Origin of the sequence: Acinetobacter sp. Q85-2, assembly GCF_013420555.1 — a bacterium.
GTDB lineage: Bacteria > Pseudomonadota > Gammaproteobacteria > Pseudomonadales > Moraxellaceae > Acinetobacter > Acinetobacter indicus.
In genome coordinates this window covers 1-57,671 of record NZ_VOXW01000017.1, presented here as the reverse complement: position 1 = coordinate 57,671, position 57,671 = coordinate 1, and the positions used below count along the sequence as shown (strand labels likewise).

49 protein-coding genes and 2 pseudogenes (1 of these 51 running past the window's edge) are annotated in these 57,671 nt (G+C 44.6%); 32 read left to right on the top strand and 19 right to left on the bottom strand.

The window, feature by feature from the left end:
• The 5 genes from ilvD (FTT68_RS10400) to FTT68_RS10380 form a co-directional block, all read left to right on the top strand.
• Nucleotides 1–875: the final stretch of a dihydroxy-acid dehydratase gene (gene ilvD, locus FTT68_RS10400; protein WP_180175341.1), read on the top strand. It extends 955 nt beyond the left edge of the window; only the last 875 of its 1,830 coding nucleotides appear in the window; its start codon lies off the left edge, out of view; it ends in the stop codon at nucleotides 873–875.
• Between the two features lie 415 nt (nucleotides 876–1,290).
• Nucleotides 1,291–2,976: a dihydroxy-acid dehydratase gene (gene ilvD, locus FTT68_RS10395; RefSeq protein WP_005181175.1), complete on the top strand. Its 1,686-nt coding sequence runs from the start codon at nucleotides 1,291–1,293 to the stop codon at nucleotides 2,974–2,976.
• A 79-nt stretch (nucleotides 2,977–3,055) separates the two neighbouring features.
• Nucleotides 3,056–4,378 (top strand): hypothetical protein, encoded by a 1,323-nt coding sequence (locus tag FTT68_RS10390; RefSeq protein ID WP_005181177.1) that lies wholly within the window; start codon nucleotides 3,056–3,058, stop codon nucleotides 4,376–4,378.
• The gene (locus tag FTT68_RS10385; RefSeq protein ID WP_075167674.1) at nucleotides 4,359–4,646 is read left to right on the top strand and encodes a chorismate mutase; all 288 of its coding nucleotides are present in this window, start codon (nucleotides 4,359–4,361) and stop codon (nucleotides 4,644–4,646) included. The genes FTT68_RS10390 and FTT68_RS10385 overlap by 20 nt, the downstream gene beginning before the upstream one ends.
• Before the next feature lie 410 nt (nucleotides 4,647–5,056).
• Nucleotides 5,057–5,233, top strand: a complete 177-nt coding sequence (locus FTT68_RS10380) for a hypothetical protein (protein WP_005181183.1) — start codon at nucleotides 5,057–5,059, stop codon at nucleotides 5,231–5,233.
• A gap of 242 nt (nucleotides 5,234–5,475) precedes the next feature.
• On the opposite strand, the gene FTT68_RS10375 is transcribed toward FTT68_RS10380, so the two are convergent.
• The 3 genes from FTT68_RS10375 to FTT68_RS10365 form a co-directional block, all read right to left on the bottom strand.
• Entirely contained in the window at nucleotides 5,476–6,786 is a 1,311-nt protein-coding gene (locus FTT68_RS10375) for a solute carrier family 23 protein (protein WP_005181189.1), read from the bottom strand.
• Between the two features lie 299 nt (nucleotides 6,787–7,085).
• On the bottom strand, nucleotides 7,086–9,770 hold the full coding sequence (gene ppc / locus FTT68_RS10370; protein ID WP_180175340.1) for a phosphoenolpyruvate carboxylase: 2,685 nt from the start codon (nucleotides 9,768–9,770) through the stop codon (nucleotides 7,086–7,088).
• A gap of 139 nt (nucleotides 9,771–9,909) precedes the next feature.
• Nucleotides 9,910–10,521 carry a TetR/AcrR family transcriptional regulator gene (locus FTT68_RS10365; protein ID WP_104473566.1) on the bottom strand — a complete coding sequence of 204 codons (612 nt, stop codon included), beginning with the start codon at nucleotides 10,519–10,521 and terminating at the stop codon, nucleotides 9,910–9,912.
• Nucleotides 10,522–10,674: 153 nt separating this feature from the next.
• On the opposite strand from FTT68_RS10365, the gene FTT68_RS10360 reads away from it, so the two are divergent.
• The 4 genes and pseudogenes from FTT68_RS10360 (at nucleotide 10,675) to dnaJ (ending at nucleotide 16,633) form a co-directional block, all read left to right on the top strand.
• On the top strand, nucleotides 10,675–11,775 hold the full coding sequence (locus FTT68_RS10360; protein ID WP_075167670.1) for an efflux RND transporter periplasmic adaptor subunit: 1,101 nt from the start codon (nucleotides 10,675–10,677) through the stop codon (nucleotides 11,773–11,775).
• Between the two features lie 2 nt (nucleotides 11,776–11,777).
• A pseudogene (locus FTT68_RS10355) lies at nucleotides 11,778–14,908 on the top strand (efflux RND transporter permease subunit).
• A gap of 131 nt (nucleotides 14,909–15,039) precedes the next feature.
• The gene (locus FTT68_RS10350; protein ID WP_005181203.1) at nucleotides 15,040–15,417 is read left to right on the top strand and encodes a hypothetical protein; all 378 of its coding nucleotides are present in this window, start codon (nucleotides 15,040–15,042) and stop codon (nucleotides 15,415–15,417) included.
• A gap of 106 nt (nucleotides 15,418–15,523) precedes the next feature.
• Nucleotides 15,524–16,633 (top strand): molecular chaperone DnaJ, encoded by a 1,110-nt coding sequence (gene dnaJ, locus FTT68_RS10345; protein ID WP_104472330.1) that lies wholly within the window; start codon nucleotides 15,524–15,526, stop codon nucleotides 16,631–16,633.
• Nucleotides 16,634–16,704: 71 nt separating this feature from the next.
• Here the strand turns inward: dnaJ and FTT68_RS10340 are convergent, their stop codons facing one another.
• A complete protein-coding gene (locus tag FTT68_RS10340; RefSeq protein ID WP_180103658.1) occupies nucleotides 16,705–16,977 on the bottom strand; it encodes a hypothetical protein in 273 nt (90 codons plus the stop codon).
• 248 nt (nucleotides 16,978–17,225) lie between these two features.
• Here FTT68_RS10340 and dapB point away from each other — a divergent pair, with 248 nt between their 5' ends.
• Nucleotides 17,226–18,047, top strand: coding sequence for a 4-hydroxy-tetrahydrodipicolinate reductase (dapB, locus tag FTT68_RS10335; RefSeq protein WP_016658892.1), 822 nt, complete (start codon nucleotides 17,226–17,228; stop codon nucleotides 18,045–18,047).
• A gap of 56 nt (nucleotides 18,048–18,103) precedes the next feature.
• Entirely contained in the window at nucleotides 18,104–18,748 is a 645-nt protein-coding gene (locus FTT68_RS10330) for an START domain-containing protein (RefSeq protein ID WP_016658891.1), read from the top strand.
• A 99-nt stretch (nucleotides 18,749–18,847) separates the two neighbouring features.
• Here FTT68_RS10330 and FTT68_RS10325 read toward each other — a convergent pair whose 3' ends face one another.
• From FTT68_RS10325 to FTT68_RS10310, 4 genes are all read right to left on the bottom strand, one after another.
• Complete coding sequence (locus FTT68_RS10325; protein WP_180175339.1) at nucleotides 18,848–20,290, bottom strand: capsule assembly Wzi family protein; 1,443 nt, start codon at nucleotides 20,288–20,290, stop codon at nucleotides 18,848–18,850.
• A 145-nt stretch (nucleotides 20,291–20,435) separates the two neighbouring features.
• Complete coding sequence (locus tag FTT68_RS10320) at nucleotides 20,436–22,622, bottom strand: polysaccharide biosynthesis tyrosine autokinase (RefSeq protein WP_180175338.1); 2,187 nt, start codon at nucleotides 22,620–22,622, stop codon at nucleotides 20,436–20,438.
• A 17-nt stretch (nucleotides 22,623–22,639) separates the two neighbouring features.
• Entirely contained in the window at nucleotides 22,640–23,068 is a 429-nt protein-coding gene (locus FTT68_RS10315) for a low molecular weight protein-tyrosine-phosphatase (RefSeq protein ID WP_180048467.1), read from the bottom strand.
• On the bottom strand, nucleotides 23,068–24,171 hold the full coding sequence (locus tag FTT68_RS10310) for a polysaccharide biosynthesis/export family protein (RefSeq protein ID WP_180175337.1): 1,104 nt from the start codon (nucleotides 24,169–24,171) through the stop codon (nucleotides 23,068–23,070). Before FTT68_RS10310 ends, FTT68_RS10315 begins: the two co-directional genes overlap by 1 nt.
• A 316-nt stretch (nucleotides 24,172–24,487) precedes the next feature.
• Here FTT68_RS10310 and tviB point away from each other — a divergent pair, with 316 nt between their 5' ends.
• The 16 genes from tviB (at nucleotide 24,488) to pgi (ending at nucleotide 43,382) form a co-directional block, all read left to right on the top strand.
• Complete coding sequence (gene tviB, locus FTT68_RS10305; RefSeq protein ID WP_180175336.1) at nucleotides 24,488–25,765, top strand: Vi polysaccharide biosynthesis UDP-N-acetylglucosamine C-6 dehydrogenase TviB; 1,278 nt, start codon at nucleotides 24,488–24,490, stop codon at nucleotides 25,763–25,765.
• 21 nt (nucleotides 25,766–25,786) lie between these two features.
• Nucleotides 25,787–26,809 (top strand): NAD-dependent epimerase/dehydratase family protein, encoded by a 1,023-nt coding sequence (locus FTT68_RS10300; protein ID WP_180175335.1) that lies wholly within the window; start codon nucleotides 25,787–25,789, stop codon nucleotides 26,807–26,809.
• 20 nt (nucleotides 26,810–26,829) lie between these two features.
• Nucleotides 26,830–28,095 carry an oligosaccharide flippase family protein gene (locus tag FTT68_RS10295; protein ID WP_253586860.1) on the top strand — a complete coding sequence of 422 codons (1,266 nt, stop codon included), beginning with the start codon at nucleotides 26,830–26,832 and terminating at the stop codon, nucleotides 28,093–28,095.
• Nucleotides 28,088–29,170: a sugar-transfer associated ATP-grasp domain-containing protein gene (locus tag FTT68_RS10290; protein WP_180175333.1), complete on the top strand. Its 1,083-nt coding sequence runs from the start codon at nucleotides 28,088–28,090 to the stop codon at nucleotides 29,168–29,170. The genes FTT68_RS10295 and FTT68_RS10290 overlap by 8 nt, the downstream gene beginning before the upstream one ends.
• Entirely contained in the window at nucleotides 29,167–30,183 is a 1,017-nt protein-coding gene (locus tag FTT68_RS10285) for a RimK family alpha-L-glutamate ligase (protein ID WP_180175332.1), read from the top strand. The genes FTT68_RS10290 and FTT68_RS10285 overlap by 4 nt, the downstream gene beginning before the upstream one ends.
• A gap of 46 nt (nucleotides 30,184–30,229) precedes the next feature.
• Nucleotides 30,230–31,606 carry an O-antigen polymerase gene (locus FTT68_RS10280; protein ID WP_180175331.1) on the top strand — a complete coding sequence of 459 codons (1,377 nt, stop codon included), beginning with the start codon at nucleotides 30,230–30,232 and terminating at the stop codon, nucleotides 31,604–31,606.
• A 47-nt stretch (nucleotides 31,607–31,653) separates the two neighbouring features.
• Entirely contained in the window at nucleotides 31,654–32,706 is a 1,053-nt protein-coding gene (locus tag FTT68_RS10275) for a glycosyltransferase (RefSeq protein WP_180175330.1), read from the top strand.
• A gap of 28 nt (nucleotides 32,707–32,734) precedes the next feature.
• Nucleotides 32,735–33,922, top strand: coding sequence for a glycosyltransferase family 4 protein (locus FTT68_RS10270; RefSeq protein ID WP_180175329.1), 1,188 nt, complete (start codon nucleotides 32,735–32,737; stop codon nucleotides 33,920–33,922).
• The gene (locus FTT68_RS10265; protein WP_180175328.1) at nucleotides 33,909–35,048 is read left to right on the top strand and encodes a glycosyltransferase; all 1,140 of its coding nucleotides are present in this window, start codon (nucleotides 33,909–33,911) and stop codon (nucleotides 35,046–35,048) included. Before FTT68_RS10270 ends, FTT68_RS10265 begins: the two co-directional genes overlap by 14 nt.
• Entirely contained in the window at nucleotides 35,045–35,656 is a 612-nt protein-coding gene (locus FTT68_RS10260; protein ID WP_180175327.1) for a sugar transferase, read from the top strand. The genes FTT68_RS10265 and FTT68_RS10260 overlap by 4 nt, the downstream gene beginning before the upstream one ends.
• On the top strand, nucleotides 35,649–36,305 hold the full coding sequence (locus FTT68_RS10255; protein ID WP_180175326.1) for a NeuD/PglB/VioB family sugar acetyltransferase: 657 nt from the start codon (nucleotides 35,649–35,651) through the stop codon (nucleotides 36,303–36,305). The genes FTT68_RS10260 and FTT68_RS10255 overlap by 8 nt, the downstream gene beginning before the upstream one ends.
• A gap of 41 nt (nucleotides 36,306–36,346) precedes the next feature.
• Nucleotides 36,347–37,516 (top strand): DegT/DnrJ/EryC1/StrS aminotransferase family protein, encoded by a 1,170-nt coding sequence (locus FTT68_RS10250; RefSeq protein ID WP_180175325.1) that lies wholly within the window; start codon nucleotides 36,347–36,349, stop codon nucleotides 37,514–37,516.
• Between the two features lie 140 nt (nucleotides 37,517–37,656).
• Complete coding sequence (locus FTT68_RS10245; RefSeq protein WP_180175324.1) at nucleotides 37,657–39,531, top strand: nucleoside-diphosphate sugar epimerase/dehydratase; 1,875 nt, start codon at nucleotides 37,657–37,659, stop codon at nucleotides 39,529–39,531.
• A 24-nt stretch (nucleotides 39,532–39,555) separates the two neighbouring features.
• On the top strand, nucleotides 39,556–40,431 hold the full coding sequence (gene galU, locus FTT68_RS10240; protein ID WP_180175323.1) for a UTP--glucose-1-phosphate uridylyltransferase GalU: 876 nt from the start codon (nucleotides 39,556–39,558) through the stop codon (nucleotides 40,429–40,431).
• 18 nt (nucleotides 40,432–40,449) lie between these two features.
• Nucleotides 40,450–41,706, top strand: a complete 1,257-nt coding sequence (locus FTT68_RS10235; protein ID WP_180175322.1) for a nucleotide sugar dehydrogenase — start codon at nucleotides 40,450–40,452, stop codon at nucleotides 41,704–41,706.
• On the top strand, nucleotides 41,706–43,382 hold the full coding sequence (gene pgi, locus FTT68_RS10230; protein WP_180175321.1) for a glucose-6-phosphate isomerase: 1,677 nt from the start codon (nucleotides 41,706–41,708) through the stop codon (nucleotides 43,380–43,382). The genes FTT68_RS10235 and pgi overlap by 1 nt, the downstream gene beginning before the upstream one ends.
• 49 nt (nucleotides 43,383–43,431) lie before the next feature.
• Here the strand turns inward: pgi and FTT68_RS10225 are convergent, their stop codons facing one another.
• Genes FTT68_RS10225 through ribBA form a run of 8 tightly spaced genes read right to left on the bottom strand, consistent with a single transcriptional unit; the run spans nucleotide 43,432 to nucleotide 51,586 of the window.
• The gene (locus FTT68_RS10225) at nucleotides 43,432–44,802 is read right to left on the bottom strand and encodes a phosphomannomutase CpsG (protein ID WP_180175320.1); all 1,371 of its coding nucleotides are present in this window, start codon (nucleotides 44,800–44,802) and stop codon (nucleotides 43,432–43,434) included.
• 57 nt (nucleotides 44,803–44,859) lie between these two features.
• Nucleotides 44,860–46,698: a glutamine--fructose-6-phosphate transaminase (isomerizing) gene (glmS, locus tag FTT68_RS10220; protein WP_045795573.1), complete on the bottom strand. Its 1,839-nt coding sequence runs from the start codon at nucleotides 46,696–46,698 to the stop codon at nucleotides 44,860–44,862.
• Between the two features lie 12 nt (nucleotides 46,699–46,710).
• Entirely contained in the window at nucleotides 46,711–48,075 is a 1,365-nt protein-coding gene (gene glmU, locus FTT68_RS10215) for a bifunctional UDP-N-acetylglucosamine diphosphorylase/glucosamine-1-phosphate N-acetyltransferase GlmU (RefSeq protein ID WP_180175319.1), read from the bottom strand.
• 18 nt (nucleotides 48,076–48,093) lie between these two features.
• Nucleotides 48,094–48,570 (bottom strand): phosphatidylglycerophosphatase A, encoded by a 477-nt coding sequence (locus FTT68_RS10210; RefSeq protein WP_162182857.1) that lies wholly within the window; start codon nucleotides 48,568–48,570, stop codon nucleotides 48,094–48,096.
• Between the two features lie 22 nt (nucleotides 48,571–48,592).
• Nucleotides 48,593–49,510, bottom strand: coding sequence for a thiamine-phosphate kinase (gene thiL, locus FTT68_RS10205; protein WP_180175318.1), 918 nt, complete (start codon nucleotides 49,508–49,510; stop codon nucleotides 48,593–48,595).
• 16 nt (nucleotides 49,511–49,526) lie between these two features.
• Complete coding sequence (nusB, locus tag FTT68_RS10200) at nucleotides 49,527–49,976, bottom strand: transcription antitermination factor NusB (protein ID WP_005181335.1); 450 nt, start codon at nucleotides 49,974–49,976, stop codon at nucleotides 49,527–49,529.
• Nucleotides 49,977–49,980: 4 nt separating this feature from the next.
• Entirely contained in the window at nucleotides 49,981–50,451 is a 471-nt protein-coding gene (gene ribE, locus FTT68_RS10195) for a 6,7-dimethyl-8-ribityllumazine synthase (protein ID WP_005181338.1), read from the bottom strand.
• Nucleotides 50,452–50,470: 19 nt separating this feature from the next.
• The gene (gene ribBA / locus FTT68_RS10190) at nucleotides 50,471–51,586 is read right to left on the bottom strand and encodes a bifunctional 3,4-dihydroxy-2-butanone-4-phosphate synthase/GTP cyclohydrolase II (RefSeq protein WP_016658863.1); all 1,116 of its coding nucleotides are present in this window, start codon (nucleotides 51,584–51,586) and stop codon (nucleotides 50,471–50,473) included.
• Nucleotides 51,587–52,558: 972 nt separating this feature from the next.
• Here ribBA and FTT68_RS10185 point away from each other — a divergent pair.
• A protein-coding gene (locus FTT68_RS10185; RefSeq protein ID WP_180175317.1) for an IS3 family transposase occupies nucleotides 52,559–53,634 on the top strand; the annotation gives its coding sequence in 2 pieces (ribosomal slippage) (nucleotides 52,559–52,811 and nucleotides 52,811–53,634; 1,077 coding nt in all).
• A gap of 82 nt (nucleotides 53,635–53,716) precedes the next feature.
• On the opposite strand, the gene FTT68_RS10180 is transcribed toward FTT68_RS10185, so the two are convergent.
• Together FTT68_RS10180 and FTT68_RS10175 are read right to left on the bottom strand one after the other, a co-directional pair.
• Nucleotides 53,717–54,007 carry an addiction module antidote protein gene (locus FTT68_RS10180; protein ID WP_004969304.1) on the bottom strand — a complete coding sequence of 97 codons (291 nt, stop codon included), beginning with the start codon at nucleotides 54,005–54,007 and terminating at the stop codon, nucleotides 53,717–53,719.
• Nucleotide 54,008: 1 nt separating this feature from the next.
• Nucleotides 54,009–54,305, bottom strand: coding sequence for a type II toxin-antitoxin system RelE/ParE family toxin (locus FTT68_RS10175; RefSeq protein WP_004647749.1), 297 nt, complete (start codon nucleotides 54,303–54,305; stop codon nucleotides 54,009–54,011).
• A 364-nt stretch (nucleotides 54,306–54,669) separates the two neighbouring features.
• On the opposite strand from FTT68_RS10175, the gene FTT68_RS10170 reads away from it, so the two are divergent.
• From FTT68_RS10170 to FTT68_RS10155, 4 genes are read left to right on the top strand one after another with little or no spacing between them, the layout of a single operon-like run.
• Nucleotides 54,670–55,083 carry a RidA family protein gene (locus FTT68_RS10170; protein ID WP_078190012.1) on the top strand — a complete coding sequence of 138 codons (414 nt, stop codon included), beginning with the start codon at nucleotides 54,670–54,672 and terminating at the stop codon, nucleotides 55,081–55,083.
• A 21-nt stretch (nucleotides 55,084–55,104) separates the two neighbouring features.
• The gene (locus tag FTT68_RS10165; RefSeq protein ID WP_180175316.1) at nucleotides 55,105–55,776 is read left to right on the top strand and encodes a DUF1028 domain-containing protein; all 672 of its coding nucleotides are present in this window, start codon (nucleotides 55,105–55,107) and stop codon (nucleotides 55,774–55,776) included.
• A 32-nt stretch (nucleotides 55,777–55,808) separates the two neighbouring features.
• Nucleotides 55,809–56,789, top strand: a complete 981-nt coding sequence (locus tag FTT68_RS10160; RefSeq protein WP_180175315.1) for a LysR family transcriptional regulator — start codon at nucleotides 55,809–55,811, stop codon at nucleotides 56,787–56,789.
• A 3-nt stretch (nucleotides 56,790–56,792) separates the two neighbouring features.
• Nucleotides 56,793–57,569 carry a M20/M25/M40 family metallo-hydrolase gene (locus FTT68_RS10155; RefSeq protein ID WP_180175314.1) on the top strand — a complete coding sequence of 259 codons (777 nt, stop codon included), beginning with the start codon at nucleotides 56,793–56,795 and terminating at the stop codon, nucleotides 57,567–57,569.
• A 27-nt stretch (nucleotides 57,570–57,596) separates the two neighbouring features.
• On the opposite strand, the pseudogene FTT68_RS10150 reads toward FTT68_RS10155, so the two are convergent.
• Nucleotides 57,597–57,671, bottom strand: a pseudogene (locus FTT68_RS10150) (IS6 family transposase); the annotation flags it as partial.

Genomic DNA, 57,671 nt, shown 5'->3' with positions numbered 1-57,671 from the left:
ATGATGTACATATGGAAGATGTCCACCGTGCCGGCGGGATCATGGGTATTCTAGGCGAGCTGGATCGTGCCGGTTTGCTGGATACTTCTGTACCGACCGTACATGAAGCAAGCTTAAAAGATGCCTTAGATAAATGGGACATCATCCGTACTGAAAATGAAGAGGTGTACACCTTCTTCAAATCGGCGCCAGGTGGCGTTCCGACCCAGACTGCATTCTCACAGGACCGTTATTATTCACGCCTTGATGGCGACCGTGAAAATGGCGTGATCCGTAATGCTGAACATGCCTTCTCTAAAGATGGTGGTCTGGCCGTGCTGTACGGCAACATCGCGCTGGATGGCTGTATCGTAAAAACTGCGGGTGTAGATGAATCCATCCTGAAATTTAATGGTACAGCTCGCGTATTTGAAAGCCAGGATGCCGCAGTAGAGGCGATTCTGGGTGGTAAAATCAGCGCCGGTGATGTGGTGGTGATTCGTTACGAAGGTCCACGTGGTGGTCCGGGGATGCAGGAAATGCTGTACCCAACCAGCTACCTGAAATCTAAAGGTCTGGGCAAAGACTGTGCCTTGCTGACCGATGGCCGTTTCTCGGGCGGTTCATCTGGCCTGTCGATTGGTCACGTCTCTCCGGAAGCGGCAGAAGGTGGCGCGATTGGTCTGGTCGAAGATGGCGACCGCATTGAAATTGATATTCCAAACCGTAGCATTCACCTGGCGGTTGATGATGCAACCATGGCAGCGCGCCGTGAAGCACAGGAAGCCAAAGGCTGGCAGCCGGCTGAGGAACGTCCACGCAAGATTTCTAAAGCGCTGAAAGCCTATGCCATGCATACCACCAGTGCGGCCAAAGGTGCGGTACGTGAAATCTAAGCGCTAAGTTTTTAGAGCTACAAAAGCACTCCTGATGGGGTGCTTTTTTATGTGAGAAGCTAAGTTTGAAAGGGATCGCTTCAGCACGACACCGTCTTAAAGAGAAGGATTTGATAATGGTTGATTAGCTTTGGTTCGACCGACCTTGCGAAATATATTGCTCATTGGGCAAAAGGAGGTAAAACTATTTTCATCTGCAAAACTCGTTCAGTACCCGCAGGTTTCACTGATATCGCAAAACCATTTAATATGAATTGTAGTCCTGCCTCGGACCGTTGCAGATGACTTGGGTATAGATCAAATGTTCGAGAAACCGCTGAAAGCTATATTGTACGGATTTAATTCTATACAATAATCGTAGAATAAATTGCCAAACACTGTGGCTTCAATCCAGTGATCGCCAAGGAAGAAACCAATGAGTAAAGATAATATCCGCGAACATTCCGCCCCGGTCTATGAGGGCATTGAAAATGCACCGGCACGTTCCATGATGCGCGCCACCGGCTTTCAGGATGAGGATTTTACGCGTCCTTTTATCGGGATTGCCTCAACCTGGGCCAATGTCACGCCGTGTAATATGCATATTGATGGGCTGGCGCGTGAAGCCGAAGCCGGGGTCAATGCCGCTGGCGGTAAGGGGATTATCTTTAACACCATCACCATTTCGGACGGGATTTCAAACGGCACCGAGGGCATGAAATATTCGCTGCTAACCCGCGAGATTATTGCCGATTCGATTGAAGCCGTGGTTGGCTGTCAGGCCTATGATGGGGTGATTGCCATTGGCGGCTGCGATAAAAATATGCCAGGCTGTATTATGGGGCTGGCGCGCCTCAACCGTCCGGGGCTGTTTGTCTATGGCGGCACCATCAAGCCGGGCGCCGGCCATACTGACATGATTTCAGTATTTGAGGCAGTCGGGCAGCATGCCAAGGGCGAAATTAATGAAATTCAGGTCAAACAGATTGAAGAAGTGGCCTTGCCGGGACCGGGTTCCTGTGGCGGCATGTACACCGCCAACTCGATGGCCTCGGCGATTGAAGCCTTGGGCATGAGTTTGCCGGGTTCATCGGCACAGGAAGCGGTGTCTGAAGACAAGAAAATTGACTGTCAGCGTGCTGGTGAAGCGGTAATGAACCTGCTGCGTCTGGACATTAAACCGCGCGACATTATGACCAAAGCCGCGTTTGAAAATGCCATTAAAGTGCTGATTGCCCTGGGCGGTTCCACCAATGGCGTGCTGCATTTACTGGCGATGGCGCATACGGCCGGGGTCGAGCTGAGCCTAGATGATTTTGTCCGCATTGGTCAGGATATTCCGGTGGTGGCCGATGTACGTCCATCCGGTCAATACCTGATGTCTGAACTGATTGCGATTGGCGGGATTCAGCCGCTGATGAAACGGATGCTGGATGCCGGCATGCTCGATGGTTCCTGCCTGACCGTGACCGGTAAAACACTGGCCGAAAACCTGGCGGATGTTGAAGACTATCCGGAAGGCCAGCAGATTATCCTGCCATTTGATGCACCGGTGAAAAAAGATTCGCATCTGGTGATTTTAAAAGGCAACCTGTCGCCAACCGGTGCGGTGGCAAAAATTACCGGTAAAGAAGGGCTGTATTTTGAAGGCCCGGCACGGGTGTTTGAAGGTGAAATTGGTGCCATGCGCGGTATTCTTGACGGTCAGGTGCAGCCGGGCGAAGTGGTGGTAATTCGCGGTGTTGGACCAAAAGGCGGACCGGGCATGCCTGAAATGCTAAAACCGACCTCAGCGATTATTGGTAAAGGCCTGGGCGATGCTGTGGCCCTGATTACCGATGGCCGTTTCTCCGGCGGCAGTCATGGCTTTGTGATTGGCCATGTGACCCCGGAAGCCTATGAAGGTGGGCCAATTGGTTTGGTGAAAAATGGCGATAAAATCTCCATCAATGCCGAAACCCGTGAAATGACCTGGCATGTGTCTGAACAGGAAATTGCCGCGCGTCAGGCGGCCTGGGTCAAGCCAAAACCAAATTATACGCATGGTGCACTGGCCAAATTTGCCCGACTGACCTCAGGGGCAGAGACCGGCGCCGTGACCGATTTAAATTTGGATGTGTAATTGATCATTTAAGATCAAATTGTTATAAACCGGTGTAGTATCTTTTATTGCACCGTTTAATCCTTTAGAGGCTCAGCTCATGTCACTGTTACGCCGTTGGTTTGATCCAATCCGATCGAGTTGGTTTTATCAAAAACCGTCTCGTCAAGCGGTGTTACCGATTGAGCAGGGCCTCAGTATTCATCTGCGTTTAGATGATGTGTATAGCTATCTGGCAGTGCAGGAACTGCCACAGCTTGAAGAAATTCTCTCCGATGCCTTAAAGCCGTTAAAAGTAATTATTTCCAGTGGCAGTGCAGAGCCGCCGAACCAGATGTCGGCGCTGGAATGGCAGAACTATTGCCTGAATGATGCACAGATCCTGTCCAAGCAGCATCGTTTCAGTTTTCATGACACCCCGGAACAGCCGACCCCGGAAGCCTTGGCGCAAGCTGAAACCATCTTGCGGCATACGCCTTTGCGCGGTCAGGATTTTCTGTATTTGCTGGAAGATGTATTCCATATGCTCTGGCAAAAACAGTATGGCAAATTGCGCACCCTGTATGCCATGGCCAGCCGCCATCATCAGGAACAGCATTTTCCGGAACGGATCTTTAATCAGGACGCCATTCTTGCCAGCTATTTCGAGTTTGGTGGCCGTCAGTATCATGCGGTAGATGATTTGTTACGCCTGACCCGGCGCCTAAAACAGCAGAAGCTGCTGACCGGTAATCCGATTTTCCTGATCAATCATATTGAATGGCGTGAGCATTTAATTAATGATGCCGAAGCTTTAAATGAAATTCAGCGTATGGACCCGGAGCTGGATTTATATATCGCGCTGGAAGATCCGATTTCCTGGCTGCTGCTGGCCTATATTCAGGAAGAGCTGGCCAATTATTATAATATTCATTTGAATGTCTATCCGCTCAGTTATCAGGGCCGTGACCTGTTTGACTGGAGCCTGGCCACCCGTTTATCCAAACGCACCGAAGTCGCGTTTACCCCATTTTGCCGGCCGACCCAGGATGCCACCTATCAGATGGCGCGACTGTTTTATAGCGTGCCGGAAGAGCAGCGCATGCAGGCCATTCACCGAATTTTGCAGGCGGTGTGGACCCAGGGCAAAGACCTGTCTTTTAAAGCCCATTTCGAGCAGTTACGCCGTGAGCTGAACATTGTTGAACTGAGCAGTGCCGATATTGAACAGTATCTTAAAGACAATGACATGCTCTGTGAAATGAAGTCTCAGCCGAATTTACCGGTGCTGGAGCTGCGGATTGACGGGCAAAGTTATGTGTTTAATAGCCTTTATCGCGTCTGGATGATTGAAAGTATTTTCAGTAATGTGTTAGAAGAAAAGTACAAAAGTGAAAACGAAGCTGAAAATGACATCTTACAACATGAAAAAAGAGAAAGTTGAGTCGCTGGAACAGGCTCGCGCACAGATTGATGTGATTGATAGTGCTTTGGTGGAGCTGATTGCAGCGCGTCAATATTATGTTGATCAGACCACCCGTTTTAAAAAATCAGAAACCGATATGCAGACCCCGGAACGCCAGGCCCAGATTCTGGAGCGTTTGCGTAGCCAGGCCACCAGCTTGGGGCTCGATGCTCAGCTAATTGAACAGCTGTACCAGACCATGTTCCAGCACTTTATTCAGCGTGAACTGAAACAGTTTAGACCTTAAAACCGATAACAATTAAAAACGCGCTGGCACTCTGTTTTCATCATAGCAGGCCGGGATGATCTTCCTGATTCCGGCGGCGCGGATTATTTTTGCTCGTCTTTAATCTTTAGCCAGAACCGTAGACATCAGCACTCGGCAGGTGAGATGAATCTGGGAGGTTATTTCGCTTCAAGATCAAGGTTGGTTGAAAAACAAGCGAATCATCTAACTTTAATTTAAAAATAAACCGATGGCGGTATTTTGCGCAAAGCTAGAGCCCGGCAGGCTTTGCGCGCGTCTATAGTTTTTTGGTAAACTAAATCTATTGATTTTATTACATATTTTAACACTATAGATTTGACTTAATTGAAAATGTATATATATTGTATATACATCTTTTTGTTAAAGCGTCTTTATTTTGGAGTGAAGCAATGAGCGAGCAAATCAAAAAAATAAAGACAGGCAAAAAAGATGGACAACTTTTAATTCGTATTAATAGTGCTGAACGCGATGAATTTATTCATTTGTGTGAAGAACTGGATACTAGTGCTGCTCGTGAATTAAGAAAATTTATTCGTAGCTTTGTGAAACAGCACAAGCGCGAATAGCCTTACTAGGGAGTAATACCATGGCGAAGCAAGTTAAATCGTTAAAGCAAAAAATCAAAGCACGTTTGAAAAAGATTTCAAAACATCAGGGCAAATTGAAACAGCTGCAAAAAGCCCTGAAAAAGCAAAAATAATTTAATTTTGCCTTGAAACCTGACTGCTAGCGTTTAGGTTTCAGATAAAAAACCGAAGCCGGTACTGATCATACCGGCTTCGGTTTTTTTGTATATTAGTCAGGGCAGTTATACTTTTTCTGATTTTTCGCCCAGGCTAAAGAACAGGTTCAGTAACAGCGCAGCAAAGGTCGCTGTCCCAATACCACCCAGGTTAAAGCTGCCGAATTGCAGGGCAAAGTCACCGGTACCTAAAATAATGGTCACTGCCGCCACCATCAGGTTTTTGTTTTTCGAGAAGTCGACTTTGTTTTCAATCCAGATTTTCGCTCCAGCAATGGTAATCAGACCAAACACCACAATTGAGGCACCGGTTAAAATCGCGCTTGGAATGGTATGAATAATGGCACCAAACTTAGGCGATAAACCGAGGAAAATGGCAAACACACCGGCAACTGCAAAAATAATGGTCGAGTAGACACGCGTTACCGCCATCACGCCGATATTTTCACCATAGGTGGTCATGCCCGGCGCACCGACACCACCGGCTAAAGTGGTGGCTACACCATCGGCGACAAAAGCTTTACCAATGTGCGGGTCCAGGTTTTCACCGGTCATGGCACTCACCGCTTTAATATGACCGAGGTTTTCTGCCACCAGAATCAGCGCTACCGGGGCAATGATCAGCATGGCATTGACTTCAAATTCCGGACCATGGAAGGTTGGCAGGCCAAACCATGCCGCCTGCTGGATTGGGGCAAAGTTAATTGGCGTGCCATAACCCATGACATTACTGACAATAAAGTAAACCAGATAGGCCAGCAGCAGACCAACCAGGAGCAACAGGCGCTGTAACAGTCCTTTGGTAAATACTGCAATTGAACCCATACATAGGACAGTCACCAGCGCCATCCACATATTAAATGGATTACCGGCTACACCTTTGACGGTGACTGGGGCCAGGTTCAGACCAATGATCATCACCACTGCACCAGTGACCACAGGTGGCATTAATTTTTCAATCCAGCGCGTACCGGTGGCCATGACCAGAAAGCCGAGCAGGGCATATAAAATACCGCAGGCAATAATCCCGCCGGCTGCCACCGCAATATTCGGGTTGGGTCCGCCCGTGCCGGATGCGGCATAACCGGTCGCAGCAATTACCACCCCAATAAAGGCAAAGCTGGAACCTAAATAACTAGGAACGCGACCACCGGTCATAATAAAGAACAGGATGGTACAGATCCCGGACATCAGAATGGCCAGGTTCGGGTCAAAGCCCATCAGGAAAGGCGCAAGTACCGTCGCACCAAACATGGCAAACGCGTGCTGAACCCCCAGAACCACAGTTTGCGCAGGTGGAAGATACTCATTGGTACCTACAGGACGTGCATCGATACTGCCTTGATACGGGCGCCATTTGGGAAACCAATTGGACATATTTTGAGCACTCTAAAGACAAATTGTGCCAATCATACTCCTGTTTTTTAAAAGATTTAATCGGAGATACAAAATTTTTGTTCAAATTAATTCTATGACTTTGCTTTATTTTTTACCGCAGGGTAAAAATTTTTCAATATAAAAACAGTATGAAATCAGTAGATTAATTCATCGACTTTGGCTGGAGGGAATGTATAAATAATAATTATTTTATTCATAAAAAAAGAAATGACAGCTTTATGACTGCTTAAAAATACAGCACATGCAGAACATGTGCTGTATGTTTTTGCCAATTTGACTTAGCCGGTGTTGCGTAATCCGGCAGCAATACCGGCAATGGTGACCATTAAGGCATGATCTACCGGACTATGCTCGGCCTGCTGGCTGTTGAGATACTGGCGACGACGTTTCATCAGTTCAGCCTGCAGCAGATGCAGTGGCAGTAAATACGGTTTACGTACTTTCATCGACTGATCCAGCACATCATTGCTGCTGAGGAGCTGTGACTCACCTTTCAGTGTCAGCAAGGTCTGGACTGCATCTTTCAGGCGTTGACGCAGCTCGGCCCCTAGGGCTTTCAGTTCTTCATCTTCGGTCAGATGTGCCTCATAGTAGAGTGCAATATGCCCATCGGCCTTGGACAGAACCATCTCCAGCATGTCCACCAAGGTCTGGAAATAGGGCCATTCGTGCAGCATTTCTTCCAGCAGTGCCTGCTGATCCTGGGCAATGACCTGGTTAATAGCAGCACCAGTACCCAGCCAGGCCGGTAGCATCAGACGAATCTGGGTCCAGGCAAACACCCAAGGAATGGCACGTAGCGATTCAATTCCGCCACTGACTTTACGCTTGGCCGGACGTGAACCAAGCGGCAGCATTTGCAGCTCCAGTTCCGGGGTCACGGTACGCAGGTATTTCACAAAATGCGGATTTTCCCGTACAGTCTGGCGATAGACCTGCACCGACAGGTCAGTCATGCTGTGCATTAACTGGCGCCATTCCTGTTTGGGTACCGGCGGTGGCAGCAAGGTCGCTTCCAGCGTCGCGGCGGTATAGATTTCCAGATTCTGTAAGGCAATTTCTTCCAGACCAAACTTGAAGCGGATCATTTCGCCCTGTTCGGTAACGCGAATCGCACCAGAAATTGAACCTGGTGGTTGTGAGAACAGGGCTTGCTGGGTCGGTGCGCCGCCACGGCTGATAGAACCACCACGACCGTGGAACAGGGTTAGCTGAACCCCGTGCTGCTGCGCCACAGCGGTCAGTTCTTCCTGGGCACGATACTGGGCCCAGTTAGCCGACATAAAGCCGGCATCTTTGGCCGAGTCGGAGTAGCCAATCATCACCTCATGTTTGCCCTGAATATGCTGCTTGTACCAGTGCATGCCAAACAGGGTGTGCATGGTATTGGCTGCGCCGTCCAGATCTTTCAGGGTTTCAAACAGCGGCACCACGCGTAGCGGCGTTTGAATACCGGCTTCTTTTTGCAGCAATAACACCGCCAGCACATCACTTGGATATTCGGCCATGGAAATAATATAGGCACCTAGCGATTCCGATGGCTGTTCGGCCAGGGTCCGCATGGTGGCAAACACTTCCTGTACATCCGGATGTTCAATCAGGCTCTGTTTCGGTTCCTGCAGGTATTTGGGCAATAGCGGGCGTTTGCTTTGCAGTTCCTGTAGCAGGAAATTCTGCCGTGCCTGTTCGGTCCAGGTTTCAAAATTGCCCAGCCCGAGATATTCGGTAATTGCCGAAATGGCCTGACGATGACGACCAGATTCCTGACGGATATCCAGTTTGAGCAGTTCAATTCCGAAACAGTTGACCCGGCGAATGAAATCCAGCAGCTTGCCATTGGCAATTTCTGGCATGTTGCAGGCCATTAATGAGCGGTGACATAACAATAACGGGGTCAGCAGTTCCTGTTTGCTTTTAATTACCTGGCTGTCATCAGCATCCAGTCCTTGCAGCTTTTGCGCCAGCCAGTCACGGGTGGCGGTTAAACGCTGGCGCGTCTCACGCAAATATTCACGATACGGTTCAGGATGCGGCGTACCAATGGCGGCCAGCAGCTCCGGACTACATTGCTGGATCGACAGTTCCCAGCGCAAATCTTCAATATCGCGCAGGTACAAATCGGCGGCTTTCCAGCGCGAGAGCCACAGCACTTCCTGAGTCACCTGATGGGTCACATTCGGGTTGCCATCGCGGTCACCGCCCATCCAGGAGGCAAAACGTAGCGGTGCAATTTCCAGTGGCAGTTGCTGGCCGCACTGGGCCTGCACCATGCTGTCCAGTTCCCGGATAAATTTGGGCACTGCATTCCACAGCGTCTGTTCAATGGTAGTAAAGCCCCATTTGGCTTCATCAATCGGGGTCGGGCGATGCTGACGAATTTCATCGGTCTGCCAGGCCGAGCTGATCAGCTGTTTCAGCTCTTCCAGCACCGCCTGACGTTCACGAGGGGTCAGTTTCTGCTGGTCAAAGGCTGACAGGCAGGCATTGATGCCATCATATTTCTGAATGAGGGTGCGGCGGCTGACTTCGGTCGGATGCGCAGTTAAGACCAGTTCAATATTCAGCTCGCAGATCTGCTGGAACAAGGTCTCGGCAGAAATATCATGCTGCTGGAACTTCTGAAACAGATGATCGAGTGGATTCGGGGAGGGTGCGCTGTCATCAAATTCGCTCTGGCGGCGGCTACGCACCACATGATACTGCTCGGCAATATTGGCAAAATTTAAAAAGTGGGTAAAGGCACGGGTCAGCGGCAGAATTTCTTCATCTTCCAGACTGGACAGCAGTTGTTCGAGTTGTTTTTCTGCTTCAATTTGGCCATCACGGGCGCCTTTGGCCAGCGCACGAATCTGTTCGACCTGATTAAACAAATCTTGTCCGGCGTGCTGTTTCAGGGTGTCGCCCAGTAAATTTCCCAGCAGACGCACATCTTCGCGTAATGGAGCAGCAATTTGTTGAATCATTTTTTTCCCTCTCCAGAGTTCCTGTTTTGACTATACCCGGAATTCGTGAAAATCCAAGCCAGCACCAGGCGAAAGTCGGATAATTTTTATCCGGAAGCGCTGCAAAAAAGCCGGTTTTGTTCAAGGCTTAGGCAGCCAGTCACTCGGAGATGGCTTGCAGGAACAGCTGGATACTGGACTGGATCAGCTGCTGCTGTTCATCGGCGGCCGGAATCGGACGGATGCCGAGCAAAATTTCATGATGGCGCTGACCGAGTAACAACGACAACATCAACTGGATTAACTGTTCTAGCGGCATCTGCTGGATAAAACCTAAATCAATGGCCTGCTGGAAAAAGTGCTGCCAGACTTGGTTCAGCTTTTGATGCGAGGCCTGATAAAACTGCTGTAACAGCGGACTTTGCTGTGAGGCCAAATCGAGCAGCAGATATTCCAGCTTGATGGCTTCGGGTAAATAGACAATTTCCAGGGACAGCGCACACAGCTGCGCCAGCGCCTGCTGGAAATTGCTGTCGGCACTGAGCTGCGGCGGACGCGCCATAATCAGGGCTTCACAGGTATCTTCAATGGCACAGGTAAACAAGGTGGCCTTGTCCTGAAAATGATTATAGACCGTCAGTTTGGTCACGCCGGCATCGCGGGCAATTTCATTCATGCTCGAACCATGATAGCCCTGTTTTAAAAACAAGGATTTAGCCGATTCCAGAATGCGCTGGCGTTTTTCGAGATCTTTGGGACGTCCGACGTTCATTTGCTGAAAATATCCTAAATAAAATAAAAACAGTCATTGTGTTTTGCTGTTTCTTGCAATTAATGTACTCATCGGTATATTAATTAAAAATTGATCATTTTTAATATATTGCTATTTTGCCTGAAAAACATCTGACAAATAAGAGTCAACCGCATGAGCACGATTAACACGGTAGTTCTCAGCCTGATCCTGGTGTGTAGCACCCTGGTCGGTTGCAGCAAGGACAGCGCCAGCACTGAACAGAATATTCCCTATGTGATGGTGGCCCAGCCCACCTCCAGTCATCAGGCACAAAAAAGCTATGCTGGTGAGGTGCAGGCGCGTCAGCAGACCGCGTTGGCCTTTCGGGTGGGCGGTCAGGTGGTGGAACGCTATGTCGATGTTGGCGATCAGGTCAAGGTCGGGCAGGTGCTGGCACGTTTAGATGTTAAAGATGCCCAGTTACAGCTGAATGCAGCGCGCGCCCAGCTCGACAGTGCCCAGTCGGCTGCCAAAATTGCCCAAGATGAATTGCAACGTTTTCAGCAGCTGTTGCCAATGAATGCGGTTAGCCGCTCGCAATACGATGCCATCGACAATCAGTACAAATCTGCTGTGGCAGCGCTGAAACAGGCGCAGTCCAATTATGCGGTGGCGCAGAACCAGACCGTATATAACCGGCTGGTGGCCAATAAAAACGGGGTGATTACCGCACGCAATATTGAAGTGGGGCAGGTGGTGGCAGCCGGTCAGGCAGCCTATCAGCTGGCAATTTCCGGTGAACGTGAAGTGGTGATTGGCGTGCCGGAGCAGGCCATGAGCCAGATTAAAGTCGGTCAGCCGGCTACGGTCACCTTATGGTCACAGCCGGATCAGCGCTTTGAAGCCTATGTGCGGGAGATTTCACCGGCAGCTGACCAGTCACGTACTTTTAGTGTCAAGGTGGCGCTGCGTGCTGCCAATCCGGCCATCCAGCTGGGACAAAGTGCGCGGGTGTTTTTAAATGGCAATGCACAGCAGCAGCTGACCGTACCGCTGTCCAGCGTCTCGGCCAATGGCCAGCAGGCCTATGTCCTGGTGGTGGGTGCCAATCATCAACTACGTAAAGTAGATGTGCAGCTGGGCGCTTATGGCCGTGACAGCGTACCGGTACTTAGCGGGCTGAAGCCAACGGACTATGTGGTGGTGGGTGGGGTACATCTGCTGCGCGACCAGCAAAAAATTCATCCGATTGACCGGGAAAACCGTGCCGTCAAGCTTCAGGCAGGGGGTTAAGCATGAGCGCACCGCTAAACTTTAACCTGTCGGAATGGGCCTTAAAAAACAAGGGCCTGATTCTGTATTTCATGCTGCTGCTCGGCATTATTGGCATGTATTCCTATTCCAAGCTGTCGCAGAGTGAAGATCCGCCGTTTACCTTTAAGGTGATGGTGGTGCAGACCTACTGGCCGGGCGCAACCGCCAAAGAAGTCTCCTTGCAGGTCACTGACCGGATTGAAAAAGAGCTGATGACCACCGGGCAGTACGAGCGGATTCTGGCCTATTCACGTCCGGGAGAATCAATGGTGACCTTTATTGCCAAAGATTCGCTGCGTTCCGGGCAAATTCCGGATATCTGGTATACGGTACGCAAGAAAATCAATGATATCCGGCATGAACTGCCCCAAGGCGTGCAGGGACCGTTTTTTAACGATGAATTTGGCGATACCTTCGGCAATATTTATGTGCTGACCGGTGAAGATTTTGACTATGCCACCTTAAAAGAATATGCCGACCGCCTGCAGCTACAATTGCAGCGGGTCAAGGATGTCAGCAAGGTCGAACTGATTGGCCTGCAAGACCAGAAAATCTGGATTGAACTGTCTAATACTAAAGCGGCCCAGCTCGGTATTCCGGTTACCGCCATTCAGCAGGCATTGCAGCAGCAGAACAGCATGGCCAGTGCCGGCTTTTTTGAAACCGAAACCGACCGGATTCAGGTCCGGGTCAGTGGCCAGCTAAACAGTGTTGAAGCCTTGCAGCAGATGCCGCTACTGGTCAATGGCACCACCATTCAGCTGGGTGATGTTGCTGAGATTTACCGCGGTTTTAGCGATCCGGCCCAGCCGCGGATGCGTTTTATGGGCGAAAACGGGATTGGCATTGCCGTGTCCATGCGTAAAGGCGGCGATATTCTGGCGCTGGGGGAAAATCTGGCCAGCGAATTCCAGCGGCTACAACAGACCTTGCCACTGGGCATGCAGCTGCAAAAAGTCTCGGATCAGCCGGTGGCGGTCAAGCACAGTGTTAATGAATTTATGAAGGTACTGGCCGAGGCGGTGATTATCGTGCTGCTGGTCAGCTTTTTCTCGCTCGGTTTTCGTACCGGTCTGGTGGTGGCTTTTTCGATTCCGCTGGTGCTGGCAATGACCTTTGCCGGCATGAATCTGTTTGATGTCGGCTTGCACAAGATTTCCCTCGGTGCCCTGATTCTGGCGCTGGGTCTGCTGGTGGATGATGCCATTATTGCGGTAGAGATGATGGCCATTAAAATGGAGCAGGGTTATAGCCGGCTTCAGGCGGCTGGTTTTACCTGGAAAACCACCGCTTTTCCAATGCTGACCGGTACCCTGATTACCGCGGCCGGCTTTTTACCGATTGCCACGGCCGCGTCTAGTACCGGTGAATATACCCGCTCCATCTTCCAGGTGGTGACCATTGCCTTGGTGGTGTCCTGGTTTGCCGCGGTGCTGTTTGTGCCGTATCTGGGTGATAAACTGCTGCCCGATTTCAATCAGCAGCCACAACAGGCCAGCTGGTATCAGCGCCTTTGGGCCCCGCTCCAGCACCTGTGGTATATCATGCTGGAGAGCAGCATGATCCGTATCAGACCCGTTTTTATCAGGGCTTTCGCCGCTGGGTCGATACCTGTGTGACCTACCGCAAAACCGTGATTGCCGCTACGGTAGGCATTTTTGTGCTGTCGATTTTGATGTTCAAGCTGGTACCGCAGCAGTTTTTCCCACCCTCAAACCGGGCCGAAATTCTGGTCGATCTGAAACTTGAAGAAGGCGCTTCGTTAACAGCCACCGAAGCCGCAGTACAAAAGGTCGAGCAGTTCCTGGCCAAGCAGGAGGGGATTGATAACTATGTGGCCTATGTCGGCACTGGCTCGCCGCGTTTTTATTTACCGCTGGATCAGCAGTTGCCGCAAACCAGTTTTGCCCAGTTTGTGGTGCTGGCCTCATCGCTAGAAGACCGGGATGAAATTCGCCGTTCGCTGGATGAGCAGATTCGTAAATTATTGCCGGAAGCGCGTACCCGGGTGTCGCTGCTGGAAAATGGTCCGCCGGTTGGCTATCCACTCCAGTTCAGGGTCTCCGGTGAAGATCTGGCTCAGGTACGGCAATGGGCGCAGCAGGTCGCAGCTCAGGTCGATGACAATCCAAACACCACCAATGTGCATCTGGACTGGGGTGAGCCAAGCAAGGTCATTCATTTGCAGATTGATCAGGACCGGGCACGGCAAATGGGCGTCAGCAGTGTTGATCTAGCTAATTTCCTCAACAGTTCCATTCTGGGCAGCGCAATTGACCAGTACCGGGAAAAACGTGAACTGATTGAAATCCGCCTGCGCGGTGATGCAGCCGAGCGGGTCGATGTTGGTTCGCTCAGCAGCCTGGCAGTGCCAACCGCACAGGGCAATAGTGTACCGCTGGCCCAGATTGCCCAGATTGAATACCGTTTTGAAGAAGGCCTGATCTGGCACCGTAACCGTTTACCGACCATTACCGTACGGGCTGACATCAGCAGCGGTTTACAGCCAGCCACAGTGGTGGGGGAGCTGAGCGAACCCTTACAGCAGATTCGCAGCCAGTTGCCAAACGGCTACCTGCTGGAAGTCGGCGGGACGGTGGAAGAATCGGCGCGTGGGCAAAGTTCAGTCAATGCCGGTATGCCGCTGTTTTTGGCGGTGGTGTTTACCCTGTTGATGCTGCAGCTTAAAAGCATGTCACGGGCCTGTATCGTGTTTTTAACCGCGCCGCTTGGCATTATTGGGGTGGTGCTGTTCCTGCTACTGTTCAATAAACCTTTTGGCTTTGTGGCCATGCTCGGCACCATTGCGCTGTCGGGGATGATCATGCGTAACTCGCTGATTCTGATTGACCAGATCGAGCAGGATATTCAGGCCGGTGAAGCGCCGTGGGATGCGATTATCAATGCCACGGTGCGCCGCTGCCGTCCAATTGTGCTGACGGCACTGGCCGCCGTGCTGGCCATGATTCCACTGTCGCGCAGTATTTTCTTTGGCCCGATGGCGGTGGCCATCATGGGCGGATTGATTATTGCGACCCTGCTCACTTTATTCTTTTTGCCGGCCCTGTATGCGCAGTGGTTTAAAGTGAAAAAAAATCAGAATATGGCCTGATTTTGTGTCAATATAAGGTGCGAAAGCTTGAAAATTTCAATATAGTAGCACCTTCGTTTTTACAATTTTCAATAGGTAAATTTACTGCATATTATAAAACCAAACATGCAGTAAATGGGGTTGAAGCACACATGCAGCAAGATAGCTTAGCCAAGTTACGTCGTTCGATTGCTCTTTCTTACGTCTTCATGTTTTTCGCCCTGTTTACCTTAATTAGCGCCATTTTTGCCTACTGGCTGGCCCGTAAAGTGGTGATGGTCGATCAGACTGAAGTCTGGTTACAGGCCCAAGCACTCTGGGTCATGCGCAATGTCATGATCTACTCCATTTTGGCGGTATTTGCTGCCCTGTGGTTTATTCCGCTATTTTTCTATGCCTGGAATGATGCCACCTGGGTCACTGCGACCACCATTGCCGGTGTGGTGTTTAGCGCCATTGCCTTCTTATATTTACTCAATGCCTGGATCAAAGGCTTAAGTAAATTCATGAAAAACAAGGCGGTGTTTTAAGCGGCCTAAATTTTTTTCGCTGCCTGCCCTTGTAAATCTGGGATAAACCCCAATTTCAGACCTCAGTTGAGTCTTAAATAAAATTCCGTGAGGAGCATCGCCAGACATGGCTAAACGTGATTATTATGAGGTTTTGGGTGTTGCTAAAACCGCTAGTGATGATGAAATTAAAAAAGCCTACCGTAAGTTGGCGATGAAATATCATCCGGACCGTAACCCAGATAACCCGGAAGCTGAAGAAAAATTTAAAGAAGCTTCAGAGGCTTATGAGGTGCTGTCGGACAGCGAAAAACGCAGCATGTACGACCGTATGGGCCATCAGGCCTTTGAAGGCGGCATGGGCGGTGGTGGCTTCGGCGGCGGCTTTAGTGCCGAAGATATCTTTAGCCAGTTCGGCGATATTTTTGGGGGTGCCTTTGGGGGCGGTGGCCGTCAGCAACGTGCGCGCCGTGGTTCGGACCTGCGCTATGTGATGGAACTGACCCTGGAAGAAGCGGTTAAAGGGGTGAAAAAAACCATCAGCTTTACCGCACCTGCACCGTGTGATGCCTGTGATGGTAAAGGCTCGCAAAATCCGAATGATGTTGAAACCTGTAAAACCTGTCATGGTGCCGGTCAGGTACGTATGCAGCAAGGTTTCTTCTCGGTGCAGCAGACCTGTAGCACCTGTCGTGGCCAGGGCAAAATCATCAAGAACCCATGTAACAAATGTCATGGTTCAGGGGTATCTGACCGTCAGCAAACTCTGGAAGTTACCATTCCAGCCGGTGTCGACAATGGCGACCGGGTACGTTTAACCGGTAAAGGTGAAGCGATCCGTGATGGTCAGGCTGGTGACCTATACGTAGAAGTGGTGGTGCGCGAGCATGAAATCTTCCAGCGTGATGGTGCCGATCTGTATATGGATGTGCCGGTTTCAATTGCCGATGCCGCACTGGGTAAAGAAATTGAAATTCCGACGCTGGATGGCCGGGTGAGCCTGAAAATTCCGGAAGGCACCCAAACCGGTAAACTGTTCCGTCTGCGCGGTAAAGGCGTAAAACCGGTACGTACCAGCATGGTCGGTGATCTGCTGTGCCGTATTGTGGTGGAAACCCCAGTGAACCTGACGTCGCGTCAGCGTGAATTACTGAAAGAACTGCAAGCGACGCTGGATGGCGATAACAACAATTCGTCACCAAAGAAAAAGTCATTCTTTGACCGCCTGTTTGACTAAGCCAGTTTAAACAGCGCGCTCAAACACAAAGGGAGATGAACATCATCTCCCTTTTTTATGGCGAATAAAAATTAAACCCCTTCCACAGGGTCAATTTCTGCCACCAGCGCATCTTCCTGAGATACAGCCATCTCAGTGGTCTGTTCGCTTTGCTGTTCTTCAATTGCATCAATTAACGCCACTTGTGCTGCTTCTTCTGCCGATACTGCTGGCTGTAAAGTGGTGGTAATGCGGACTTGAGACAGGCTTTCTAAGGTATCACCCGGTTGTAATGGTGGTTCTGCCCAAGCCGAGCTCATCAGTAGCCCCATACACACTGCCATCCCCAGTTGTTTCGAATGCATGCTTGATCTCCTTATAATCTCTATTCTATTCATTCGTGACGGCTAGTCTGCTGTAGCAATTTTGCACTTTTGTGAAAAAACGCCAGAAATCAGAACTTTCTTTTCAATTTCTATTTTTAAATTACTGGGTGTTCGGGTTACGGTTGAGTCATCTTAGTTTTTTTCGGCTTTTTTAGACTGCCGGCTTAGTCTGGGCAGGGAGTTTTGATATAGTAAGGACAATTTCGAATCAACATCAGGAATATGTTATGTCAGCAACTCCACGCATTGGTGTATTAGGTGCCGGTGGCCGTATGGGACGCATCCTTATTCAAGCCGTTGAGCAGGCCGGTTATCAACTTGCAGCTGCGGTGGAACGTCCGGAAAGTAGCTTAATCGGTGCAGATGCAGGCGAGCTTGCGGGCATTGGCAGCCTGGGTGTGAAAGTGGTCGGCAGCCTGGAAGAGGTGGTAAAGCAGTGTGACGTGGTCATCGACTTTACTGCACCGGCAGCCACGGTGAACCATCTGAAAATCTGTCGTGAAGCAGGTGTGGCAATTGTGATTGGCACCACCGGCATGAATGATGAACAGAAAGCCTATCTGGATGAATCGGCAACGCAAACTCCGGTGGTCTATGCGGCCAACTATTCAGTGGGTGTGAATGTTTCAATTAAGCTTTTAGAACTTGCTTCTAAAGTATTTGGCGATACGGTAGATATTGAAGTGATTGAAGCGCACCATCGTCATAAAGTCGATGCGCCATCAGGTACTGCTTTAATGATGGGTGAAGCAATTGCAGAAACCCTGGGCCGTGACCTGAAAAAAGATGCGGTCTATCATCGTGAAGGACATACCGGTCCGCGTGAGCGTCAAAGTATTGGTTTCCAGACCATTCGTGGCGGCGATATTGTCGGTGAACACACCGCCATGTTTATTGGTGAAGGAGAGCGTGTAGAAATTACCCACAAAGCCACCAACCGGATGAACTTTGCTGCTGGCGCCGTGCGTGCTGCTGCTTGGGTGGTCGGTCGTGATGCGCGTAAATATGACATGAAAGATGTCTTGGGTTTTAACGATATTCAAGTTTAAAACCGCTGTAAAATCCGTTATAACAACACTAAAACTAAAATAAGATGAACAATGGAATGAAAAAATGGATTGTATTGGCCGGTGCGCTCGCCATGGCGGCGAGTGTACCCGCCCAGAATTTGCAGAATGCCAAACTCAATATTCATAAAAATAATATTAAGGTCTGGACCTATCAGCATCCGCAAAACCCGGTATTTTTGTACAAGGCCGAAACCACTTTTCCGGTCTCGATTGAAAAAGCCGCTGGCCTGATTCTGGATGTTGAGCATGCCATCAGCTGGGTGCCGTATATGGGCAGCGTTAAGGTACTGTCGCGTGATGACCAGAAAGGCGAGTTCCTGCTGTATATGGTGCTGGACTTTCCTTTTCCGTTAAAAGACCGCGATCTGGTGGTCAAAGGCAGAATGTTTAAAGATGCCCAAGGCGTGATTCATATTCAGAACAAAGCGGTCAGTCAGGGTTATCCCTTAAACCCGAGCTATGTACGTTTAACCCATTATGAAGGCGACTGGACCTTTCAAAAACTGGGCGCTAACCGGGTTAAGGTCTCCACCTATGGTTATGCTGATCCAGCCGGTTCGATTCCAACCAGTTTTGTGAATATGTTTGTGCAGCAGCAGCCTTATCAGATGCTGCAAAAAATGAAACTGGAACTGAGTCTGCCGGGTCGTGAGCGGCCCTTGCCGGCGATTTTAAGATAAAAACTACCCGTCTGGTTTTAGACGGGTCAGGGATCAGCAGACTCAGAAAGCGTATTGAAATAGTGCTGATCTGAGTCTTTAAAACGAGATTTAACTGCCTTAGTAACTAAACAGTCCTTTTTCCAGCGGGAATTCAATGCCGATAGAGGCTCCACCATCTTTACCGTGCAGGTCTGAATCCCCCAACCAGCCATTCAGTTTAAGTGGAATATCCGGACGTAGGTAATGTGTCCAGGTGATATCTAAAGCTGTTAGCTCATCTTGCTCAGGAAAAGCCGCATTGGTGATTCGACCCGACCCATTCAGTTTGGCAAACAGCACCCGGCCATGCAGACGGTTTAAAGGATCAAAACGGATATCACCACCCATTGAGACCATTTGACCATCGCCGCCCATTGCATGGGCCAATGGATAACCATGCTGATAGAAGCCATCCGTATAATTGGTGTGATTATAGGAGATTCCTTGTGCCTTGCCATTGGTACGGGTATCAGCCCATTCGCTATACAGCTGGTAGGGCATATTCTGGTAACTGGATGAATAATCCACCCCTGCCAGATACATTTTTTTCGCGGGCAGGCCGCCGGCTTCATCTTCACCGACATATTGCGCATAGACACCCAGTGGCATTTGCACTAAAGGTTGCAGGTTTAAACGGGCATCAAAACCGGCAATCTGGTTCGATGGATCTGGTTCACCTGTGCCACCATTGTCTTTGTTGCCAACAAACGCATCCCAGAGTGAGCTCAAGCTTTCCGGACGTCCTTCACCCCCCCACTGAATGGCGCGTGAAGCCCCCAGTTCCAGATAGGGAAGCGGTTGAGCAGTAACACGCAGCCCAATCAGCTTGGCATCCGGAACCGCATCATAATTGTCCAGCTGACCGGCAAAGGCCTGATATTGCCATGGCCCAATCCAGGACAGCCATTTGCTGCTAAAAGCAGTCTGTTCTGCCCGCTGCGCCGTAATGCCATAGACTGGGCGGCTGGCATCGCCACGAATCAGACTCCCCTCATGACCGGGTCCCCAATAGGTTGGAATCTGGCCGGCAATCAGCCACTGATTCCAGAGTTTCCCGGCAATATAAGAGCCTTCAACATTCACATCCTGATCATGATCAATCTGTGGGTCTTTTTCAGCATTCACCCGTAATCGGGCATCCCATTGGCTACCGCCAGCATTCAGTTCCAGACCAGCCTGATATTGTGATTTTTCCTGATCACCAAAGGCTTGAGGCAGATACTTATGATCAGTTTCTGCAAATAGCGCAGCTTTCAAGAGCTGATTATCGGCATTTAAATGGGTGAGGACTGCATCCACTACTTTTTGCTGGACAGGGGTGCTGATTTTTGCCTGAGACAGGGCATGCTGAATTTCATCGCCACTCATGGGCCAGGTGGAGGTGCTAATCTGAATCACCCCTTGCTGGTTCAGCCAATTCAGGTCGGTACGCAGGTTCTGGTCATTCAGCACAATCCCTTGGGCAAAAGTCAGGGATGAGCTGAGGGCAAGGGTCGCAAGCAATATTTTTGATAGACGCATTTTTGATTCTCAGGAGTTTTTTGCTCTCCACACCATAGGCGGACGAGTTTATTTTTTCAATGCAAACTGTTGAGTAGAGTTGTAATCTGGAAAGATTAAAAATCCCGCCGTAGCGAGATTTTTAAAGCAATCGGTCACTGCAAAATTAGTCATTATCCTTGTTGGCTTTATAGGCATAGGAATAGTTATAGCCATAACCATAGCCTGCACTGGAGCGCTGAATATCATTCAGGATAATACCATTGACTTGCACACCCGCCTGTTCAAAACGGTTGATGGTCAATTCAAGCTCTTTCATTTGTGTCTTGGCATAGCGTGCAATCACCAGATTCACCCCGGCATGCTGGGAAATAATAATCCCGTCTGTGACGGCCAGAATTGGTGGAGTATCAATCAAGATATGATCATATTGTTCTGATAGCTGATTCAGCATCGTCGCAAATTGTGTGGTGCTGAGCAGTTCAGACGGGTTGGCCGGACTCTTGCCACGGGCAATTACATCTAGACCGGATACTTCCGTAGCTTTAATGACCTGGCTTAATTCGGTTTGACCATTTAAGTAGTCTGCCAGACCAAGTTGGGCTTGCTGATTAAAGTATTTATGCAAATAACCGCGGCGCAAGTCAGCATCAATAATTAGTACCCGTTTCTGGCTTTGCGCCAGAATGGTGGCCAAGTTGGTTGAAATAAAGGATTTACCGACTTCCGGTGCTGGACCAGAAACCATAATAATATTGTTCTTGGCGCTGCTTAAGGCAAAATGAATGGCAGTACGCATACTGCGTAGGCTTTCAATGGCAATATCATCACTATTTTTAACCGCAAGAATAGGAATATTCTTTTTCTTCTTCAGCAGTTTAATCCGGCTTTCCTGTACAGGCGAACGCGGCACAGTGGCATACACCGGCAAGTCCAGTTCATTTTCAATTTGGGTAGAATCCTTAACGCCACTACGTAGCATATTACGTAATAAGGCCAGCAGTGTGCCGAGGAAACCACCCAAGAAAATCGACAGAATCAGGATCTGTAATTTCTTTGGCTTAATTGGTTCAATCGGTTCTACTGCGGTATCGACAATACGTACATTGCCAATTTCACCGGCTTTGGCAATACGTAACTGCTGATAAGAATTAAGCAGGCCGGTATACAGCTGCTGTTTGACTTCCACTTCGCGGAACAGTTGCAGGTACTGACGTTGCAATTCTGGTAAGCGTCTTAAGGTGCCATCTAGCTCATTAATCTTTTTATTAATTGCTGATAATTGCGCATTCATTTGCTGCATGATTGGGTGTTCAGCCGTATATTTGGCTGAGGCTTCAGCCACTTTCTGTTCCAGTTCGGCTTTTTGGGTTTCCAAGGTCACGCTTTGGGTCAGATACAGCTCTGACTCTTTGGTGACATCGACCGTATTGTACTGCTGGCGGAAACGGTTAAATTCACGTTCAGCGACATCGAGTTGCTGTTTGAGTTCAGGCAGCTGATCTTCCAGGAATTTTAAGGTTTGTGCGGTTTCAGCCGAGCGACGTTCAATATTCTGTTGACTATAGGCCGCTAAAATGGCATTGAGCACCCGGGTAATATGCTGCTTGTCAGTACCCTGGTAGTTGAGGCCCAGCACACCGGTCATTTTGCCTTTTTCGGCCACCGAATAGTCAGCGAGCAAGCTACGAACTGCGGCAGGCAGGCTTTGCTTTTGGATCAGGTAAGTGCTATCAAAGCTGTCCTGACTATAAATACCGACTTTCCATAGACCATATTCAGACTGTAACTGGCTGGTCTGGTTCAGTGGGGCAGAAAAGACCACCTGTTCTGTGGCTGAATCAGTTAAACGGTATTGACCTTCGGCAAAACTAAGCAGCAGACTTTTATCACGATAGTAATCTGGAATCTCAAAGCTGCGTACATCAAAGCTTTTCTGGTTGTCTTTAAACAGCACCGATTTGCCCGAATATTCACTGTCATACTCGTGCTTATTCAGTAAGCGGCTCCAGAAACTGTCTTCTGTGCCATGAATGCGAATATTTAAATTCAGGCGATCAATAACGGTACCGAGTACCAGACGCGATTTCAGAATCTCAATTTCGGCCTGAGCCGGTGATTTCTGCTCAATCATCTCGGACAAATCGCCCAATAAGGCTGCAGATGCTCCTTTATTTTCTTCGACCTGAACCAGTGCATCGACCTGATAGGTGTCTGGTGTGGTTCTTAAATAAAGTAAGGCACAGACCAAACTTAAAATGACACAGAGAGCAATCAGTTTCCACTGGGCAATTAAGGAGAAAAACAATTCCTTCAGGTCAATGGTATCTTCTGTATTGGTATTTTGGCTCATAGTCTTTTATTCGAAAGTTAAATATATTTTTTCCAGTCTGCAATGCAGGCCTGAATCAGCTGGCAGGTTTCATCAAATACTGCCTGATCATGCTGGTAAGGATCGGCCACATTTTTACTTTGCCAGTGGCCGAGTCTAAAGGTTTTACCTTTGGCAAAGGGCCAGGTCTGTTCCACATGTTTTTGCTGGTTCTGACTCATCACTAAAATCAGGTCGGCTTTCTTGACCAGCTCGGCATTCAGCTTTCGGGCCACATGCGAGCTCATATCAATCCCTAAACGCTGCATGCACAGGCTGGCTTTGTCATCGGCTGCATGACCGACCAGCCCGGAAATACCGGCAGACTCAATTTGTAAATGCGGAAATTCCTGTTTTAAAAAGTATTCCGCCATTGGGCTACGGCAAATATTGCCAATACAGACCACCAGAATATTGTTAATTTTCATTAGTTCCCCAAACGGTCTAAATTATATAAAGCATTTGAGAATGGAATAATCTGATTCACCACACGTTGCCAGCGCGCAAGGCCAGATGCATCGACATAAACAATATCATTACTGCGCATTTTAAACTGATTGGCCAAACCAAAGTCGGCAATACTGCTTAAGTCCAGATGATAGACTTCGGTTTGCGCACCACTTGGTTGACTACGTACCACATAAACTTTGCTGCGGCTGGCCGACAATGGATTTAATCCCAGACTTTCACCGAGCACATCACTCAGGCTCATGCCCTGATCACGCATGGGTAAGGACTGGTTTTTACCCGACTCACCCATCACATAAATTTTCTGGTTTTCTCGGCTGTTCACATACAGCGTGTCATTCGGTTGAATGAGCAGATTATGTAAAGAGAAACCGGCTTGTTCCAGCTCAATACTGTTTAAATGATAGGTCTGCCCCTGACGTACCAAGGTAATGGAGGCATTATTGCCTTGCTGGGCATTAACCCCACCCGCCAGACCTAAAGCGGTATAGACACTGGTCGGCTGGTCACTTAAATAGAACTGGCCACCGTTCATTACATTGCCCTGTACCGAGTAACGTTGCCCCTGATAAGACAGAACCCGTGCTACTACATCAGGCGTTTTTAAATAACGCGATAACTGACTACGCAGCTCACGGTTTACCTGACTTAAAGATTTACCGGCAGCTTTATAGCGACCAATAATCGGGAATTGAATATAGCCACTTTGGTCAATTTGATAACCATTGGCCTGAATGGCCTGTTCATTACTAATAGTATTAGTAGGTGGGGTAATTTCTGGGTAGGCCCATAAATAGATCGACAGAATGTCGCCTGGACTAAGGCTATAGTTGCGATGTGACTGGGTAAACAGGTGAGCATAATCTTGCTGAATATTTTGTACTGCCGGTTGCAAACCGAGTACAGTATCTTGAGTGAGCCGGACCACATTCACCGAAGTCCCTAAGTCTGTTTGATAGACACCTTCTGCCGGTAAGTCATAGGTCTGTAAACCGGAGGTGACCGCACACCCGCTTGCTGTCACCAAAAAAGACAGTAGAATTATAGATTTAAATTGTCTCACACGTATTCCCGTTCTCGATTTTTCTAAAATCATAAAAAATAAAAAATAGTTTACCGAAGTTATTTTAAGGGTATATAACAAATTGTAAGTAGATTGCGAAAGTATACGCAAGCACAGCCCTAAAAATGAGGCAAAAAGTATCTAAATTGTGAGGGACTGCAAAATTATAGAAAGATGATTTGCAAAAAACAGACACAAAAGGAAGCATTTTAGATTTTTTGGCTAAAAATCATAACAGAACATTCATGATTTTCTGCTAATATTCCCGCCGAAAGATTTGCTCTTCATAAGTATAGTATATAAATAAGGCGTTAAAATGCTAAAGCTCTCTGACCTGAAAATTGCCGTAATTGGTTTAGGCTATGTTGGTTTGCCACTTGCCGTGGAATTTGGAAAAAAGGTTCCAGTAATTGGTTTCGATATTCATCAAAAACGGATTGAAGAATTACAAAATGGCCAAGACCACACTCTAGAAGTATCACCAGAAGAACTTCGACAGGCGACTCAGCTCTCTTATTCAGCCAATTTAGATGATTTAAAAAGTTGCAACTTTTTTATTGTGACGGTTCCTACGCCAATTGATGACTATAAACAACCCGATTTAACCCCGCTTATTAAGGCTTCGACCAGTATTGGGCAGGTGTTAAAAAAAGGCGATGTAGTGGTGTATGAGTCTACTGTATACCCAGGCGCAACTGAAGAAGACTGTATTCCGGTATTAGAAAAGGTTTCGGGTTTAAAATTTAATCAGGACTTCTTTGCCGGTTATAGCCCGGAACGAATTAATCCGGGGGACAAGTTGCACCGTGTTACCAATATTTTAAAAATTACCTCAGGATCTACTCCAGAAGTTGCAGACTTTGTTGATCAGGTCTATAACCTGATTATTGAAGCCGGCACCCATAAAGCAACCAGTATTAAAGTCGCTGAAGCAGCAAAAGTCATTGAAAATACCCAACGTGATGTCAACATCGCACTCATTAATGAGCTGGCTGTGATCTTTAATAAAATGGGTATTGATACCGAAGCGGTTTTAAAAGCAGCTGGAACAAAATGGAACTTTTTACCATTCCGCCCAGGTTTGGTTGGTGGCCACTGTATTGGGGTAGACCCGTATTATTTAACCCATAAAGCGCAGTCGATTGGTTACCATCCTGAAATTATCTTGGCGGGTCGCCGTCTCAATGATGGTATGGGAGCCTATGTAGTCACCCAGCTGGTAAAAGCAATGATCAAGAAAAAGATTCAGGTGGAAGGCGCTAAAGTTTTAGTGTTGGGCTTGAGTTTTAAAGAAAATTGCCCAGATATTCGCAATACCAAGATTATTGATATTGTGAATGAGCTACAAGAATATAATATTCAGGCAGATGTTTATGACCCTTGGGTCGATACACAAGAAGCACAACATGAATACGGTATTACCCCAATTGCAAGCCTAGAACAAGGCCAGTATGATGCCGTCATTTTAGCAGTTGCACATGAGCAGTTTAAAGCAATGGGAGCTACAGATATTCGAGCTTTAGCTAAACCAGTACATATTTTATATGACTTAAAATATGTATTAGAGCAATCTGAATCTGACATCCGTTTATAATATTTAGGGACTTGTATAAGAATGAGCCAATATCAGACTGTATGTGAGCAATTAAAACAAAATCCTAAAACCTGGTTAGTAACAGGTGTAGCAGGTTTTATTGGCTCTAACCTTTTAGAAACCTTGTTAAAGTTAGATCAGACTGTGGTGGGGCTAGATAACTTTGCTACAGGTCACCAGTATAATTTAGATGAAGTTCAAAGTTTAGTCACTGCCGAGCAATGGGCAAACTTTAAGTTCTATAATGGGGATATTCGTAACCTGGAAGATTGCCAGAAAGCATGTGCAGGAGTGGACTATGTCTTGCATCAGGCAGCTTTAGGTTCTGTACCCCGTTCGATTGCCGACCCGATTACCACCAATGCAGCCAATATTACCGGCTTTTTAAATATGCTGACGGCTGCACGAGATGCAGAAGTCAAAAGTTTTACCTATGCTGCCAGCAGTTCAACTTATGGCGACCATCCGGCACTGCCTAAAGTTGAAGAAAATATCGGTAAGCCACTCTCACCATATGCAGTCACCAAATATGTTAATGAGCTATATGCTGAAGTCTTTGCCCGGACTTATGGTTTTAAAGCGATTGGTTTACGTTACTTTAATGTCTTTGGCAAGCGTCAGGACCCGAATGGTGCTTATGCAGCAGTCATTCCAAAATGGACTGCAGCCATGATTGCAGGTGATGATGTCTTTATTAATGGTGATGGCGAAACCAGTCGTGATTTCTGTTTTATTGAAAATACGGTGCAGGCCAATATTTTGGCGGCAACTTCATCAGATGAGGCAAAAAATCAAGTTTATAATGTGGCAGTGGGGGATCGTACTACACTTAATGATTTATTTAATGCAATTAAAGAAGCATTAAATAAAAATGGTGTGATTTATACGAAAGAGCCGATATATCGTGATTTTCGTGCTGGGGATGTTCGGCATTCGCAAGCGAGTGTTGAAAAAATTAAAAGCTTATTAGGTTATCAGCCACAATTTGTAATTGCACAAGGAATTGATCAAGCAATGCCTTGGTATATAAACTTCAGTAAGTAAATATGCTAAATAGAATTAAGGTGCTTAAAAATCGTTTAAGTGCTAATAAGGATGGTAAAGCTTTAGCTGGTAACTTTGGTTATCTAATGATAATGCAAATTACGGGCTATATTTTTCCATTACTCACTATTCCTTATTTGGCACGAGTGATAGGGGTAGAAGGTTTTGGCAAAATTGCTTTTGCGGCAGCAGTAATAGTCTGGTTTCAGACTATTACTGATTGGGGATTTAGTTATACAGCAACCCGTGATGTGGCACGAAATAGAGATAGTTTAGAGAAAGTTTCAGAAATATTTTCTAATGTATTGTGGGCTAAAAGCTTACTTGCTTTAGCATCTTTTATCATACTTTTTATCATCACTGAGCTTATTCCTTATTTAAAGGAAAATCAGATTTTATTATTCATCACTTTTATGCTGGTACCAGCCAAAATTTTATTTGCAGATTGGTTCTTCCAAGCAATTGAAAGAATGAAGTTTATTACAATTTTTGATTTAATTTCTAAAGCAATTTTTACATTATTTATTTTTGTTTTTGTTAAAGAAAAAACTGACTTTATTTTACAACCATTATTTTTAAGTCTAGGATCAATATTGGTAGGATTAGCTTCATTTTACCTAATTGTATTCAAATTTAAGATTAAGATATTACCACCTAACTACCTAGAAATAATAAATACTATAAAAAATAGTAAAGATGTATTTATAAATAATTTTCTTCCTAATATATATAATAGTTTGTCGATAGTACTTTTAGGCATGTGGGGAGGAAGTGTGGCTAGTGGTATTTATGATGCAGGAAGAAAGTTTGTAAGTATCACACACTCTTTTATGGTTGTATTGATAAGGGTATTTTTTCCTTATTTATCAAGAAATATTGGTAAACATAATTTTTTTGAAAAAATTCATTTAACGATTTCTGCTGGAGCTTCAGTTATTTTATTCTTAATAGCTCCTTTTATTATTAAAGCTTTTTTTACACCTGAGTTTTATGAAGCTATATTAGTTCTTCAGATATCATCAATATCAGTTTTTTTAATTAGTTTGAGTGGTGTTTACGGCACAAACTATTTAATTGTTATGGGTTATGAAAAAAAGTTAAGAAACATTACCGTTGTTTGCTCTTTAATTGGCTTTATAATATCTATACCTTTAGTATATAATTATAGCTATTTGGGTGCTACAGTCGTATTAGTTTCTATTCAAGCATTATTAGGTTTTAGTATTATGTTTTTGGCTAAAAAGGTTAAAAAGGAAAATTTAAGTAAAGAGAGGAATTATGTTTAACTTGATTAATAGTAATATTCTTAGAAAATCTTTCTTTTTTTTTGTAAATAAGAGAAGGTTTTATCTTATCTCAAAATCCTTTGAAAAGCGTTATAAAAGCGTAGATAAAGCGCTATTCTATAATAACTTGGATGAGAGGATGATAGGAGATTATAAGAGTAAATGGGGAGTTTTTGGAGAGAAAGTTGAATGTAGAACTTTAAATCTATGTCACAATCTTTCAGGTTTTTCAGATATAAATATTATTCCTGAAAATATTTTTGCATCAATTATACAACCATCTTTAAATAAGTATGCAAAAGGTCAGTTATCTTTTTTATCTACAAAAAATGTATATGAAAAGTGGTTTAATAATAATCTTTTTCCAAAAAGCTATTTTCATAAGATAGATAATATTTATTATGATGAGAAATTGAGAGTAATTGATAACATTAACTCTTTTATTGAGGAAAAAGAATTTAATTTTCCTATTGTATGTAAGCCTAGTATTGGTACTGCGGGTGGAGTTGGTGTTAAGTTATTAAAAAATAAAGATGAGATAAAAAAATGTCTAAATACATATGAAAATTTAGTTTATCAAGAAAGAATTTTACAGAATGAATTTCTTGAAGAAATAAATCCTGGAATGAATACTATAAGAACATGTTTATATAGAGATTTGACTGGAAAATTTAAAGTTATTAATAATAGTATTCGTTTTGGTATTGATGGAGGACTCGATAATGAAACTGGAGGAGGGATAGTTTGTAACTTGGATGAAAATGGCTTATTTAATGATTATGCTGTTAATAAATATTGTGATAAATTTATAAAACATCCTAATAGTAAAGTCTTATTTTCAGGTTTAAAAATTCCGTTTTTTAAGGAGTTGCTAGAAACTTCAGAGAATATTGCTAATGAAATTCCATTGTGTAATTTAGTCAGTTTAGATATGTGTTTAGATAATAATAATAATTGGCGATGTATTGAAGTTAATTTAGATGGGCAGACTATTAGATTCTCTCAATATGCAGGAAAAGGTTTTTTTGGAAAATATACTGATCAAGTTATAAATAAGGTTTTAAGTGAATTATGAAGATAGCTATCCATCATAACCCTAATAGCTTTTCTGTTCGCTGGATAAAATATTGTGAAAAAGAAAAAATTGAATATAAAGTAGTAGATGCTTTTGATAGTAATATCATTGAGCAACTCAAAGATTTTGATATTTTTATGTGGCATCATCATCATGCGCAATATAAAGATGTCTTAACAGCTAAGAGAATATTGTTTGCTCTAGAACATGCTGGAATTAAAGTTTTTCCAGACTTCAGAACTGGATGGCACTTTGATGATAAAGTTGCGCAAAAATATTTGCTAGAAGCAATAAAGGCACCATTAGTTCCAAGTTATGTATTTTATGATAAAAAACAAGCTTTAGCTTGGGCAAAAAATACCTCTTATCCTAAAGTTTTTAAGCTTAAAGGTGGAGCGGGTGCCTCCAATGTAAAATTAGTAAAAAACTTTAATCAAGCAAGTGCTCTTATTCATAAGTCATTTAGTAAAGGCTTTAAACAATATGATGGTATTGAAGCTTTAAAAGAAAAGATTAGAAAGTTAAAAGTAGGTAAAGAGAATTTTAAAAATGTTTTAAAAGCATTTATAAGAGTTTTTGTACCAACTGATTTTTCTAGAAGACAGCCTGTAGAGAGAGGTTACGTATATTTTCAAGATTTTATTCCCAATAATAATAGCGATATCCGAGTAATTGTTATAGGAGAAAAGGCTTTTGCTATTAAGAGAATGGTAAGAGAGAATGATTTTAGAGCATCAGGTAGTGGGGATATTTCATTTGAACCTCAGGAAATAAATATAGATTGTATAAAAATTGCATTTGAAGTTAATAATAAGATTGATTCTCAGTGTGTTGCTTTTGATTTTGTATTGGATTCACAGAATAAGCCATTAATAATAGAAATTAGTTATGGGTTTTCTATGAATGCATATGATAATTGTTTAGGTTATTGGGATAGCGATCTAAAATGGCATAATGAACAAGTAAGTCCTCAGGATTGGATGATACAAAATATTATTCAAAGTAAAACCTAAAATATTAATATTTTAAAAAATATAGTGAGGTTAGTAGTGGGTAAGTATGTTTAATGTTATTTATTTGTTTTCAGCTATTTTAGTATTTATTTTAGTTCCGGATAAATATAGTACTTTTAACGAAAGTTATAACTTATTTCTTAGTCTGATTTATATATTTTTATTTTTTTTATTTCTTTTTCAGCAAAGACTAACCGACCGTAATTGGTTAAGATTTGATGTTGTTTTTTTAATCGGTTATACCATCGTTCACTTTCAGATTCCATTTTTAGCTTCAATCGGGATAGAACCTTCACGTCCTAATTTTGTCTGGATAAATAAAGATGTTGTGAATTATGCTACTTGGATGAGTACAGTAGCTATAAGCTTATGGATGTTAGGCTATTCTTGTATTGTTAATAAAAACGCTAGGTATCATGAACCGCAAAATTTTATAGTCAATTATAATCTTTTAGATCTATTATTAGTGGTTTCTTTTTCTGGTTTTATTTTAACAGTAGGTAATAACTTTTTGAGAGGAGCTTATAATGTTGATAGCTGGGGTACGGCTGCTACTTATTTTTTATTGATTTTAGAGATATTATTATATCTTAAAATATTATATTTTTTTAAGGAATTACAAAAGGAACTAAGCCTTAAGAAAATTTTAAAAAAATTTTTATCAAATAAACTTTTTATATTTATCTTATTTACTTATATATTGCTCTTCTTCCTATCAGGATCTCGTGGTGAAATTTTAAGAATTTTTCTACTTATAGGTTTTGCGTATTCATTGTATATAAAAAAAATATCATTCAAATTTGTCATAGTAGCAATTATCTTAGGTTCATTTGTTTTTACACTAATGGGTTTAGGTAGAGGTAGAGAGGCTGCTGATTTAAGTAATAAAAATTTAATTACAAGAGGCTATGAAAACTTAAAAGAATCAGATAAGACCGGTAATTTTACTGAAGAGCTTGCTACTTCTGTTAGGATTCAATATAGAGCTATAGATACTGTTCCGCAGAACCATCCTTATTTATATGGTTTAACCTATATTGGTACAATCTCAGGAGCAGTACCTTTTGCAAGTGGATTTGTTATAAAAAATCTTAATATACCAACTTGTTATACAGGCTCAGCTAGTTTTTTCACATGTATTGGACAAGGGACTAATATTACATATGGTGAAGGTTCAGAAATCTTATCTGATATTTATATTAACTTTAGTTTATTTGGAGTATTCCTTATTATGTTTTTATTTGGAGCTTTCACAAGTAAGGCAAAGAATGGAGTATTAAAAGGAAGCTTTAATTATATATTAGTATATTCTATTATGTTAATTACAGCCTTAGCAATGAATAGAGGTACAATATTATATGCTTTTAAAGATATCATATATATCTTATTTATGCATTGGCTCTTGAGTAGAAAACTCAAGTAATATTTGACAACTAATTTTATTTTAAAAGGTTTTTAATGAAAAAAATCATGATTACTATTGGTAAGCTAGATATGGGTGGAGCAGAAATGCGCCTTTTAAAATTAATTAATGACTTAAATTCTTTAAAATTAGATGCTAAATTTTTTATATATATTAATTCTGGTGAGAGAGGTATTCTGACAGATGAGTTTCTAAAGAATAAAAATTTAAAAATAATTTATGGAAAGAAAGGTATAAAAGGTCTTAAAGTATTTTATAAGACCTTATGTGAAATTAAGCCTGATATATTGCATTTAAATTCAAGCTTGGCTGCTGGTATTTATGCTTTTATTGGGAAATTGGCTAATATCAAGAATATTTATTCTCATATTAGAACAGCAGAGCATTATGGATCAGGGGTTATTTATTCTCTAAAACAAAAGAGTTTTGCTATTATGATGAATATTTTTTCTGATAAAGTCATTGGAGTGTGCGATGGCGCTAGGAAGTTATCTAACACTAATTTAAAAAAGTGGAAGACAATTTATAATGGAGTTGAAGTAAAAAAAGATATAAATTTAAATTATAAAAAATATTCGTTGATTTGTATCGGCAGACAAAATATGGCCAAGAATCAGCCATTTTTAATAGAAGTTATTAATGAGTTAAAAAAAAGTTATCCAAATATAGATTGGAAACTAGATTTTTATGGTCGAGAAGATCCTGAAATTTTACAAGAATTAAAAAGCAAGGTTAATTCTTATCATTTAGAGGAGTATGTTTCGTTTTGTGGAGAAACCAAGGATCCATTGAAAACTATTTCTAATTATCACTTGCTACTGCTACCTTCTATACGTGAAGGATTGCCTGGAGTAGTTTTAGAGGCATTAAGTGTAGGAGTGGAATGTGTAGTTTCTAATTTAGATGGTTGTAGAGAAATTTCTGAAAAAATACCCTATGTTAAAATTTTAGAACACTATGAGGAGAAGCAATGGGCTACTGTTATATATGAGACTTGTTCTAATATTGCGAATAGAAGCGTCATAATAGATTCCTTATATAACTCTCCATTTAATAATTCTTTTCATATCAAAAATATGAGAGACTTGTGGGAGATATAGTTTATTTTAACAATTGGTTTAATTTTTAATGAATAATTCATATATTCTATATATACATGATCATAAATTTCTCTGTTTGAATGAGAAGTATTATTCAGAAGGTAAGTTTACGACTGAAGTTTTTTCACGTTATGATGCTTTTAACGCTGATATAACTGTAATCTCAAGAGTTATTGAGAATAATCAGGGAAGCAACTTAAATAAGATATCTAATGAGAATATCTCTTTTAAACCCGTGAGAGGTGTAGGATTTTCTTCTGTTTTTACTAAATACTTTTTTACTAACACAAGACTGATTGTGCGAGAAATAAAAAAAGCAGACGCATTAATTATACGCTTGCCTAGTTTTTTAGGTATCTTTATTTTAATTTTAAATATTTTTTTCAAAAAAAAATATTTTATTGAATTAGTTGGAGATCCTCAAGAAGCTCTCATTACTTCTAAAAAAAAGGTGGGTTTTTTATTTAAATGTTTCATTTACATATTCTCAGCTTTCAATAAATTTTTTGTAAAAAAAGCAGATGGTGTGATTTATGTGACCAAGTATGATTTACAACAAAGATATCCTACAAAAAAAATTCAAGCCTGTGCATCTAATGTTGAGGTTAATATTAAGCCATTAGATCTAGATTTAAATGAATATACTTTAAAAGATGAAAAAAATATTAAAATAGGTTTAATTGGATCTTTTAATAATGAGTATAAGGGTATAGATAATGCATTAAAAGCTATACACTTACTTAAAGAACAGGATTGTATGGTCCAGCTGCATATATTGGGATCGGGAAAACTTAAAGATCACTATTTAGAAATGGCAAACGAACTTGAAATAGCCGGCCAAATTTATTTTGATGGGTCTCTTTCTGGTGGAGAAGCTGTTTTAAATTGGTTAAAGGGGTTGGATTTATATATTCAACCAAGTCGTACTGAGGGGTTGCCTAGAGCATTAATAGAAGCAATGAGTACAGGGTTACCATGTATAGCAACAAATGTTGGCGGCATACCTGAATTATTACATGAAGATGACTTAGTAGATAAGGATAGCCCTGTTACTTTGGCAAAGAGAATTTCTGAAGCAGTGAAATCCCAAGAATTAAGATATCAAATGGGACAACGTAATTATAGTAGATCTTTAGATTACGATGCTAAGCAATTGAATAAAATACGTTCCGAATTTTGGGAAAAGGCTGCTGAGACTATCAATGAATCAGATTAGAAAACCTATTAAACTATGTATGATTATTACGGATGCTATTTCTTTTAATACGCTTTGCCGTGGACAACTTGAATATTTTCAGGATTCTAAAGCGTTTGATACAACATTAATCTGTGGTGGTGATGATGCGCAAATTAAAATCTTAAAAGAGCGGCATGTGGGAAATGTTGTCAGAATGCCTTTAGTCCGACAACCAAACTTATTCAAAGATATCAAGTGCTTGATCCAGCTATGGACTTATTTTATATTTAACCGTTTTGATCTTATTGTTTATTCAACACCGAAAGCTTTGCTTTTAGGTAGTATAGCTAGTTTTTTTAGTTTTCAGTCTAATCGTACTGCTCTAGTAAGAGGACGGGTATATGAAAATTATACTGGAAAAAAACGAAAATTTTTCAGTTTTCTAGACAAAATATCCCTCACTCTTTCTAACTATGTATTATTTATTTCAAAATCATTAAAGCAAGCTTATTTGGATGAAAAAATAATTTCTGATTCTAAGGCTATTATTTTAAATCAAGGATCATCTAATGGAGTTGATATATATAAGTTTTATCCTATAGAAAATCGCGTAAACCAGAAGTTTAATATTATTATGATGGGGCGTATTTGTCATGACAAAGGAATTTTTGATTTAACTAAATTAATAGAATTAATTAAGGATTTACCATTAGAGCTTATTTTAGTGGGAAAGGTTGAAGATGAAATATCTCAGTTTGAGTTGGACTATATTCTTAAAAATTATGATTTTGTAAAATATATTCCTCATACTACGGAACCAGTAAGTTATTTTCAAAATGCTGATTTACACCTTTTTTTAAGTCATAGAGAAGGATTTGGAAATGTAGCTTTAGAAGCTGCAAGCTGTAATGTTCCAACATTTGCTTATGATGTCATTGGAGTAAAAGATAGTGTGCAGGAAAATATAAGCGGATTGAGATTTGCTTTTCAGGATGTTGAAAGTATAGCTAAAGCAATACAATATGCAGTACAAAATCCTCAAGAATTTAATGACCAGTTTTCTAACTCTCGAGAATGGGCTGTTAATAATTTTGATCAAAACAAAGTTTGGAAAAACTATTTGGACTTCTATCAAAAAATTACAGAGAGTAAATTGCAAAAATGATTAAACGCCTTCTCGATATTATCATCGCCTCCATTGCCCTAATCCTGCTTTCACCACTTTATGCCTTTGTCGCTTATAAAGTGAAAAAGAATCTTGGTTCGCCAGTATTATTTCGCCAGGTGCGCCCTGGGTTACATGGCAAGCCTTTTGAGATGATCAAGTTCCGAACCATGAAAAATGCGGTGGATGAACAAGGCAATCCATTACCGGACAATGAACGTCTAACGGCTTTTGGTCAGATGCTGCGCTCTACCAGTCTGGATGAAATGCCAGAACTCTGGAATGTCATTAAGGGCGATATGAGTATTGTCGGGCCGCGTCCATTGCTTATGGAGTATTTACCCCTTTATAACGAAGAACAAGCCAAGCGTCATCTGGTCCGTCCGGGTATGACTGGTCATGCTCAAGTGAATGGACGTAATGCTATAAGCTGGGAAGAAAAATTTAAACTTGATACCTGGTATGTCGAAAATCAATCGGTCTGGTTAGATTTTAAAATTATGCTAAAAACGGTGAAAAAAGTGCTCGCCAAAGATGACATTAATGAAGCAGGTGAAGCCACAATGACCAAATTTACGGGTAGCAAAGTAGATGATCATCATGACTGATCTCTATGCTGTTTATGGCGCATCGGGCTGTGGTCGTAGTTTAATGCCGGTTGCCAGAGCACAATTAAAACGCGCTGGTATAGAGGCTGAAATTGTCTTTATTGATGATGGCTTAAGTGCAGAGGGCATGATTAATTCACACCGCGCCATGAACTATGAGGCATTCAAAAAGATAACAGCCGCAAAAAAATATGTGCTCATTGCCATTGCCAATAGTCAGGTTCGTGAAAAAATTGCCCTAAGACTTGAACAGGATGCAATCGCGTTATGGACGGTTCAGGCAGATAATGTGGTGTTAATGGATAATATTGAGCTGGCTGCCGGTGCAGCGCTGAGCCCATTTGTCAGTATTACCTCAAACATCAAAATTGGTAAATGCTTTCATGCCAACTTATATAGTTATGTCGAGCATGACTGTGTGATTGGTGACTATGTCACTTTTGCCCCAGGTGTAAAGTGTAATGGCAATATTCATATTGAAGATCATGCCTATATTGGAAGTGGTGCTGTCATTAAACAGGGTACCCCAGGCCAACCGCTAGTTATTGGTAAAGGAGCTGTGGTGGGTATGGGAGCTGTTGTCACAAAAAGCGTACCACCCGGTGTAACCGTCATTGGTAACCCAGCGCGTATACTTGAAAAGAAGTAGTTTTTTAATATTTAAAGAATCAGATTATTCCAGGATAAACCATGCTAAATACTGCCTTTGAACCATGGCCAAGCTTTACTCAACAGGAAGCAGATGCCGTATCTCAAGTATTGCTCTCGAACAAAGTTAACTACTGGACCGGGCAGGAATGTCGCGAATTTGAAAAAGAGTTTGCCCGCTTTGCAGGGACTCAATATGCCGTGGCACTGGCCAATGGTACAGTTGCACTGGATGTGGCTTTAAAAGCTCTGAATATTGGTGCAGGTGATGACGTGATTGTCACCTCACGGACCTTTTTGGCATCTGCCAGCTCGATTGTGACTGCCGGGGCCAATCCGGTTTTTGCCGATGTAGAACTCGACTCGCAAAATATTTCTGCCCGTACCATAGAAGCAGTACTGACCCCAAATACCAAAGCGATTATTTGCGTGCATTTGGCGGGCTGGATGTGTGATATGGACTCGATTATGCAACTGGCGCAGGACAAAGGCTTGTATGTCATTGAAGATTGTGCGCAGGCACATGGTGCTATGTACAAAGGCAAGCCTGCCGGATCAATTGGCCATATTGGTGCCTGGTCATTTTGTCAGGATAAGATTATGACTACCGGTGGCGAAGGCGGCATGGTCACCACCAATGATGAACAGCTCTGGAAAAAAATGTGGTCGTATAAAGACCATGGTAAAAATTACGACAGCATTTATAACAAACAGCACCCACCAGGGTTTCGCTGGTTACACGACTCTTTTGGCACCAACTGGCGCATGATGGAAATGCAAGCCGTGATTGGTCGACTACAGTTACAGCGTATGCCAGAATGGACACAAAAACGCACCGAATATGCCCAACGTATTTTAAAGGTATTTCAGGACAGTCCGTATTTTAGCGTGCATTATCCGAACAGTGATTATGTCCATGCCAACTATAAGTGCTATGTACAGGTCAATACGGCACAGTTGCCAGAAGGCTGGTCACGTGACCGTATTATGGCCGAAATCAATGCACTGGGCGTGCCTTGCTTTAGCGGTTCCTGTTCAGAAGTGTATTTAGAACATGCATTTGATGGTACGCCATGGCGACCCGCCCAGCGTCTAGCCAATGCCCAGCAGCTGGGTGAAAGCAGCCTGATGTTCCTGGTGCATCCAACCTTATCGGAAGATAATATTCGCACAACCGAACAGGCGATTGCTCAGGTGATTCAGCGTATATAATTCAATATACGCTACAATAATGTTATATAAAAAATGCATCAACTGATGCATTTTACAAACTAAGTTTAATTTGCAGTTTAATCATTCCAATATTAACAATTGAACTGAGCTGTACTATTCCTATTGAGAAGACACATCAAGTGAAATCCTTCATCCTACCTCTCGTCGAATCCCCCCGTGCTGCCAAACTGGCTTTTCTGGTCATTTTGGATTTCTGTGTATTCCCAGTCCTAATCTGGCTGTGTTATGCCATTCGTCAGTTTGACCTTGGTGCAGAGGTGGTGCCGAATATTCCGTTTGGTTCACTGTGGGTCAGTGCAATTGCGGTTATCCTGCTGTTTGTGTTTGGGGTGTACCGCTTTATTGTACGTACCTACAATGAAGTGTTTATGGTCAAGTTGGGCCTGGCGACCTTTCTGGCGGTAGCGGGACTCTATACCTTGGCCTATTTAACAGATGCTTTTATTCCAACTTCTATTCCATTGATGTTCGGCTTTATGATGTTCGCCTGGGTATGGTTTAGCCGTGGCTTCATCCGTTTTATGGTCCGTTCTTATGTACAGGCGGGTATCCCGAAAAAACGTATCGCGATTTATGGAGCAGGTAATGCCGGTCAGCAGGTGGCCGCGACCTTAAACCGCTCTAATGAACATTTACCAATTTTCTTTATTGATGATAATCCCTCTTTAAGTGGACAGAATATTGGCGGGATTGATGTCTATTTGCCGGAAACAGCACTTAAATGTTTTGGCAAATTGCGGATTGATGAAATTTTAATTGCCTTACCCTCTGTGGGGCGTAGCCGCAAAAGTGAAATCGTTAAATTTCTGGAACCGGCACATTTAAAAATTACTGAAATTCCGGGCCTGACCAAACTGGTGGATGGTGAAATCCGCGTCTCCGATATTCAGGAAGTCGATATTATTGACTTGCTGGGCCGTGATCCGGTACCGCCTGTGGCAGAGCTGCTGGAAAAAAATATCAAAGACAAAGTGGTAATGGTCACAGGTGCTGGTGGTTCAATTGGTTCTGAATTATGCCGCCAGATTATTAAAAACCAGCCGCAGAAACTGGTCATTTATGAGCTGACTGAATTTGCTTTGTATAGCATTGATAAAGAACTGCGTCTGGCGTCCAATGTCGAAATTATCCCAGTTCTGGGTACGGTTCTGGATCAGGCCAAACTGGAACGGATTATTGAACAGTATGCAGTGCAGACCGTCTATCATGCAGCAGCCTATAAGCATGTGCCGCTGGTAGAATGTAACCCGATTGCTGGGCTGAAAAATAATGCAATTGGTACCGCTTTTAGTTTAAATGCAGCCGTCAAAAATGGCGTTGAAACCTTTGTACTGATTTCAACCGATAAAGCCGTACGTCCGACCAATGTCATGGGCGCATCAAAACGTATGGCCGAGCTGTACTGTCAGGCCATGGCGGAAGCGCAGGACCAGACCCAAATCAGTATTGTGCGTTTTGGGAACGTGCTTGGTTCATCGGGGTCTGTGGTGCCATTATTTAAACAGCAGATTGCCAAGGGCGGCCCGATTACTGTGACCCATCCGGATGTGACCCGTTTCTTTATGACCATTCCTGAAGCCTCACAGCTGGTAATTCAGGCCGGTGCCTTGGGTCATGGTGGTGATGTGTTCCTGCTGGATATGGGCGAGCCGGTACGGATTCAGGATCTGGCCCGTCAGATGATTGCGCTGAGTGGCCTGAAAGTTCGTGAAGCCGACAGTCAGGACGGCGATATTGAAATCCAGTACTCCGGTTTACGTCCTGGTGAAAAACTTTACGAAGAATTACTGATTGATGCCGATAATACCGAAGTGACGCAACACAGCCGGATTTTACGTTCTTATGAAAAAATGTATCCTCTGGATGAGTTATTGCAGGTCTTTGAACGCTTCAATGAGTTAACTGCCGTGCAATCGGATATTGATTGGGCATTAAGCCAGCTGGAGCACTATGTTGATGGCTATCAACGTGGTAAAGAAGTCAAAGTAAATTAAAATATTGAGATTAGGTCAAAGCAGATGATTAAGAAGGCGATTTTACCTGTTGCAGGTTTGGGTACCCGTTTTTTACCAGCCAGTAAATCTATTCCCAAAGAAATGGTAACCGTGGTCGATCGCCCAGCAATTGAATATGTGGTGCGTGAAGCGGTTGCTGCCGGTATTGAGCAGATTATTCTGGTCACGCATTCTTCCAAAGCGTCAATTGAAAACTACTTTGACCGTAACTTTGAACTGGAAACCACATTAGAGCAGAAGCAAAAGTGGGATTTGCTAAAAGAAATTACCGAAATTTTACCGCCACAAGTCAGCGTGGTTAGTGTGCGTCAGCCACAGCCGCTGGGCCTGGGTCATGCGGTGCTGTGTGCCAAAGATATTGTCGGTGATGAGGCTTTTGCCGTGTTACTGCCAGATGTGCTGGTCAAAGATCAGGCAGAAAAAAATGATCTGGCTTTGATGATTGAACGTTTTAATACCACACAAGCGGCGCAGATTATGGTCGAGGCTGTGCCGGCGCATCTGGTCGATCAGTATGGCATTGTGGATGTTGCCGCTGCCCCTGCAGAGGGCCAAAGTGCTGCAATGCAGGGCATTGTCGAAAAACCGGCGGTCGGTACGGCACCTTCTAATCTTTCCGTGATCGGGCGTTATGTATTACCGGCCAAAATTATGCAGCTATTGGCCACCACACCGAAAGGGGCCGGGAATGAAATCCAGCTGACCGATGCGATTGCCGCATTACAGCAGCTGGAAACCGTCGAAGCCTACCGCATGAAAGGCCAGACCTTTGATTGTGGCAGCAAACTGGGTTACTTAAAGGCCGTCTTGCATTACGGGGTGGACCATCCAAGTTTAGGTGCAGCATTTAAAGAACTGATTCAAGAACTAAAAAACTAATACGGGGCAGAGGTCAGCATGAAGGTTGCAGTTTTTGGTCGAACGCTTTATGCCGGGGTGATGGCGGCGCTATTGGCAGAATGTGGGCACAAGGTCTATTGGTGTGACATTTTCCAGCAAGATAGCCCGGAAGCGCCTGATTTTCAGGATGAGGCGGTCAATCGCCTGCTGCAGCAGCAACATGCCCAAGGTTTCCTGCATTACTGTAGCCTGAAAGAGCTGGGGCTAGAGATGGATGTCTATCTGTTTAGCCTGAACCCGGCTGAAGAACCGCTGCTGATTGAATTGTTGCAGCAGCTCCAGCAGCGCCCGATCATTCATCCAAAACTGATGATCAATGCTTCAACTTTAGGTCTGCAGGGGACGGCACGTTTGAAACAGCTGCTGCCTGAAGATGACTGGGTGTATTTGCCGGATATGAGTCAGGAAGGGAATGCGCTGGCCAGTATCACCCAGGCGGAACAACTGACTGTGGGCTGTATGAATCCACAGGTGCAAAGCAAAGTACAAGAGTTTTTACGTCCACTATTTCCACGCAAGCAGCAATATCTGTTTATGCCGGTGCTGGATGCGGAATTTACCAAGCTGAGTATTTCCGGCATGCTGGCGACCCGGATCAGTTATATCAATGACTTGGCTGTGGTGGCCGAAAAACTGGGTATTGATATTGAACATGTGCGCCAGGGCATGGCGGCTGATAGCCGGATTGGCGCGTCTTATATGTACCCGGGTGCCGGTTTTGGCGGAGAAAACTTCTCGCATGATGTCCTGACCCTGGCCAATACCGTGTCAACCACCGGTGTCAAAAGCCAGCTTTTGGCCCAGGTCTGGGAAATTAACGAGCAGCAAAAAGAGCTGCTGTTTCGCAAACTGTGGAACTATTATCAGGGTGATTTAAAAGGCAAAACCATTGCCATCTGGGGTGCAGCCTTTAAGGAAAATACCTCACGCGTACACCATTCACCGATTCACGCCATGCTCAAGGCGTTATGGGCACAAGGGCTCACGATTAAATTACACGATCCGCAAGCCTTGCCAGAAATTCAGGCATTGTATGGCGAACGCGATGATCTGATCTTGTATCAGGACCAGTATGAAGCTGTTAAAGGCAGCCATGCGCTGTGTCTGTTAACCGCCTGGAAACATTACTGGAGTCCGGACTATAAAACCCTGCTCAACAGTATGCAGCATCCACTAATTTTAGATGGACGTAATATCTATGATCCGCAATTTGTCAAAGCGCAAGGCTTTGCCTATATGGGAGTAGGACGCTAATGAGCAGTTCAGCAGCGGTACATACGCGTGATTCACTGTTATTACAGTTACAGACTTTAAAAAATCAGTTTGAACAGCGCCATTTAACCGATTTATTTGCCCAGGATGCGCAGCGTTTCGAGCACTTCTCCGTACGTTTAAAATCGCTGGTTTTTGATTATAGCAAGCAGCGGATCGATGCCGAAGTACTGGCACAGCTGATACGCTTTGCTGAGGCACATGACTTATCGGGCTGGATCAACACCCTGTTTTCCACCGATACGATTAACTATACCGAACAGCGTGCAGCCATGCATTGGGCGCTGCGTTTGCCGGAACAGGACAGTACCCATCCGGAACTGGCTGAGCAGGTGCAGACCCAGCTACAGCGTATGTATCAGCTGGTAGAAAAAATTCATGCCGGGCAGTGCCGCGGTGCCACTGGTGAAGTAATTCAGGATGTGGTCAATATTGGCGTTGGCGGTTCGGACTTGGGGCCTTTGATGGCGACTCAGGCACTGTCCGATTTTAAACATCCAAGTGCCAAGCCACTGAGCGTGCATTTCGTTTCGACCATGGATGGCAGCCAGCTCTCGGATCTGCTGCATAAGCTGCGTCCGGAAACCACGTTATTTATTATTTCCTCTAAATCTTTTGGCACCATTGATACCTTGTCCAATGCGCAAACCGTCCGTTTATGGCTGGAAAAAGCCTTGGGCAAACAGGCACGTGTATTACAGCATCATTTTGTTGGGGTCTCGACCAAGCCCGATAAAATGACCGCATGGGGCATCGCGCCAGAAAACCAGTTCCTGCTGTGGGATTGGGTCGGTGGCCGTTATTCACTCTGGTCCTGTATCGGCTTGCCAATTGCGCTGATTATCGGGGTGGAAGGTTTTAAAGCCTTTCTGGCCGGTGCCTATGCGGTGGATCAGCATTTCCAGACCGCACCCTTTGCACAGAATATTCCGGTGTTGATGGGTTTATTGGGTATCTGGAACAATAATTTTCTGGATATTCAGACCCATGCGGTTTTACCCTATGATGGCCGCTTAAAATATTTTGCCTCTTATCTGCAGCAGCTGGAAATGGAATCAAATGGTAAATCGATTCAGCGCAGTGGCGAAGCAGTCGAACTGGATACCTGTCCAATTGTCTGGGGTGAAGTAGGACCGAATGCCCAGCATGCGTTTTATCAACTGCTGCATCAGGGCACACAGGCGGTCAGCTGTGATTTTATTGCACCAGTCAAACGCTACAATGCCAACCAGTTTACCTATGCCGAAAGTGCAGAGGCGCTGGTCGAGCAACATCATCTGGCGCTGTCTAACTGTCTGGCACAATCGCGCTTACTGGCTTTTGGTAATCAGGCACTGGATCAGGCCGAGCTGGCCAGTCTGCCACCGTATAAGCAATATGCCGGTAATCAGCCGAGTTCAACCTTCCTGATTCAGGAGTTGAATCCATATAGCTTGGGCATGCTGATTGCCTTGTATGAGCATAAGGTCTTTGTCCAGTCGGTAATCTGGAATATTAACCCCTTTGATCAGTGGGGCGTGGAAAAGGGCAAGGAAATTGCCAATCAGCTGTTGCCAATTTTAAATGGCCAGCAGCAGGATGTATCGGCACTGGACGCTTCGACACAGGGTTTAATTCAAATTTTGCTTGACCAGGCGAAAAGTGACAAGGGAATATAATTACAGAGTGAGCAATAAAAAAATGGAGCTTTGAGCTCCATTTTTTGTGTTAAGCCTGAATCAAGCGAGTCAATTCATCGACATAGTCTTGCATTGGTTTGGGTTGCTGGTCACGGCGGCTTTCAATATTCAAACGCAGCAAAGGTTCGGTATTGGAGGCCCGCACATTAAAACGCCAGGCACCAAAATCCAGACTTACGCCATCGGTCTGGTCAATGGCCGGGTTCTGATCGGCATAGTGCTCAAAAATCTTTTGAATGGTGGCTTGGGTATCCGCTACTTTAAAGTTGATTTCGCCTGAGCATGGGAACTTGGCAATCATCTCTTCCACCAGACTCGATAAAGATTGACCGGTTTCAGACAGCACCGCAATCGCCAGTAACCACGGAATCATGCCGCTATCACAATAGGCAAAGTCACGGAAATAGTGGTGGGCACTCATTTCTCCGCCATAAACCGCGTTGTGCTCACGCATCACATCTTTAATAAAAGCATGTCCAGATTTGGACTGGATTGCTTCGCCCTGATACTGTTCCACCACATCAAAGGTGTTCCAGACCAGACGCGGATCATGCACAATTTTTTCACCGGACTGTTTCAACAAGAAGGCTTGGGCTAACAACCCCACGATGTAATAACCTTCAATAAACTGGCCTTTTTCATCAAACAGGAAGCAGCGGTCAAAGTCGCCATCCCAGGCAATGCCCAGATCTGCGCCATGCGCCAGTACTGCCTCGCGGGTGCTATCGCGGTTTTCTACCAGAATCGGGTTCGGAATCCCATTCGGGAACGTACCATCGGCTTCATGGTGAATTTTGACAAACTCCACCGGGACATTCAGGGCCTTGAATTTATCTTCAATCGCATCAATCACATGACCTGCAGCACCATTGCCGGCATTCACCACCAGCTTCATTGGGCGAATCTTGGCTGGATCAATATAGGTCATCAGATGATCTACAAATTCCGGCAAAATATTGTAGGACTGTGTGGTTCCTTTGGCTGTAACTTCGGTAAATGTACCAGCTTCTGCTAAGGCCTGAATTTCTTTTAAGCCAGTATCGGCACTGATTGGACGGGCATTCTCGCGCACCAGTTTCATGCCGTTATAGTCCATCGGGTTGTGACTGGCAGTGATTTCAATCCCGCCTTGGACATCCAGATGGAAGGCGGCAAAATAGACTTCTTCGGTGCCGGTCATACCCAGATCAAGGACATTTACACCTGCATCATTCAGACCTTTGATGGTGGCTTGTTTTAAATCTTCACTGCTGAGGCGGATGTCGCAGCCCACAACCACTGTTTTAGGTTGATAAATTTGTCCATAGGCACGGCCAATTTTATAGGCAATCTCTTCATTCAGTTCGCTGCCCAGTTTGCCGCGAATATCGTAAGCTTTAAAGCAAGTCAGTTGGGTCATTATTTGTTCTCCATGCAGAAGAAAAAAGGCCGGTGAACCAGCCTTTTTCTGTTGTGCTTATTCTACCGTCACCGATTTGGCCAGGTTACGTGGCTGATCTACATCGGTACCACGTAGTACCGCAACATGATAGGACAGCAGCTGTACTGGGATACTGTAAACAATTGGCGCCAGCACCGCGCTGATTGATGGAATATGTACCACATGTTGACGCTCTTTGGTTTTAATGCCGCTGTGCTCATCAGCAAAGACAAACAGCTCGCCACCACGGGCCTGTACTTCTTCCATATTGGATTTCAGTTTATCCAGCATGTCATCTTTTGGTGCCAGAATCACCACCGGCATTTCATTGTCGACCAGAGCTAGCGGACCATGTTTCAGCTCACCGGCGGCATAACCTTCAGCATGAATATAGGAAATTTCCTTCAGCTTCAGGGCACCTTCAAGCGCAATCGGGAACTGGGTGCCACGGCCGAGGAACAGGCAGTGGTTCTTTTCCACAAACAGCTCGGATAAGTGCAGAATCGCCGGGTTATGTTGCAGGGTATCCAGAATCACTTTTGGCGTATGCCACAATTCCGCGATAATCTCGGTAACGGTCTTGTCTGCAATGCTCTGTTTGACCTGACCGATCTTCAGAATCAGCAGCATCAGCGCAGCCAGTTGCGTGGTAAAGGCTTTGGTTGATGCTACACCAATTTCTGGTCCGGCCAGGGTTAACAGGCTGTGATGGGTTTCGCGCACCATTGATGACGTGGCTACGTTACAAATTGCCATGGTGCAGATGTTCAGCGCTTTGGCTGCAGCACGTTTTTGGGTATCGCGCAGGGCAGCCAAGGTATCGGCCGTTTCACCCGACTGGGAAATACAGATGTACAGGGTATTGTTGACAATTACCGGCGTACGATAGCGGTATTCGCTGGCAATTTCGACCTGACATGGCACATCAATCAGCTGTTCAAACCAGTACTTGGCAATCATACCAGCATGGTAACTGGTACCGCAGGCAATAATTTGCACCTGCTGGATGTTGGCGAAGTCCTGCTCGGCCTGGGCCAGAAAGTCTTCACGCAGCGCATTGCCATTTAAGGCCTGAGAGATGGTTTGCTGAATGGCTTCTGGCTGCTCATAAATCTCTTTGAGCATGTAGTGCTTGTATTCACCTTTAGAGGCATTGCTGACCGTCGCATCCAGCTCTTTCACCGGACGGTTCACCAGCTGACCATCCACAAAAACTTCGATGGTTTCACGGGTTAAACGGGCAATATCGCCTTCTTCCAGATAAATAAAGCGGTTGGTGATTGGCAACAAGGCCAGCTGGTCCGAGCTGATAAAGTTTTCGCCAATCCCGACGCCAATCACCAAAGGTGAACCTTCACGAACCGTGATCAGTTCATCCGGATGGTCGGTATGGATAATACCGAGTGCATAGGCGCCTTTGAGTTGTGGCACCACCTGTTTCACTGCTTCCAGTAAACTTGGGGTGGATTTCAGGGCATCATTGACCAGATGCGCAACCACTTCGGTATCGGTTTGCGAGGTAAACACATAGCCAAGCGCTTCCAGATCATCTTTGAGTTCCTGGAAGTTTTCAATAATCCCGTTATGCACCACTGCCACATTGCCTGAAATATGCGGATGGGCATTATTTTCAGTTGGCTTGCCATGAGTCGCCCAGCGTGTGTGTGCGATCCCCAATGAACCGGTTAATTCGGCTTCAATAACCGCCTGTTCCAGATTGGCCACTTTCCCGACACGACGTTCACGTAATACATGACCGCCATTGATTAGCGCCAGACCGGCAGAATCATAGCCACGGTATTCCAGACGCTTTAAGCCTTCAATCAGGATATTGCTAATATTACGTTCTGCAACGCCACCGACGATACCACACATAATCTTTTCCTCTTATTTTTTCAGTTTTTGGGGACGTTGATAATTATCTTTGCTCAGCTGTTTTGAGCGTTCAAAGGCCAGGCTATGGTCAGCCACGTCACGGGTAATTACCGAGCCGGCACCCACCGTTGCGCCGTTGCCAATGGTCACCGGTGCTACCAGCGAGCTGTTTGAGCCAATGAAGGCTGCATCACCAATGATGGTTTTAAATTTATTGGCGCCGTCATAGTTACAGGTAATGGTGCCTGCGCCAATATTGGAACCGGCGCCGACTTCTGCATCGCCTAAATAGGTAAAGTGATTGGCTTTGGAGCCGATACCAATCTGGGTGTTTTTGACTTCAACAAAGTTGCCAATATGCACCTCATTGGCCAGTACCGCACCTGGACGCAGGCGGGCAAATGGCCCAATCTGTACATCTTCACCGACAATAGCATTTTCAAAGACGCTATACGGCTGGACTTTGGTGCCGGCCGCAATTTTGCTGTTTTTAATCACACAGCCTGCGCCAATTTCAACCCGATCACCGAGTTCGACTTCACCTTCAATAATCACATTGATGTCGATACGGACGTCTTTGCCCACGGTTAGGTTGCCACGCAGGTCAAAACGACTTGGATCAATCAGATGCACGCCTTGCTGCATTAACTGTTTGGCCTGGAAGCTTTGAAATTCACGTTCTAATGCGGCCAGTTGCACCCGGTCATTGACACCTTCGACTTCAAAGGCCCGTTCCGGCTGCACCGAAGCCACCTGCATACCATCGGCAATGGCCATGGCCACAATATCGGTCAGGTAGTATTCGCCCTGTGCGTTGTCATTGGACAGTTTTGGTAACCATTGATGCAGTTTGGCATTGCTGACGCAGTAAATGCCGGTATTGATTTCCTGAATCTGGCGCTGTGCCTCAGAAGCATCTTTATGTTCAACAATGGCCTGAATCTGGCCATTGTCACGTACAATACGGCCGTAACCGGTCGAATCTGGCAGGGTCAGCGTCACCAGACCAATGCCGGTAGCCTGACTGGCTTCGACCAGTTGCTCTAAGGTAGCCTGGCTAATGCACGGCACATCACCGGATAGAATAATTGAAACACCATCCTGACCCAGTACCGGCAGTGCCATTTGGACCGCATGTCCGGTCCCGAGCTGCTCGGCCTGTTCCACCCATTGAACCGTTTCATGGGCAAAGGCCTGTTGTACCTGTTCGCCGCCATGGCCATAAATGGTAATAATATTATCTGCTTGTAATTGTTGTGCCGTTTCAATCACGTGACCCAGAAGCGGGCGTCCTGCAAGGGGTTGAAGCACTTTCGGAAGGCTGGAGCGCATACGCGTTCCTTTCCCTGCGGCAAGAATAATCACGGTGGTAGACATGTATAATCCTAGTTATTGCTAAACCAAAATAAAATAAAGATAAATTAAAATACAGATTGCTGCCCAGAGTCCGGCAATCAGATCATCCAGCATAATCCCAAAGCCGCCATCGACCTGACGGTCAATCACCCGGATGGGCCAGGGTTTCCAGACATCAAACAGCCGGAACAGGGCAAAGCCTGCAATGACCCATAGCGTATTCATCTGGCCAAAATAGATCAGCGGTAAAAAGGTAATCGACTGTCCGGCAAATTCATCCCAGACAATACGGCCATCATCATGGACGCCCATGACCCGCGCGGTTTGCCCGCAGATATAAATCCCGACCAGTGACATCAGCAAAATCGCCACAACCGAATAGGCAAAACCAAGCCACAGCCACAGCGGAATAAACAGCAGCGCAAAGGCCGAGCCGAAGGTGCCGGGGGCTTTGGGTAACAGGCCTGATCCAAACCCGACCCCACAGAAGACAACCAGGCGGTCGGGCCAGCTCATCGCTTTAAAATGAATGGCAGGTTTAGGCAAAGTGTTGGTATCCCTGGAATTGGAGCGAATGATCTACGCCATTCTGCACAAAATGAAGTTCGGGTGCTGCATGAATTTGTCCAATCTTGGTAACGCGGACATTCAGCGGTTGTTGTAAAAGTTGTTCAAAATGCTGTGGGCTGATGCTAAAGCACAGTTCATAGTCATCGCCGCCAGCCAGCGCATATTGCCAGCGCTGTGTGTCAGGTAAATGACGCAGAGTGTCGCTGAGCGGTAACAGATCCAGATCCAGCGTGGCGCCAACCTTTGAGGCTTTAAGAATATGTCCGAGGTCTTGGGCCAAGCCATCTGAAACATCAATCATGCTTGAGGCCAGACCTTTCAGTTGCTGGCCCAGTTCGCAGCGCGGGGTTGGATAATCCAGACGCTGCTTCAATGCATGACCTGGATGCTTCAGGCCAAATGCGGCATCACCGACGGTGCCGCTGACACAGATATAATCGCCCGGCTGGGCACCTGCTCGGGTAATCGCCTGACCGGTATCTATCCAGCCCAAGGCGGTCACGGATAAGGTTAAATGCGGACTTTGGGTGGTATCTCCACCAATTAAGCGCACCCCAAATTGATCGCAGCAATCATACAGACCCTGGCTAAAGGCTTTCAGCCAGTCGTGATCAATTTGGGGTAGGCTCAAGGCCAGTAGAATACTGTGCGGCGTGGCACCCATGGCAGCAATATCGGAGAGATTGACTGCAACAGATTTCCAGCCAATGGCATGTGGATCAGTCTCTAGTGGGAAGTGTCGTCCAGCAACCAGCGTGTCGGCGCAAATCACCAGCTGTTGCTGTGGGGGAGGAGTCAGCACGGCTGAGTCATCACCAACACCTAAGTCGACAGAACTGCCGTGCTGCCGATTGAAATAGGTGTCAATAATGGAAAACTCAGCCATCGCATCAATCTGTCAATTATTTAGATTGCTGTTTTTCTGCTGCACGTAATGAGCTGGCCAAACGGTCAAGAACACCGTTAATGTATTTATGGCTGTCTGCACCGCCAAAATGTTTTGCCAGCTCAATGGCTTCATCTAAAACCACGCGGTATGGAATTTCCAGATGTTCTTTCAATTCATAGGCGCCCAGACGAAGGGTTGCGAGTTCAACGCCGTCAAGGGCATCAATTTCGCGGTCAAGCACAGGGATTAAGAGCGCATCCAATGCTTCATGATTGGCAACCACTTGAGTCAACAATTCATGATAATAGCCGAGATCCACTTTGTGCATGGCATTTTCGACACGCGTGCGTGCTTCAATCTCGTGCACCGGATTGTGGCTCATCTGCCATTCATAAATTCCTTGTACAGCAAAACGACGTGCTTTACGTTTTGCTGCATAAGTTGCTTGAAGTGTTTGCGACATAGCGTTAAATAGCCTTTAACAAGTTAACCATTTCAATTGCAGTTAAAGCAGCTTCGCTACCTTTATTACCTGCTTTTGTACCCGAGCGTTCAATCGCTTGTTCGATACTATCCGTAGTCAATACACCGTTAATGACCGGTAAGCCAGTGTCCAGGCCAACCACGCCTAAACCTTTGGCACATTCGCCTGCAACAAAGTCGAAGTGAGGCGTGCTACCACGAATCACCGCGCCTAGTGCAATAATGGCATCGAAACGATCAGATGCTGCCAGTTTTTTCGCAACAACCGGAAGTTCCCACGCCCCTGGTGCATGAACAACAGTGATATTATCCTCTGATACACCATGACGTTTCAATGTGTCGATGGCACCTTCCAGCAAATGTTCCACCACAAAGCTATTAAAACGACCAACTAAAATCGCGTAACGGCCTTCGCTCGCGAGATGTAACATACCTTCAATACGGCGAACTGCCATAGCAAACCTCAATGATTTCTTAAGTTGTTTGTTGTGCGGTGACGTATTCCACCACTTCCAAGTTAAAGCCGGACAAGGCATTGAAACGTAATGGCGAGCTGAGCAGCTTCATTTTTTCAACACCTAAATCACGTAAAATCTGTGCACCTACCCCAATGGTCTGATACTGCTGAGACAGCGCCGCATTGGATTTACTTTTCTTCGGTGCATTTAAGCTGTCCAGTGCCGGACCTAAATCCTGCAGATGACGCTGGCCAATCCAGACCAATACGCCACGATCACTATTGGCAATTTCTTTTAAGGCACGGTCCAGATTCCAGGCCGGTTCACCATCCTGCTTGTTCAGTTTTAGCAGGTCACGGGTTGGGTTAAAACCATGCACGCGAACGGTGGTCACGCCATCTTTTGGCTCACCTTTGACCAGCGCCAGATGAATATCCGGGTTACCCAGTTCACGGTAACGATACAGGTCAAAGCTGCCATATTCGGTATCAATGCTTTGCTGATCTAGACGCTCAACGGTTTGTTCATTGGTCATGCGGTAATGGATCAGGTCGGCGATGGTGCCCATTTTCAGACCGTGTTTTTCTGCAAACACTTCTAGGTCGGCACGGCGCGCCATGGTGCCATCTTCTTTAATAATTTCACAAATCACCGAAGCAGGTTCTAGACCGGCTAAACGGGACAGGTCACAGCCGGCTTCAGTATGTCCGGCGCGGTGCAGCACACCACCTGGTTGTGCCATCAGCGGGAAAATATGACCCGGCTGGACAATATCGGCCGGTTTGGCATGAGCAGCAACCGCAGTACGAATGGTATGCGCACGTTCAGCCGCGGAAATTCCGGTGGTGATGCCTTCTGCGGCTTCAATCGACAGGGTAAAGTTGGTGCCATGCTGGGCGCCGTTGGCATCGACCATGAGTGGCAGGTTTAACTGCTGGCAACGCTCACGGCTTAGGGTCAGGCAGACCAGACCGCGGGCATGGGTGATCATAAAGTTGATGTCTTCCGGGCGAACATGCGTGGCAGCCATGACTAAATCGCCTTCATTTTCACGATCTTCATCATCCATCAGGATAACCATTTTTCCTGCACGGATATCTGCTACGAGCTCTTCAACTGTATTGAGCGGCATCAACCTTCACCTTCTTTTTGTCTCAACGGACATTTTCATGACATTAATTGTGGCATAGTCTAACGCTTTTTCGTAGGTTTTGCCTATGCTTATCCGTTTCCCGGTCTGCTTCATTGTTATACACAGTGGCTGCTGGCTTGAAAAGGGCCGGTGTCTGGAAAAAGCTTGAATTGTGCAGAATATTTAAGCAATTGATCTGTAAAAAAATATAAACAGCAAGCCGCAAAAACCAGGAATTTTTTTAAAAACGCTTTTATACATTTAGACTACGATTTAAATCAGCCAGATAAAACAGGAATGGCGAACAGGCTTGGGGTGAGGTTCAAAAATTTTAGAATAGGCAATAAAAAAGCCCCAATCTTTCGATCAGGGCTTTTTGAATTTGGAGCGGGAAACGAGACTCGAACTCGCGACCCCAACCTTGGCAAGGTCACCGAGATTTATTCCATTAAATGACCTTAATTATAAGTATATGATTTAATTACTGGTATATAGTTTTTGGTGGAGTAAAATTTTGATCAATTTAGATCATTTAATGTGGTTTTGGTCACTTCATTTTAGGCATTTTAGTTTATAAAAGTCACCTATGTTTTTATGCTGATTTTCGTGAGAAATAATAACAATATATAGTTTAATATAATGATTATTAATTATTTATAAATCGACTACAACATGTAGTAGCGAAGATGCTCAAAATGCACTTACTACGTAACATCAGTTAAACAAAAGTCTCCCACAAACCCAATACGGTTCACTTGGGCCTATGCAGTCTGAAATAGGTTTATAAACTTAATCTGATCTTAAGAACTTAATCTTAGCTTTGTAGAGAAAATCTCTTGAAGGATGAAACGAGTGGATCAGCGAGTAGATGTACTAAATTTTAAAAAACTATTATATCTAAGGTAATCCCCCCTAAAAATAATAGGATCTAAAAGTAGAATTTTCTCTTAAGATACGAGCAGGAGATTCTGCATGAAAACATCTAAATTTACTGACAGTCAGATCATGTCCATCTTGAAACAGGCAGAATCTGGCACACCTGTAGCGACCCTTTGCCGTGAACACGGCATGAGTAATGCTACCTTTTATAAATGGCGTGCCAAATATGGTGGTATGGATACATCATTAATGGCTCGACTGAAAGAGCTAGAAGCCGAAAATACCAGACTTAAAAAGATGTATGCGGAAGAGCGATTAAAGGCCGAAATCATCCAGGAAGCGATGGCAAAAAAGTGGTAAAGCCATCTTGCCGGCGTAAGATGGCACAACAGGCAGTTGCCCAGCATGCCATTAGTATTCGTTTGGCTTGTAAAGCATTTGGCATTAGTGAAACCTGCTACCGCTATCAAGCCAAACTCAGCGATGACAATGCACTCATTGCTGAACAGCTCATTGAACTCACTGAGGAAAATTCCGATTGGGGCTTTGGTTTGTGCTTCTCGTATTTACGGCATGTTGAGAGTTGCTGCTGGAATCACAAGCGGGTTTACCGCATTTACTGTGAGTTGGCACTGAATCTGCGTATTAAACCAAGAAGAAGACTAAAACGGCATGCGCCTGAACCATTGAAAGAACCAATCCGAGAAAATCAGGTTTGGTCATTAGATTTTATGCATGATCAGCTGATCGATGGTCGAAAGTTCCGATTATTAAATGTGATTGATGACTACCGTCGAGAAGGCTTAGCGATTGAAGCAGGATTCTCATTACCTACAATCCGAGTTATTCGTACGTTGAATCAGTTGCTGGAGTGGAGAGAAAAACCGTTAGTGATCCGATGCGATAATGGTCCCGAATTTATCAGTCACGAATTTGTGCGCTGGGCGACTGAGCACGGTATTCGTATTGAATATATTCAACCGGGTAAGCCACAGCAGAATGCGTATATTGAACGCTATAATCGGACCATACGTTATAGTTGGCTGAGCAAGCATTTATTTGATACTTTGGATGAAGTACAAGATTATGCAACAAACTGGTTGTGGCATTACAACCATGAAAGACCACATCAAGCTAACAAAGGAAAGCCACCTCTAATGGCTGCTTAACCTCTACTTTTAACTTCGGTTATTTATGGGGACATAAAAAATGGGAGCCTTTAGCTCCCATTTTTACTATATTTTTAAAGTTTTAGGCGTGCTGTACTGTGAGTTTTAAACCTAAAGCATTCACTACACGATTAATCGTATCAAAACGTGGTGCAGAGTCCTGACGAAGTGCTTTATACAGCGCTTCACGTCCAATTCCTGCCTCTTTAGCGATTTGAGTCATGCCACGAGCTTTGGCAATTACACCAAGTGCATGAGCTAATTCAGCTGGATCATTCTCTTCAAGAACCATATTAAGATACATCACAATATCTTCTTCAGTTTTGAGTGACTCAGCCATATCAAAACTTGGTAAATCTGCAACTTTAACCATTTTAATCCTCCAATGTTTTCGATAGTTTGACTGCACGATCGATGTCTTGTTGTTGAGTTGATTTATCTCCGCCACCAAGCATTACAATCACGACGTCACCATGTTGGATGTAATACATCCTCCATCCGGAACCGAAGAATTCTCTCATTTCCCAAACACCATCTTGGAGAGGTTTGATGTCTCCCCAATTCCCACGTTGAACCTTATCTAATCTACGATTCAAGCGAATTCGGGTCATATTGTCTTTAATTCCATCTAACCATTCATCAAATTCAGGTAGACGTTTAATTTCAATCATGAGGATTCCTTTTCTTCCTATCTAATTGTATTCGATCGACTACAATATGCAAGTATATTCATCCTGAGATTTATTAATTTTGTGTAACAGCCATTATGTTAAATAGGGAAGATTTATAATAATTATTCCTCTATTAGATTTTTTAGATAAGGAGCAAATAGTCACATGAGTGTCTAGAATTTTGGTGGCTATTCACACCTCCGTTAAATACTTATTCAGACTAAGATAAAGTTAATGTGACAATCTACAGATACTATGAAAATAATTAATGAGGAATTTGTGAATTAATACCACGGAAAAGGCAAATTGCCTTATTAATGTTTTAATTCATACTGAAGATGTACCAAATAGAGGAACATCTAAAATGAAACATACACGTATTAGAACATTCAATACTAAAGCAACTTATCCAGAACAAAACTTAGATAACGATTTATGCCAGGCAGTTGTTGCTCGTGGTAGTACGGTTTTCCTTCGCGGACAAATTGGTCAGAACCTGGATACGTCTGAAAGTGTATGTATCGGTGATGCAGCCGGTCAAGCTGAACAAGCGATGTATAACATCAAAATGCTACTTGAGGAAGCTGGCGGTGAATTAGAAGATATCTGCAAAATCACGATCTATATCATTGATCCGCGTTACCGCGAAGACGTTTATCGCGTAGTAGGTAAATGGTTAAAAGGTGTATTCCCAGTTTCAACCGGTATTGTTGTATCTGCACTTGCTCGACCTGAATGGCTGGTCGAAATTGATGCAACTGCAGTGATTCCTGACTAATTTTATAAAGGATAACTGCCTATGACATTTTCCATTATTGCCCGTTGCCATAGAACAGGGCAATTTGGAGGAGCGATCAGCTCCTCCTCTCCAGCTGTAGCAGCACGGTGCATTCAAGCCAAAGCAGGGGTAGGTGTTGCTACATCTCAGAACATCACGGATCCATACTTGGCAAACATTTTGCTAGATATGACCAAATATGATCTGGCACCAGAAGAATCTATTGCGGAATTGGTCAAAAATACTGACTTTATCGAGTATAGACAGCTCACCGTGATTAATTCTGATGAAAAACCTGCTGCATTTAGTGGCAAGTATACCTTAGGTGCTCATTCGCAGTGCGTAGGCGAGCATGCTGTTGGTGCGGGAAATCTTCTTGCAAATGAAGATGTCCCAAAAGCTATGGTAGATGCATTTCATCAAGCGGAAGGAAGCTTGGCAGAGCGACTCTTGGTTGCTTTACAAGCAGGTTTAGCCGCAGGTGGTGAAGCTGGTCCAGTTCATTCAGCAGGTCTTTTAGTCGTCGATAAACTTGAATGGCCTGTGATTAATTTACGCGTTGACTGGTCTGATACGCCGATTGAAGACCTGTATCAACTGTGGAAAGTCTATGAACCGCAAGTTGAAGATTATGTTGTTCGTGCGCTAGATCCTTCTGGCTCTCCAAGCTATGGAGTTCCTGGCGATGAATAATGCTTCAGTGAGCGCTGATCAAGGATGCAATAGTGCTAAACAGAATCTCATTACGCCAAATGCAATACTTTGTTGCTACTGCAGAAAGCGGTAGCATCATCATTGCTTCAGAAAAAATTCACGTATCTTCACCATCTATTTCTGCTGCTATCGCACATATTGAATCTGAGTTACAAGTTCAATTATTTATCCGCCAACATGCAAAAGGTTTGATCTTGACCAATATTGGTGAAAAGGTCATGCATGAATGTAAATATATCTTAAGCCAGGCAAACAGCTTGTATGCTTTGGCTGCAGACTTTTCCGGATCAATTCGCGGTCCACTAAAATTGGGCTGCTTTACTGCATTTTCACCGATGATTTATGCCGAAATTATTCATGGCTTTGTCAATCTATATAAAAACGTCACTCTGGACTTATGTGAGGAAGATCAGCAAGTTTTGCTGAATGGTTTAATCCGGAATGAACTCGACGTTGTACTGACTTATGATTTAAATATCGATCACGACCTGATTCACTTTGAACCGTTGGCTGTATTACCGCCACATGTTTTGGTCAGTGAAGCACATCCTTTAGCACAAAATGTGGCAGTCACTTTAGAAGAGTTAGCCGAGCATCCAATGGTGCTGCTGGATCTGCCATTCAGCAATGACTATTTTATTTCGTTATTCCGCAACCACAAATTAAGTCCTAAAGTTGAACATTCTTCACGTCATGTAGACGTTGTGCGTTCAATGGTGGCCAATAATCTGGGCTATACCATTTTAAATGTGCGCCCTAAAAACAATTACTCCCTGGATGGAAAACGTCTGGTTCGCTTAAGAATTGCAGGGGAACACCGTCCAATGAAAATCGGGTTGGCGACTGCTAAAAATGCCAACCTGAATACAGTTTCCCAGGCATTTATCAGTCGTTGCCGTGCCTTTTTATCTAATCAATATATTCCAGGAATGGGCGATGCACATTTCTTTGACCCACATGTAAAAATGAAACGTGTGGCGGAAGAGGTTTAATTTATGAGTGATTTAAGCAGTGTTGCGCTTTTATCCAAATTGATCGCATTTGATACCACTTCATATAAAAGTAATCTCGATTTGATCCTGTATGTTAAAGACATTCTGGAACAAAATGGAATTCGCGTTGAGCTTAATTTGAATACTGAGCAGAACAAAGCCAATTTATTTGCAAGTGTTGGTCCGATTGATCAGCCGGGTATTTTGCTGTCAGGGCATTCAGATGTTGTGCCGATAGAGGGGCAACAATGGAATAGCCCAGCATTTGAAGCCACTGAAAAAGACGGCAATATTTATGGGCGTGGTACAGCCGACATGAAAGGCTTTTTGGCTTGTGCAATTGTAGCCATGCTGAAAGCGAGCCAATATGAATTAAAACGACCGCTACACCTATGTATGTCCTATGACGAAGAAATTGGATGTATTGGTGTACGCGGTATTTTAGATCAGTTGGCCGCGACTATTGTCTCACCGTTGATGTGTGTGATTGGTGAACCGACCATGATGCAACTGGCTTTGGCACATAAAGGCAAAACCGTTTTTCGGGCAACATGCTGTGGTGAGGAAGGGCATTCTGCACTTGCGCCTAAATATGTCAATGCGATTCATGTGGCGAGTAAATTGGTTGAATCCCTGCAAAATGTCCAAACTCATTTACGTGAACATGGTGCTCAAGATTCAGGCTACGATATTCCGTATACGACTGTTCATGTCGGTAAAATTGCCGGTGGTACTGCTTTAAACATTGTGCCGAAGGCACTGTTGCAAATAGAGATTTGAGTCGATGATGTTCCCTTTAAAAAGTACTTAGAGACCGAAAACCCTGTTGATTAGACACACTTCACCCTGAGGCTGACCATAATAAAATGACGATGCTTGTCC

What these genes read in the sequence shown, in the direction of transcription:
- ilvD (WP_005181175.1), top strand. Translation starts at nt 1,291, where the DNA reads ATGAGTAAAGATAATATCCGCGAACATTCCGCCCCGGTCTATGAGGGC.
- FTT68_RS10390 (WP_005181177.1), top strand. Translation starts at nt 3,056, where the DNA reads ATGTCACTGTTACGCCGTTGGTTTGATCCAATCCGATCGAGTTGGTTT.
- FTT68_RS10385 (WP_075167674.1), top strand. Translation starts at nt 4,359, where the DNA reads ATGAAAAAAGAGAAAGTTGAGTCGCTGGAACAGGCTCGCGCACAGATT.
- FTT68_RS10380 (WP_005181183.1), top strand. Translation starts at nt 5,057, where the DNA reads ATGAGCGAGCAAATCAAAAAAATAAAGACAGGCAAAAAAGATGGACAA.
- FTT68_RS10375 (WP_005181189.1), bottom strand. Translation starts at nt 6,786, where the DNA reads ATGTCCAATTGGTTTCCCAAATGGCGCCCGTATCAAGGCAGTATCGAT.
- ppc (WP_180175340.1), bottom strand. Translation starts at nt 9,770, where the DNA reads ATGATTCAACAAATTGCTGCTCCATTACGCGAAGATGTGCGTCTGCTG.
- FTT68_RS10365 (WP_104473566.1), bottom strand. Translation starts at nt 10,521, where the DNA reads ATGAACGTCGGACGTCCCAAAGATCTCGAAAAACGCCAGCGCATTCTG.
- FTT68_RS10360 (WP_075167670.1), top strand. Translation starts at nt 10,675, where the DNA reads ATGAGCACGATTAACACGGTAGTTCTCAGCCTGATCCTGGTGTGTAGC.
- FTT68_RS10350 (WP_005181203.1), top strand. Translation starts at nt 15,040, where the DNA reads ATGCAGCAAGATAGCTTAGCCAAGTTACGTCGTTCGATTGCTCTTTCT.
- dnaJ (WP_104472330.1), top strand. Translation starts at nt 15,524, where the DNA reads ATGGCTAAACGTGATTATTATGAGGTTTTGGGTGTTGCTAAAACCGCT.
- FTT68_RS10340 (WP_180103658.1), bottom strand. Translation starts at nt 16,977, where the DNA reads ATGCATTCGAAACAACTGGGGATGGCAGTGTGTATGGGGCTACTGATG.
- dapB (WP_016658892.1), top strand. Translation starts at nt 17,226, where the DNA reads ATGTCAGCAACTCCACGCATTGGTGTATTAGGTGCCGGTGGCCGTATG.
- FTT68_RS10330 (WP_016658891.1), top strand. Translation starts at nt 18,104, where the DNA reads ATGAAAAAATGGATTGTATTGGCCGGTGCGCTCGCCATGGCGGCGAGT.
- FTT68_RS10325 (WP_180175339.1), bottom strand. Translation starts at nt 20,290, where the DNA reads ATGCGTCTATCAAAAATATTGCTTGCGACCCTTGCCCTCAGCTCATCC.
- FTT68_RS10320 (WP_180175338.1), bottom strand. Translation starts at nt 22,622, where the DNA reads ATGAGCCAAAATACCAATACAGAAGATACCATTGACCTGAAGGAATTG.
- FTT68_RS10315 (WP_180048467.1), bottom strand. Translation starts at nt 23,068, where the DNA reads ATGAAAATTAACAATATTCTGGTGGTCTGTATTGGCAATATTTGCCGT.
- tviB (WP_180175336.1), top strand. Translation starts at nt 24,488, where the DNA reads ATGCTAAAGCTCTCTGACCTGAAAATTGCCGTAATTGGTTTAGGCTAT.
- FTT68_RS10300 (WP_180175335.1), top strand. Translation starts at nt 25,787, where the DNA reads ATGAGCCAATATCAGACTGTATGTGAGCAATTAAAACAAAATCCTAAA.
- FTT68_RS10290 (WP_180175333.1), top strand. Translation starts at nt 28,088, where the DNA reads ATGTTTAACTTGATTAATAGTAATATTCTTAGAAAATCTTTCTTTTTT.
- FTT68_RS10285 (WP_180175332.1), top strand. Translation starts at nt 29,167, where the DNA reads ATGAAGATAGCTATCCATCATAACCCTAATAGCTTTTCTGTTCGCTGG.
- FTT68_RS10280 (WP_180175331.1), top strand. Translation starts at nt 30,230, where the DNA reads ATGTTTAATGTTATTTATTTGTTTTCAGCTATTTTAGTATTTATTTTA.
- FTT68_RS10275 (WP_180175330.1), top strand. Translation starts at nt 31,654, where the DNA reads ATGATTACTATTGGTAAGCTAGATATGGGTGGAGCAGAAATGCGCCTT.
- FTT68_RS10270 (WP_180175329.1), top strand. Translation starts at nt 32,735, where the DNA reads ATGAATAATTCATATATTCTATATATACATGATCATAAATTTCTCTGT.
- FTT68_RS10265 (WP_180175328.1), top strand. Translation starts at nt 33,909, where the DNA reads ATGAATCAGATTAGAAAACCTATTAAACTATGTATGATTATTACGGAT.
- FTT68_RS10260 (WP_180175327.1), top strand. Translation starts at nt 35,045, where the DNA reads ATGATTAAACGCCTTCTCGATATTATCATCGCCTCCATTGCCCTAATC.
- FTT68_RS10255 (WP_180175326.1), top strand. Translation starts at nt 35,649, where the DNA reads ATGACTGATCTCTATGCTGTTTATGGCGCATCGGGCTGTGGTCGTAGT.
- FTT68_RS10250 (WP_180175325.1), top strand. Translation starts at nt 36,347, where the DNA reads ATGCTAAATACTGCCTTTGAACCATGGCCAAGCTTTACTCAACAGGAA.
- galU (WP_180175323.1), top strand. Translation starts at nt 39,556, where the DNA reads ATGATTAAGAAGGCGATTTTACCTGTTGCAGGTTTGGGTACCCGTTTT.
- FTT68_RS10235 (WP_180175322.1), top strand. Translation starts at nt 40,450, where the DNA reads ATGAAGGTTGCAGTTTTTGGTCGAACGCTTTATGCCGGGGTGATGGCG.
- pgi (WP_180175321.1), top strand. Translation starts at nt 41,706, where the DNA reads ATGAGCAGTTCAGCAGCGGTACATACGCGTGATTCACTGTTATTACAG.
- FTT68_RS10225 (WP_180175320.1), bottom strand. Translation starts at nt 44,802, where the DNA reads ATGACCCAACTGACTTGCTTTAAAGCTTACGATATTCGCGGCAAACTG.
- glmS (WP_045795573.1), bottom strand. Translation starts at nt 46,698, where the DNA reads ATGTGTGGTATCGTCGGTGGCGTTGCAGAACGTAATATTAGCAATATC.
- glmU (WP_180175319.1), bottom strand. Translation starts at nt 48,075, where the DNA reads ATGTCTACCACCGTGATTATTCTTGCCGCAGGGAAAGGAACGCGTATG.
- FTT68_RS10210 (WP_162182857.1), bottom strand. Translation starts at nt 48,570, where the DNA reads ATGAGCTGGCCCGACCGCCTGGTTGTCTTCTGTGGGGTCGGGTTTGGA.
- thiL (WP_180175318.1), bottom strand. Translation starts at nt 49,510, where the DNA reads ATGGCTGAGTTTTCCATTATTGACACCTATTTCAATCGGCAGCACGGC.
- nusB (WP_005181335.1), bottom strand. Translation starts at nt 49,976, where the DNA reads ATGTCGCAAACACTTCAAGCAACTTATGCAGCAAAACGTAAAGCACGT.
- ribE (WP_005181338.1), bottom strand. Translation starts at nt 50,451, where the DNA reads ATGGCAGTTCGCCGTATTGAAGGTATGTTACATCTCGCGAGCGAAGGC.
- ribBA (WP_016658863.1), bottom strand. Translation starts at nt 51,586, where the DNA reads ATGCCGCTCAATACAGTTGAAGAGCTCGTAGCAGATATCCGTGCAGGA.
- FTT68_RS10180 (WP_004969304.1), bottom strand. Translation starts at nt 54,007, where the DNA reads ATGGTTAAAGTTGCAGATTTACCAAGTTTTGATATGGCTGAGTCACTC.
- FTT68_RS10175 (WP_004647749.1), bottom strand. Translation starts at nt 54,305, where the DNA reads ATGATTGAAATTAAACGTCTACCTGAATTTGATGAATGGTTAGATGGA.
- FTT68_RS10170 (WP_078190012.1), top strand. Translation starts at nt 54,670, where the DNA reads ATGAAACATACACGTATTAGAACATTCAATACTAAAGCAACTTATCCA.
- FTT68_RS10165 (WP_180175316.1), top strand. Translation starts at nt 55,105, where the DNA reads ATGACATTTTCCATTATTGCCCGTTGCCATAGAACAGGGCAATTTGGA.
- FTT68_RS10155 (WP_180175314.1), top strand. Translation starts at nt 56,793, where the DNA reads ATGAGTGATTTAAGCAGTGTTGCGCTTTTATCCAAATTGATCGCATTT.